The 46,454-nt window shown below is 70.0% G+C and carries 42 protein-coding genes; 17 read left to right on the plus strand and 25 right to left on the minus strand.

Annotation, left to right across the window (positions count from 1 at the left end):
* Positions 1-4 precede the first annotated feature (4 nt).
* From ON21_RS22240 to ON21_RS22255, 4 genes are all read right to left on the minus strand, one after another.
* Positions 5-727 (minus strand): ABC transporter ATP-binding protein, encoded by a 723-nt coding sequence (locus ON21_RS22240; RefSeq protein ID WP_039800409.1) that lies wholly within the window; start codon positions 725-727, stop codon positions 5-7.
* Entirely contained in the window at positions 703-1,551 is an 849-nt protein-coding gene (locus tag ON21_RS22245) for an ABC transporter permease (RefSeq protein WP_086006467.1), read from the minus strand. The genes ON21_RS22240 and ON21_RS22245 overlap by 25 nt, the downstream gene beginning before the upstream one ends.
* Before the next feature lie 34 nt (positions 1,552-1,585).
* Positions 1,586-2,629, minus strand: coding sequence for an ABC transporter substrate-binding protein (locus ON21_RS22250; protein WP_245562686.1), 1,044 nt, complete (start codon positions 2,627-2,629; stop codon positions 1,586-1,588).
* A 167-nt stretch (positions 2,630-2,796) separates the two neighbouring features.
* Positions 2,797-3,933, minus strand: a complete 1,137-nt coding sequence (locus ON21_RS22255) for an ROK family transcriptional regulator (RefSeq protein ID WP_039800446.1) — start codon at positions 3,931-3,933, stop codon at positions 2,797-2,799.
* A 119-nt stretch (positions 3,934-4,052) separates the two neighbouring features.
* Between ON21_RS22255 and ON21_RS37285 the strand changes: the two genes are divergently transcribed.
* Entirely contained in the window at positions 4,053-4,280 is a 228-nt protein-coding gene (locus ON21_RS37285; protein ID WP_039800410.1) for an FmdB family zinc ribbon protein, read from the plus strand.
* 15 nt (positions 4,281-4,295) lie between these two features.
* Here ON21_RS37285 and ON21_RS22265 read toward each other — a convergent pair whose 3' ends face one another.
* The 4 genes from ON21_RS22265 to ON21_RS22280 all read right to left on the minus strand — a co-directional run bounded on the left by ON21_RS22265 (position 4,296) and on the right by ON21_RS22280 (position 8,139).
* On the minus strand, positions 4,296-4,571 hold the full coding sequence (locus ON21_RS22265; protein ID WP_039800411.1) for an Rdx family protein: 276 nt from the start codon (positions 4,569-4,571) through the stop codon (positions 4,296-4,298).
* An 18-nt stretch (positions 4,572-4,589) separates the two neighbouring features.
* Entirely contained in the window at positions 4,590-4,979 is a 390-nt protein-coding gene (locus tag ON21_RS22270; RefSeq protein ID WP_039800412.1) for a YchJ family protein, read from the minus strand.
* A gap of 219 nt (positions 4,980-5,198) precedes the next feature.
* Positions 5,199-5,687: a hypothetical protein gene (locus ON21_RS22275; protein WP_083880803.1), complete on the minus strand. Its 489-nt coding sequence runs from the start codon at positions 5,685-5,687 to the stop codon at positions 5,199-5,201.
* Between the two features lie 7 nt (positions 5,688-5,694).
* A complete protein-coding gene (locus ON21_RS22280; protein ID WP_039800413.1) occupies positions 5,695-8,139 on the minus strand; it encodes an AAA family ATPase in 2,445 nt (814 codons plus the stop codon).
* 434 nt (positions 8,140-8,573) lie between these two features.
* Between ON21_RS22280 and ON21_RS22285 the strand changes: the two genes are divergently transcribed.
* From ON21_RS22285 to ON21_RS22300, 4 genes are all read left to right on the plus strand, one after another.
* A complete protein-coding gene (locus ON21_RS22285; protein WP_039800416.1) occupies positions 8,574-11,441 on the plus strand; it encodes an SWIM zinc finger family protein in 2,868 nt (955 codons plus the stop codon).
* Complete coding sequence (locus tag ON21_RS22290; RefSeq protein WP_039800418.1) at positions 11,438-12,538, plus strand: ATP-binding protein; 1,101 nt, start codon at positions 11,438-11,440, stop codon at positions 12,536-12,538. The genes ON21_RS22285 and ON21_RS22290 overlap by 4 nt, the downstream gene beginning before the upstream one ends.
* On the plus strand, positions 12,517-14,940 hold the full coding sequence (locus tag ON21_RS22295; RefSeq protein ID WP_063821107.1) for a DUF5682 family protein: 2,424 nt from the start codon (positions 12,517-12,519) through the stop codon (positions 14,938-14,940). The genes ON21_RS22290 and ON21_RS22295 overlap by 22 nt, the downstream gene beginning before the upstream one ends.
* Positions 14,941-15,001: 61 nt before the next feature.
* Complete coding sequence (locus tag ON21_RS22300) at positions 15,002-16,159, plus strand: VWA domain-containing protein (RefSeq protein ID WP_039800420.1); 1,158 nt, start codon at positions 15,002-15,004, stop codon at positions 16,157-16,159.
* Between the two features lie 157 nt (positions 16,160-16,316).
* On the opposite strand, the gene ON21_RS22305 is transcribed toward ON21_RS22300, so the two are convergent.
* On the minus strand, positions 16,317-17,090 hold the full coding sequence (locus ON21_RS22305) for a helix-turn-helix domain-containing protein (protein WP_039800421.1): 774 nt from the start codon (positions 17,088-17,090) through the stop codon (positions 16,317-16,319).
* A gap of 124 nt (positions 17,091-17,214) precedes the next feature.
* Here ON21_RS22305 and ON21_RS22310 point away from each other — a divergent pair, with 124 nt between their 5' ends.
* Complete coding sequence (locus ON21_RS22310; protein WP_039800422.1) at positions 17,215-17,652, plus strand: SRPBCC family protein; 438 nt, start codon at positions 17,215-17,217, stop codon at positions 17,650-17,652.
* A gap of 5 nt (positions 17,653-17,657) precedes the next feature.
* Here the strand turns inward: ON21_RS22310 and ON21_RS22315 are convergent, their stop codons facing one another.
* A complete protein-coding gene (locus tag ON21_RS22315) occupies positions 17,658-18,902 on the minus strand; it encodes an MFS transporter (protein ID WP_051021211.1) in 1,245 nt (414 codons plus the stop codon).
* Positions 18,903-18,994: 92 nt separating this feature from the next.
* Between ON21_RS22315 and ON21_RS22320 the strand changes: the two genes are divergently transcribed.
* Positions 18,995-19,180, plus strand: coding sequence for a hypothetical protein (locus ON21_RS22320; protein ID WP_157170918.1), 186 nt, complete (start codon positions 18,995-18,997; stop codon positions 19,178-19,180).
* A 180-nt stretch (positions 19,181-19,360) separates the two neighbouring features.
* Here ON21_RS22320 and ON21_RS22325 read toward each other — a convergent pair whose 3' ends face one another.
* The 9 genes from ON21_RS22325 to ON21_RS22365 all read right to left on the minus strand — a co-directional run bounded on the left by ON21_RS22325 (position 19,361) and on the right by ON21_RS22365 (position 30,517).
* Positions 19,361-20,191, minus strand: coding sequence for a phosphatase PAP2 family protein (locus ON21_RS22325; RefSeq protein WP_086006468.1), 831 nt, complete (start codon positions 20,189-20,191; stop codon positions 19,361-19,363).
* Between the two features lie 181 nt (positions 20,192-20,372).
* Entirely contained in the window at positions 20,373-20,738 is a 366-nt protein-coding gene (locus tag ON21_RS22330; RefSeq protein ID WP_039800451.1) for a VOC family protein, read from the minus strand.
* Positions 20,739-20,877: 139 nt separating this feature from the next.
* Positions 20,878-23,406: an ABC transporter permease gene (locus tag ON21_RS22335; RefSeq protein ID WP_039800424.1), complete on the minus strand. Its 2,529-nt coding sequence runs from the start codon at positions 23,404-23,406 to the stop codon at positions 20,878-20,880.
* A 34-nt stretch (positions 23,407-23,440) separates the two neighbouring features.
* Positions 23,441-24,217: an ABC transporter ATP-binding protein gene (locus ON21_RS22340; protein WP_051021216.1), complete on the minus strand. Its 777-nt coding sequence runs from the start codon at positions 24,215-24,217 to the stop codon at positions 23,441-23,443.
* Between the two features lie 202 nt (positions 24,218-24,419).
* Positions 24,420-25,898 (minus strand): type VII secretion protein EccB, encoded by a 1,479-nt coding sequence (gene eccB, locus ON21_RS22345; RefSeq protein ID WP_051021212.1) that lies wholly within the window; start codon positions 25,896-25,898, stop codon positions 24,420-24,422.
* A gap of 79 nt (positions 25,899-25,977) precedes the next feature.
* Complete coding sequence (locus ON21_RS22350) at positions 25,978-26,904, minus strand: hydroxymethylglutaryl-CoA lyase-like TIM-barrel protein (RefSeq protein ID WP_039800426.1); 927 nt, start codon at positions 26,902-26,904, stop codon at positions 25,978-25,980.
* A gap of 160 nt (positions 26,905-27,064) precedes the next feature.
* Complete coding sequence (locus tag ON21_RS22355; protein WP_039800427.1) at positions 27,065-28,285, minus strand: CaiB/BaiF CoA transferase family protein; 1,221 nt, start codon at positions 28,283-28,285, stop codon at positions 27,065-27,067.
* Positions 28,286-28,421: 136 nt separating this feature from the next.
* Complete coding sequence (locus ON21_RS22360) at positions 28,422-29,351, minus strand: TauD/TfdA dioxygenase family protein (protein ID WP_039800428.1); 930 nt, start codon at positions 29,349-29,351, stop codon at positions 28,422-28,424.
* 395 nt (positions 29,352-29,746) lie between these two features.
* Positions 29,747-30,517 carry a deoxyribonuclease IV gene (locus tag ON21_RS22365; RefSeq protein WP_039800429.1) on the minus strand — a complete coding sequence of 257 codons (771 nt, stop codon included), beginning with the start codon at positions 30,515-30,517 and terminating at the stop codon, positions 29,747-29,749.
* Between the two features lie 124 nt (positions 30,518-30,641).
* Here ON21_RS22365 and ON21_RS22370 point away from each other — a divergent pair, with 124 nt between their 5' ends.
* The 4 genes from ON21_RS22370 to ON21_RS39650 all read left to right on the plus strand — a co-directional run bounded on the left by ON21_RS22370 (position 30,642) and on the right by ON21_RS39650 (position 35,475).
* A complete protein-coding gene (locus ON21_RS22370; protein WP_083880806.1) occupies positions 30,642-31,784 on the plus strand; it encodes a serine/threonine-protein kinase in 1,143 nt (380 codons plus the stop codon).
* A 125-nt stretch (positions 31,785-31,909) separates the two neighbouring features.
* Positions 31,910-33,703 carry a serine/threonine-protein kinase gene (locus tag ON21_RS22375; RefSeq protein ID WP_039800430.1) on the plus strand — a complete coding sequence of 598 codons (1,794 nt, stop codon included), beginning with the start codon at positions 31,910-31,912 and terminating at the stop codon, positions 33,701-33,703.
* A 3-nt stretch (positions 33,704-33,706) separates the two neighbouring features.
* Positions 33,707-35,302, plus strand: a complete 1,596-nt coding sequence (locus tag ON21_RS22380; protein WP_039800431.1) for a serine/threonine-protein kinase — start codon at positions 33,707-33,709, stop codon at positions 35,300-35,302.
* Positions 35,275-35,475 (plus strand): hypothetical protein, encoded by a 201-nt coding sequence (locus tag ON21_RS39650; protein WP_218004129.1) that lies wholly within the window; start codon positions 35,275-35,277, stop codon positions 35,473-35,475. The genes ON21_RS22380 and ON21_RS39650 overlap by 28 nt, the downstream gene beginning before the upstream one ends.
* On the opposite strand, the gene ON21_RS22390 is transcribed toward ON21_RS39650, so the two are convergent.
* Together ON21_RS22390 and ON21_RS22395 are read right to left on the minus strand one after the other, a co-directional pair.
* Entirely contained in the window at positions 35,460-36,290 is an 831-nt protein-coding gene (locus ON21_RS22390; RefSeq protein ID WP_039800455.1) for a GNAT family N-acetyltransferase, read from the minus strand. The genes ON21_RS39650 and ON21_RS22390 overlap by 16 nt on opposite strands.
* 79 nt (positions 36,291-36,369) lie before the next feature.
* Entirely contained in the window at positions 36,370-36,594 is a 225-nt protein-coding gene (locus ON21_RS22395) for a hypothetical protein (RefSeq protein ID WP_039800434.1), read from the minus strand.
* 349 nt (positions 36,595-36,943) lie between these two features.
* Between ON21_RS22395 and ON21_RS35985 the strand changes: the two genes are divergently transcribed.
* Positions 36,944-37,372: a hypothetical protein gene (locus ON21_RS35985; RefSeq protein ID WP_051021214.1), complete on the plus strand. Its 429-nt coding sequence runs from the start codon at positions 36,944-36,946 to the stop codon at positions 37,370-37,372.
* Between the two features lie 36 nt (positions 37,373-37,408).
* Here the strand turns inward: ON21_RS35985 and ON21_RS22405 are convergent, their stop codons facing one another.
* Together ON21_RS22405 and ON21_RS22410 are read right to left on the minus strand one after the other, a co-directional pair.
* Complete coding sequence (locus ON21_RS22405; RefSeq protein ID WP_039800435.1) at positions 37,409-38,533, minus strand: acyl-CoA dehydrogenase family protein; 1,125 nt, start codon at positions 38,531-38,533, stop codon at positions 37,409-37,411.
* A gap of 9 nt (positions 38,534-38,542) precedes the next feature.
* Positions 38,543-39,715 carry an acyl-CoA dehydrogenase family protein gene (locus tag ON21_RS22410; protein ID WP_039800436.1) on the minus strand — a complete coding sequence of 391 codons (1,173 nt, stop codon included), beginning with the start codon at positions 39,713-39,715 and terminating at the stop codon, positions 38,543-38,545.
* Between the two features lie 204 nt (positions 39,716-39,919).
* Between ON21_RS22410 and ON21_RS22415 the strand changes: the two genes are divergently transcribed.
* A complete protein-coding gene (locus ON21_RS22415) occupies positions 39,920-40,654 on the plus strand; it encodes a hypothetical protein (protein WP_039800437.1) in 735 nt (244 codons plus the stop codon).
* Positions 40,655-40,660: 6 nt separating this feature from the next.
* Here ON21_RS22415 and ON21_RS22420 read toward each other — a convergent pair whose 3' ends face one another.
* The gene (locus ON21_RS22420) at positions 40,661-41,800 is read right to left on the minus strand and encodes an epoxide hydrolase family protein (RefSeq protein WP_039800438.1); all 1,140 of its coding nucleotides are present in this window, start codon (positions 41,798-41,800) and stop codon (positions 40,661-40,663) included.
* Positions 41,801-41,899: 99 nt separating this feature from the next.
* On the opposite strand from ON21_RS22420, the gene ON21_RS22425 reads away from it, so the two are divergent.
* Positions 41,900-42,892 carry a helix-turn-helix transcriptional regulator gene (locus tag ON21_RS22425; RefSeq protein ID WP_039800439.1) on the plus strand — a complete coding sequence of 331 codons (993 nt, stop codon included), beginning with the start codon at positions 41,900-41,902 and terminating at the stop codon, positions 42,890-42,892.
* A gap of 166 nt (positions 42,893-43,058) precedes the next feature.
* On the opposite strand, the gene ON21_RS22430 is transcribed toward ON21_RS22425, so the two are convergent.
* Complete coding sequence (locus tag ON21_RS22430; protein WP_039800440.1) at positions 43,059-43,940, minus strand: SMP-30/gluconolactonase/LRE family protein; 882 nt, start codon at positions 43,938-43,940, stop codon at positions 43,059-43,061.
* Positions 43,941-44,082: 142 nt separating this feature from the next.
* Between ON21_RS22430 and ON21_RS22435 the strand changes: the two genes are divergently transcribed.
* The 3 genes from ON21_RS22435 to ON21_RS22445 all read left to right on the plus strand — a co-directional run.
* Positions 44,083-44,796 carry an alpha/beta hydrolase gene (locus tag ON21_RS22435; RefSeq protein ID WP_039800441.1) on the plus strand — a complete coding sequence of 238 codons (714 nt, stop codon included), beginning with the start codon at positions 44,083-44,085 and terminating at the stop codon, positions 44,794-44,796.
* 33 nt (positions 44,797-44,829) lie between these two features.
* Positions 44,830-45,264: a hypothetical protein gene (locus ON21_RS22440; protein WP_039800442.1), complete on the plus strand. Its 435-nt coding sequence runs from the start codon at positions 44,830-44,832 to the stop codon at positions 45,262-45,264.
* On the plus strand, positions 45,257-46,454 hold a 1,198-nt coding region (locus ON21_RS22445; protein ID WP_157170919.1), incomplete at its 3' end, for a WXG100 family type VII secretion target. The genes ON21_RS22440 and ON21_RS22445, both read left to right, overlap by 8 nt.

Consider the following 46,454-nt stretch of genomic DNA (forward strand, 5'->3'; position numbering starts at 1 on the left):
CCTTTCAGACAGCGGCCGGGGCGACGCCCAGCGAAGCGAGCAATGCGCGGCGTACGCGCTGGAATTCGGGCAGACTCGGGTCCCGTTCGGCGGGCAGGTCCACCGGCACGTCGACCGTGATGCGCCCCTCGTCGAGCACGAGCACCCGGTCGGCGAGCGCGATCGCCTCGTCCACGTCGTGCGTGACCAGCAGCACGGTCGGGCGGCGGCGCCGGATCAGCTGCCGCAGCAGTTCGTGCATTTTGATCCTGGTCAGCGCGTCCAGCGCGCCGAAGGGTTCGTCGGCGAGCAGCAGGTCCGGTTCACCCACCAGCGAGCGGGCCAGCGAAACGCGTTGCTGCTCACCGCCGGAGAGCTGGTTGGGCCACGCCCGTTCGCGTCCGGCCAGGCCGACCTCGGTGAGCACCCGCACCGCCGCGGCCTTGCGCGAACGCGGCTGACCGTAGAGCACGTTGGCCAGCACCCGTTGCCATGGCAGCAGGCGGGAGTCCTGGAACACCACCGAGGTCTTGGCCGGCACCCGCAACGTCCCCGACCCGGCCACGTCGTAGTCGAGCCCGGCCAGCGCGCGCAGCAGCGTGCTCTTGCCCGACCCGCTGCGGCCGAGCAGTGCGACGAACTGCCCCGCCGGGATGGTCAGCGTGATGCCGTCGAGCACCGTCCGTTCACCGAAACCGCGAGTCAGGCCGCGGATCTGGACGCCTATCCCGCGATCGTCCGTCGCCACGACAGCACCTTCCGCTCGACCAGCCGGATAACGCCGTCGGACAGCAGTCCGAACGTGCCGTAGACCGCTAGGCCCACCAGGATCACGTCGGCTTGGCCGTAGTTCTGGGCGTTCTGCATCATCTTGCCCAGCCCGTCGATGGCGTTGACGGATTCGACCACGATCAGCGCCAGCCACGCGCCGGTCACCGAGAGCCGCAGCCCGAGGAAGAATCCCGGCAGCGAACCGGGTACCACGACCTTCCTGATGAAGGTGGCCCGCGAAACACCCTGCACCTCCGACAGCTCCACCAGCCGCTGATCGATGGTGGTGAGCGAGGCGTGCGTCTGGATGTACATGGTGATCACCACGCCGAGGGTGATCAGCACGATCTTGAACGTTTCGCCGATGCCCAGCCAGAGGATCATCAGGGGGATCAGGCCGAGGCTCGGGATCGCCCGCTTCACTTGGATCGGGCCGTCCACCAGCGATTCGCCGAACCGGGACAGGCCCGCGATCAGGGCGAGCGTCGTGCCGACCAGTACGCCGATGCCGAGGCCGATGCCCGCGCGCTGTAGCGAGGCGGCCACGTTCTGCACCAGCGAGCCGTTGACCAACAGGTCCCAGCCCGTCTCCAGCACGGTCCACGGCGCCGACAGCTTGCGTTCGTCGAGCCAGCCGAAGTGCGCGCCGGCCGCCCAGAGGCCGAGAACCACTACCACGCCGAGCATCCGGGCGAACGGCACGGATTTGCGTAGCCCGAGCCTGCGCAGTCGCCTGCGTTCGACGAAGCCGTCGATCCGCGACGGCGGCACCGTGACGGTACGAGTCAGTGCGATGGTCATGGCGACTCCTGTGTGATGCGGGCGCTCGGGCGGTTCACCGGGTGTCCTGGGTGCGGTAGTTCGCGGTCACCGTCTCGGCGGCGACTCGTTCGAAGCGGCGGTCGAACAGCTCGTTCGCGTCGAACGACTTTCCGAAATAGCCCGAGCCGGTGAGCAGATCGACGGTTTCCTGCTCCCAGGCGATCGCTTTGTCCCAATTATCCGGAAAATAGGGTTTCGGCGTCGTGTCCAGAATTCGGCGGCCGTCCGCGGCGGAGACCTCTTGATCCTTCACGTAATAGGAGGAGATCCATTCCTCCGGATGCTCCCAGGCCCAGACTTCGCCGCGGGCCCAGAACTCGACGAATCGCCGGACGGCCGCGAGTTTGGCGGAGTCGCGCAGGACGGCGGTCGGCGCCCACAGCACGGTCAGCGCGTCGACGGCGGGCGTGGCCACGGCAGTCGCGCCTTGGGCGCGGTACTTGTCCAGGTATTTGGTGAGCGACGGCTCGCCCAGCGGGGCGACGTCGATCTGCTTGCCCTGCAACGCGGTGAGGAACTGCGGGCTGTTCAGTTCCACCAGCTGCACGTCCTTCGGGCCGAGACCCGCGGCTCGCAGCGTGCGTAGCACCACCACACCCTGCGCTTGGCCTGGTGAGAAGCCGATCTTCTTGCCGCGCAGGTCCTGGATCGAGCTGACGGTCACGCCGGGGGCGGTGGCCAGCTGATAGTTCGGCACGTCACGGACTTTGACGCCGACGATCTTGGCGTCGAGACCGGTCGCGTGGGCGTGGATCGGCGGAATGCCCGCGTTCGTCGCGACATCCACCGACCCGCCGCGGAAGGCTTGGATGACGTCGGGACCGGCGGAGACGGCGGGCCAAGCCGACACGGTGAAAGGCAGCTTGCCGATTTCGCCCGAGGCTTCCAGCGCGACGCGGGTGGTGCGGACCGCCAGCGACAACGAGGTGCCCGCCGGAACGTCGGTCGGCAGAGCGGATTTCAGATCGGTGTCACCACCCTCGTCGGTGGCGCACGAGACGGCGAGCAGAGCGGTGGCGGCGGTGACGAGTGCTAATCGCCGGAGAGAATTGCGCACGGTGATTTCCTGGGTCGAATCCGGTGTCCTCGGGAATATTTCGGTCCCGGACAACACCGCCGTTGCGATCCGATCCCGGCAATGGCGCAGTGCATTTCTTTCATGAAATAACTTTCCCGAATACCCGTGCGCCCGTCAATATTCGTTCTACTTAAAATAAGTCGGAGTCAAACGGCTGCCTCCAGCGCGCGCAACGGCGTGTGGAACAGGCCGTGCAACACCACCGCGCCGGCGGACATCTCCAGAACTCGCCCTTCGAACGACGAGCCGACCACCAGTTCGGCGGGATCGGCACACAGCAGCGAATGGTCGCGTACCGCAGCGAGATACGCCTCCCATACGCCGCCGACACGACGGCCGCGGTCGACTACCACCACCGATTCGGGATCGAGCAGATCGATCAGCGCCGCGACGACCCGGCCGAGCACGCGGGCACGCTCCAGGAACAGGCCGCGCACGGGCGCCCCCTCGGCGGCCATCGCCACCAACTCCGGCATGGTCGACGCCACGCCGCACCGCTCGAGCAGCGCATGATCGGAGTAGTAGTCGTCGAGCGAGGAGACCCCCTGCGGCCCCGCGCTCTTCCCCGCGCCCAGGCCGAGCAGGGACTCGATCGAACCCGCGCCCGATCTCGGCCCGTAGTGCACCTGCCCGTGCACCGCGATGGCCACATCGATCACGTTGCCGACGAACAGCACCACCGAACTCGCCGTCGCGCCCATGCGGCCGAACAGCTGCTCGGCGTGCATCAGCGCTCTGGTGTGACTGTCGAGCTGGGTCGGCAATCCGGTTCGCGCGGCGAGATACTCCCGCACGGGAACATCGCGCCAGCGCAGGAAGGAATGGTCCACGACCGACCCCGCCGTCCGGTCGACTCGGCCGCCGGTCGCGACGCCCGAGCCGACGATGCGCAGCCCGTCGGACTCGTCGCGAACCCGGCACACCTCGGCGGCGGCGGTGGCCAGGATGTCGTACGGGGCATGGGTGGGGTGCGGCACTTTCGTCGTGCGCCGGAGCGTGCCGCCGATGTCCACCACCGCGACGGTGGTGTGGGTGGCCGCGATGTGCACCGCGACGGCCACGTTGTCGGCGGTGTTGAGCGCCAGCGGGCTGTGCGGTCGTCCGATTCCGGACGCGCCAGCGGTCTCGGGGAGCTCGACGATCAGCCCGGCCTCCAGCAGCGCGCGAGTCTGCCAGGTCACCGTGGCGGGTGAGATGCCCGCGTGTCTGGCGATGGAACTGCGCGGAGCCGGGCCAAGCTCGAGCAACGCCCGAAGTACCGCTCCCGCGCTGCCGTCCGCCATCGCCGTCACCTCTTCATCGCCGCGCTGCCCAGCCACGCTACGGACGCCGCGCACGGCTGCGAAGGATTTGGCGCAGGCCGATCCGAACGCACCGGCGGCGCAGGCCCTAAACTGAGCGGATGCCGAGTTACAGCTATCGGTGCCGCAGCTGCGGCGACACGTTCGAGGTGACCCGTCCGATGGCGGAGTCGTCGGCGCCGGCGACCTGCCCGATCGGCCACGACGACACGGTCAAACTGCTGACCACCTTCGCCACTGTCTCCCGAGGCGGCGCAAGCGCGCCCGCGCCCTCCCCGGCGGCCCCCGCGGCGGGCGGCGGCTGCTGCGGTGGCGGCTGCTGCGGCTGAGTTCCCGGCGCGGTCTCAGTCGCGCCGGTCGGCGTGACCGAGGTCGCGCTCGGGCGCGACCCGATCGCGTACCCGCTGCTTCAGCACCGCGATGTCGGGAAAGCCCCCGTCGGTCTTGCGCTCCCAGATCTGTTCGCCGTCCACGGTGATCCGGAAGACCCCGCCCGAACCCGGCAGCAGTGCGACTTCGTCCAAGTCGGTGGCGAACGTGCTGAGCAATTCCTGTGCCATCCAACTCGCCCGGAGCAGCCAGCGGCATTGGGTGCAGTACTCGATCGCGACGCGTGCCATGCCCGCTGACGCTACCGCTCAGTCGTCGTGGGTGCCGTCCAGGTAGACCCAGGCGCCATCGGATCGGGCGAACCTGCTGGTCTCGTGCAGGGCGCCGCGACCGCCCTCGTCGCGGTAGTGCGCGACGAACTCCACCGTGCCGGTGTCGTCGAACAGTCCGCCGCGCTCGGTCCGGGTGATCGCCAGGAACAGCCAGCGCTGGGTGGGATCGAGGGTCACGGCGGCGGGGCGGGTACGCGGATGCCAGGAACGCAACAGATAGTCGGCATCGCCCACCGCGAACGCGGTGTACCGCGAGCGCATCAGCGCTTCGGCGGTGGGAGCGGGGCGCTCGCCGCTCAGCACCGGGCCGCAGCAGTCGTCGAAAGCCTCGCCACGCCCACACGGGCATCGCCGCGTCGCATTCATGCCGCGTCCTTTCCGAACCCCACTGCCATCTCTGCTCCTGATCCGCTCACGCCTTGCCCGTCCGGCCCGCACGGCGCCTCCGTGGGCACACGCTTCCTGCCATCTCCGGGTAATGATTGTCCTTCCGGCCTGAACGGCGCCCGCCGCAGGCACGTCGCCACCGCTTCCGAGCCGATCCGCTCACGCCGCCGGTCTTGCCGACCTGGCGTCCACCCGGAATCAATCCCGGCGCGCCTGCACGGCCGCGAGGTCCGCGGCCAGGGCGACGGTCTGCTCCCGCCAACGGCGCAGGTCGGTGACGCTGGGAGCGAGTTCGTAATCGTGGTGGTGGGCCGCGCGCGACAGCGCTGCCCAGAGCACGGCCACGCGCGCCGCCACGTCCGGTCCCGCGTAGGCGCGCAGCGCGATCAGCTGGGCCCGCATCGGACAGCGGACCAGCGCGGGGGCCAGCCGCAGCCATAGTTCGTCCACCGCCTGCTCGAGCGCGATCCGCAGGATCCAGGCCGTCGCCCGGGACCACAGGCCGCCTGCGGCGGTCACCGATCCGGCGAGCAGCAGATCGACGGTCTCCAGCCGCTCGGCGACCGACGGCCGATTCGCGTGCGAACGGTGCGCGCCGTTGTTCCGCCCACGCTGCCCGTGCCGGGTCGCGCGCCCGCCGCCCGCGGGTCCACGGCGTGCGCCGACCGGCCGACGCCGCCCGCTCACCGGCGCCTCACCGGGCCAGCCACGCGACGAACTTCTCGGTCTCACCGATCAGCTCGCGCATATCGCGCCCGATCGGCACGTGCGCGCCCGCCGTGGCGTCGCGCAGTGCGTCCACCACCCACCGTCCTTCGCGCGCGATGAGATTCTTGTTCAAGTCGTCGACCTTGCTGCCGACTCCGAAGACCGCGAGCGCCACCTTCGCCCGAGTCGAGTGCGCGGCATCGATGTGGCGTTCCACCTCACGGTGGTTCATGCCCGCGGCGAGCAGGGTGCGCCGCGCCCTGGCCAGACTGGCCGCCTCCACCGCGGAACGACAGCACGTGGCCACCAGTTCGTCGGCGATCGCCGCGGGCAACTGCGGGGTGCGCACCAAAGCGCGGGCGTCGTCGAGATAGCGGCGGATCGGGTCGCTGGACACCCGCACCTCGACCACCGAGCGGTCGCGCCGCTGCACCTCCAGCACGGTCGCGTCGAGCTGCATCCGCCGCACCGCCTCGGCGAGGCGCTCGTCGTGGGTGAAGACCACCACCTGCCTGGTCCAGGCGACGGTGGCGAGCACCTGGGCCAGGCCGTCCACCTTGGCCGGGTCCATCGCCTGCACCGGGTCGTCGATCATGACGAAGCGGAACGGGCTCTGCTCCACCGTGGCGCGCGGCAGGAACAGCGACAGACCGAGCGCGTGCAGCTCACCCTGGCTCATCACGCCCAGCGCGGCGCCGTCCACCTCGTCGACGGTCACGTCGAGCAGCACACGGCGCGCGGTGCCCGCGTTGCCCTGTAGACGGATCGCGCCCAACTCGACATTGCTCTGCTGCCGCAGCGTGCGCCACACCCACCGAGCCGTCGTCTCCAGCGGCGTCATGCGCTCGCCGCGCAGGCCCGCCGTGGCCGACTTCAGCCAGTCCTCGGCCTTCTTCACCGTGCGCAGTTCCGCCGCGTGCGCGGCCACCTCGCGCGCGCCGTCGAGCCAGGCCACGATCCGCGGCACCAGCGGCGTCCACACCTCGTCCAAGCGGTCGAGTTCCTTGCGGGTGCCCTGTTGCAACAGGTCGAGTTCGCCGACCAGCCGCGCGTGCGCGGTGCGCAGCCGGGCGGGCAGGTCCGGGCTGTATTCGGTGGTGGTGAGCGCGGCCCACTCGGCCCAGGCCTCGCGCACCGCCGTGGTGTCGACCGACGGCGGGTTGCGCGGATCGAAATCCAATTCGGCGGGCACGAGGTCGGGCAGCGCCCGCGCCGCCCGCACGGCTTTGCCGAGTTCGACCCTGGCGGTGGTGAGCGCGTCCACCCTGGCGGTCAGCCGCTCGATGGCGGCATCGGTCTCGCGAGCCCACGCATCGTCGAGTGCGCCACGGCCGCACACGGGGCACGCGCACGGCCCGCTCGCCGCCTGGTGTTCGCGCGCTTTGCGCAGCAGGTCGAGCAGGCGCAGATCCGCTTCGGCGTCGGCGGTGGCTCCCGCGGCGAGCGCCGCACCCCATTCCTCCAGCCGGGTGGCCACCGCGTCCACTTCGGCGTCCTCGGGCAGCGCGAGCCGCACGATGGCGCGCAGGCCGTCGGGGCCTGCCGGGTCGTCCACCGCGCCGAGCACTTCCCGGCCCACCGCGGCGAGATCCGGCTGGGCGGGCCGCAGCAGCCCGGCGACCCGCACCGCGCGGTCGTCGGCCACCGACGCCAGCAGGTCCAGCAGTTCCAGGCGTTCCTGACGGGAATCCCGCACGCCGCGTTCCAGCTCCAGGCGGCGCATCCGGATCCGTTCCTGCGCCAAGGTGAGTTCGTCCAGACCGAGCAGCTGGTGCAGCGCGTCGAACAGGTCGCTGGGCTTCCCGTCCACCAGCGCGCCGAGTTCGCTGTAGGAAAGGAAGGGGCGGTAGAGCTCGAGCTGGGCCGCCCACCGGTCGGTGTCGAATTCCGTCGGCGGCGCGGGCGGATACCGCTGGGTCCAGTGCGCGTCGGTCAGGTCCGCGTCGGCCGCCCATTCCTTGGTGATGGTGAGGCGCGGCGCGTCACCCGCGGTGAGCAATTCCAGCTCGATGCGGGCGGCCGTGCCGTCGTGCAGGTTGCGCCATCCTTCCCGCCACGCCGCCGATCGACCGTCCCACCGGCGGTTGCCACCGGTCATGGCCAACTCGGCGGCCTCGGCGAAACTGGATTTGCCGCTGCCGTTGCGGCCGACCACGAGCGTGAGACCGGGGCCGGGCGGTAGGTGCAGCGTCGTCTCGGGGCCGATGCCGCGGAAACCGCGCACCCTGATGGCGCTTAGGAAGATGCCGGAGTGATCGAATGCCGTTGGCGCGCCTTCCGATTCGGCGGCGCCGAGGGCGCGCAGCACGGTCCGCGCGACCGACGGCGTCACCGCGGGATCCTCGGCGAGACGCCTGGTCACCACCTCCGAGAGCCGGGGCGGCGCGTCCGCGGAAGCGGCGGCCTGGACAGCGTCGGGATCCAGGCGCATGCGAAAAATCCCCTCCACCATCGAGCCGCAACACGTCCTCCGACCCCGTACGCGGCGCCTTGTCGAAGCTGTGCGAAACGCTACCCGATCATGCCCGGATCGCCCACCGGGCCGAGCGAATCTGCCCGCGGGGATGGATATGGTCATCGAAACGCCTGCGCCGTGTCTCGATGTCCACCCCTCGCCAACCCCGGCGGGCAGCCTCGATGGTGTCTACACCCGTACCGGGTGGCTCGGTCGAGCCGAACAGGACAGAATGCCAGAGCGACCCGATCGGCGCAAGATTTGTTCGAGCGACGAATGCGGCACCGTGACAAGCGGTTCCGTGCGCGGCGCGGCACCGGTGGCGGTACTTGTCGGTGCGCTGGGGTAGAAATCCGGTCAACCGAGCAATGAAGGAAGGCGATGAGCCAGCAGCGAGCCGGAGCGGCCCGATGACGACGCCGTGGACCGAAGCCCAGGTCACGGCGCTGGCGCCGGACGCGAATTCGCTGTCGGCGGCGCGCAAGCTGGTCGGCCGCTGGCGCGAGTGCGGGCAGCACGGCACGGCGCTGTGGGGCCGGTGCCAGGGCAGCGGCGCCACGCCGTATCAGACGATCGTCGACCTGTCCGGTCCTGCGTACCGGTGCTCCTGCCCGAGCCGCAAGTTTCCGTGCAAACACGCGCTGTCGTTGCTGCTGCGCTGGTCCGCGGGCGAGGTCGTCGTCGCGCCGGAGATCGCGGACTACGCCGCGGCGTGGATCGGCGGCCGCACGGCGCGAGCCGCCGCGACCGCGGACCGGTCCCGCACCCCGAACCCGGCCACCGCCGAACAGCGCCGGGTGCGGGTGACGGCGGGACTCGAGGAACTCGACGTCTGGCTCGGTGATCAGGTGCGCACCGGGCTCGCGCAGGCCGACCGGTCGTATCGCGCCTTCGAAGCCGTGGCCGCCAGGATGGTCGACGCGCAGGCCCCCGGCCTTGCCTCCGCCCTGCGCAGGCTCCCGGCCGCCGTTGCCACCAGAACCGATTGGCCCGACATGGTGCTGCGCGAGTACGCGCGCATGCATCTGTTGATCGCCGCGCACCGGCAGCTCGACGCGGTGCCGCCCGCCCTGCGCGCCAGCATCCGTTCCCATGTCGGCTATCCCACTCCGGCCGAGGCGGTGCGCGCCGAACCCGCCGTCCGCGATCGGTGGATGGTGTTCGCCTCACGGATCACCGAGGACGAGCGCCTCTACACCCGGCGAACCTGGCTGTACGGGCGGGAAAGCAGGCGCTGGGCGCTGGTGGTCGACCATTCCTTCGGCTCCCCCGGCTTCCCCGCCGACGTTCCCGCGCTGGGGCAACTGGCCGACGCGCAGCTGCATTTCTATCCGGGCGCCGCGCCGCTGCGCGCGCTGTGGGGCGAAAAGCACAGCGCGGTCGAACCGTTCACCTCGTTGCCCGCCGACGCGGACCACCCGGCCACCATCGCCGCCGCGCTCGCCGCGCACGCGTCCGCGCTCGGCGCCGATCCGTGGCTGCGCTCGTGGCCGATGCTGCTGGCCGACGTGGTGCCCACCCGCACCGAACAGGGCTGGTACGTCACCGAACCCGACGGCACCGCGCTGCCGATCCGGCCGGGCGAACAACCGTGGACGCTGCTTGCCGTCTCCGGAGGTCATCCGGTGACGGTGGTCGGCGAGTGGAGCGTAGACGGATTGGAGCCGATCTCGGTGTTCACCGGAGGCGAGGTGATCGACCTGGTGCACACCGAGTCCTTCGTGCCCGAGGCGACCCATCCGCCCGGGCCCACGGGGAGCGCGAACCTCACGTCCGTCGCGTTGCTGGGCACCGCGCGCCGCGCCCCGGATGTCGCCGCACTGGCACCCCCGATCGCACGCGCGGCCGATCGGTTGCCGCATGATCCCGCATTGCGGTTGCTCGAAATCGCGGCGCTGCAAGATCTTTTCACCCGCGGCGGGGTCGCGCCCGCCACCGCGCCGGCGCCGGAGCCCGCAGCCGACGATCCCCGTCCGTCGCTGCCCCGACCCGCGGCGGCACGCCTGGCGCGCATGCTGCGGGAACGCTCGGCGTTCCTGCCCGAATGGTTCGACGCGGCGCGACCGCACGATTATCGGGCGCCGGACGCGCTGTGCGAGCAATTGCTCGAGCACGCGAAGATCAACGCCACCTTGCGCGAACCGCTGCTGCGTCTCGCGGGTACGCGCGGCAGCTGGCTGGCGGCCCGGCATCCGGATTGGCGCGACCTGGTGCGGCTGCCGTCCACCGATTCCGAACGCCCCACCGACACTTGGCTGTTCGGCCGCCCACCCGAGCGACGCGATTGGCTCGCCGACCTCCGGCGCGAAGACGCGGGCGCGGCCAGGACGGAACTCACCGCGGCGTGGCCGAAGGAATCCGGGCCGCTGAAGGCGGAACTGCTCGCCGTGCTCGCCGACGGGCTCGGCCCCGCCGACGAGTCCCTGCTGGAAACGGCGCTGGACGACCGGCGCGCGGACGTGCGCCGCACCGCCGCCGGTCTGCTCGCGCTGCTGCCGGAATCGGCGTTCTCGCAGCGGATGCGGGCGCGGGCGAGCGCGTGGATCCGCGCCGAGCACCGGATGCTGCACACGAACGTGGTGCTCACGCTGCCGGACCGGCCCGACGCCGCCGCGCAGCGCGACGGGATCACCGACCGCACCGTCGAATTCGCCTACCGCTGGAATGGCGCCCCCGATGTGTCAGCGGCCCGGCTCCGGCAGGTGGTCGCGGCCACCCCGCTGGCGCACTGGAGGGGTGTACTCGGCACGCCGCAGCAGGCGGTGCGCGCCACGATCGAGGACCGGTTCCGGCAGCCGATCTTCGACGGCTGGGTGGACGCCGCACTCGCTCAGCACGATTCGGCGTGGGCGCGCGCGCTGTTCGAAGCGGGCGTGCCCACCGACCTGGCGATGCTGCGCAGGCGGGAGCTGTTCGCGCTGCTACCCCTGCCGGATCGGACCGCGCACCTGGTGCGGCTGGACGGCTCGTGGCTGTCGGAGATCGAGGCGCTGCTGCCCGCGATGGGCCATCCGTGGCCGGAAGCGCTGGCCCAGCACGTGGTGCTGCTGCTGTTCGAGCGGGCGCGGGCGGCGGCACGGCGTCCCGAGACGCACGGCGCGTCACCGAACGCGCACCGGTCGCTGCTCGCCGCGGCCTCGGTGCACCTCCCGGTCGCCGCAGCGAGCACGCTGTCCGCGGTGGCCCGCAAATGCGACGATCCCGCCTGGGAGCGGGCCTTCGATCAGCTCGCCCACGACCTCTACAACCGCTCGATGATGCTCGAGGAGTTGCGATGACCACCACCGACCCGACGCCGGATCTGCTGCGCCCGCACGCCGAACAGGCGTATGCCGACGAGCTGCGCGCCCTCGCCGCCGCCGACGACCGGCCCCGCCCGCCGTCGTGGCGGCTGTCGCCCTGGGCCGTGGTCACCTACCTGCTCGGCGGCACCCTGCCCGACGGTACCGTGATCACCCCGAAGTACGTCGGCCCGCGCAGGCTCATGGAGGTGGCGGTCGCGACCCTGGCCACCGACCGCGCGCTGCTGCTGCTCGGCGTGCCCGGCACCGCGAAAACCTGGGTGTCGGAACATCTTTCCGCCGCCATCAGCGGTGCGTCGACGCTGCTGGTGCAGGGCACCTCGGGCACCGCCGAGGAGGCGATCCGCTACGGCTGGAACTACGCGCGGTTGCTCGCGGAGGGCCCGAGCGACGCGGCGCTGGTGCCGTCGCCGGTGCTCACCGCCATGCGGACGGGCTCCATCGCCCGCGTAGAAGAGCTCACCCGCATCCCGTCGGACGTGCAGGACGCGCTGATCACCATCCTGTCCGAGAAGACCCTGCCGGTCCCCGAACTGGGCACGGAGGTCCAGGCCGCCAAGGGCTTCAACGTCATCGCCACCGCCAACGATCGCGACCGCGGGGTGAACGAGTTGTCCTCCGCGCTGCGCCGCCGGTTCAACACGGTGGTGCTGCCGCTGCCCGCGAGCGAGGACGAGGAGGTCGCCATCGTCAGCAGGCGGGTCGAGCAGCTGGGCTCCGCGCTGGAACTGCCCACCGTGCCCGCGGCCGCCGAAGAGGTGCGGCGAGTGGTGCGGGTCTTCCGCGAGCTGCGCTCCGGCAGCACCGCCGACGGCCGGACCAAGCTCAAGTCGCCGTCCGGAACGCTGTCCACGGCCGAGGCGATCTCGGTGATCACCAACGGAATCGCGCTCTCGGCGCACTTCGGCGACGGTGTGCTGCGTGCCTCGGACATCGCGGGCGCGGTGCTCGGCTCGGTGATCAAGGATCCGGTGGCCGACGCGGTGGTGTGGACGGAGTACTTGGAGGCCGTGGTCCGCGAGCGGCCGGACTGGGCGGATTTCTACCGCGCCTGCCGCGAGGTCACCGGGTGACCTCCGCCACCGCCCCCGTGACCAGGGTTTTCGGCATCCGCCACCATGGTCCCGGCTCGGCGCGCTCGCTGCGGCTGGCCTTGGCGGAGTTCCGGCCCGACATGATCCTCATCGAGGGGCCCGCGGACGCCGATCCGCTGGTGGGCTTGGTCGCCGCCGAGGGGATGGCCCCGCCGGTCGCGCTGCTGGCGTATGTTCCCGACGCCCCGGCCAAGGCCGCGTTCTGGCCGTACGCGGTGTTCTCTCCCGAATGGCAGGCGCTGCGGTACGCCGCCGACCACGAGGTGCCCGTGCGGTTCTGCGATCTGCCCGCGAGCGTCACGCTCGCGACGGAGGACGAGCCCGGCGACCGGTTCGATCCACTCGCCGCGCTCGCCGCCGCGGGCGGCTACGACGACGCCGAACGCTGGTGGGACGCCGTCGTCGAATCGGTGCCGGACGCCGAGGCGTTCGACGCGATCACCGAGGCGATGGGCGCGCTGCGGGAATCCGCGGCCAGCGCGACTCCGTCCGCAGACGCCGCGCAAGACCGCGCACCTGAAACCGAACCGGCTGAGAACAAGTCGGCGACCGCCGAACTGGGGCCCGATCGACCCGACCCCGACCGGCGAGCGCAGGATCGATCCGCGAACGACTCAGCGCCGGAGTTCGATTCGGTCGCGGAGGCGATCGCCGAATCGCCCCTCGTGCCCGAACCACCCGAGCCGCTCGTCGTCGACGCCCACACCCTGCGGCGCGAGGCCTACATGCGCCAGACGATGCGCAAGGCGCTCAAAGACGGCGCGGTGCGGCTGGCGGTGGTGTGCGGTGCGTGGCACGCGCCCGCGCTCACCGGCGCGCTCGGTCCCGCCGCGCCGGACGCCCGGTTGCTCAAGGGCCTGCCGAAGACCAGAGCCAGGCTCACCTGGGTGCCGTGGACGCATTCGCGGTTGTCCACGACCTCCGGCTACGGTGCGGGCGTCACCTCGCCGGGCTGGTACCACCACCTGTTCACCGCCACCGAGCGGCCGATCGCCCGCTGGCTGACCAAGGTCGCCGGTGTGCTGCGCGCCCACGATCTGCCGGTCTCCAGCGCGCACGTCATCGAGGCCGTCCGACTCGCCGACACCCTCGCCGCGCTGCGCGGCCGCCCGCTCGCCGGTTTGTCGGAGGTGACCGAGGCCACCCGGTCGGTGCTGTGCGGCGGAGACGAGACGATGCTGCGGCTGGTGATCGGCGAACTCGTCGTCGGCGAGGCGCTGGGCGCCGTGCCCGAGCAGACGCCGACCGTGCCGCTGGACGCGGACCTACGCGCCACCATCCGGTCGCTGCGGATGAAGCAGGAGCCATCGATCCGCACGATCGACCTCGATCTGCGCAAGGAACGCGAGGTGCAGCGCTCGCGCCTGCTACACCGGCTGCGGGTACTCGACATCGAGTGGGGCACGCTCACCACCAGCGACGTGCGCAGCACCGGCACCTTCCGGGAAACCTGGACGCTGCGATGGCACCCCGAGTACGCGATCTCGATCATCGAGGCCTCGCGCTGGGGCACCACCATCCGCACCGCGGCGGAGGCGAAGATCCTCGACACCGCGAGCCGCGCCGACCGCTCGGTCGGCGAATTGACCGCCGCGCTGGAGGTCGCGCTGCTGGCCGACCTGGGCGGCGCCACCGACGGATTGATCGCCCGCCTGGAATCCACCGCGGCGCTCGACCACGACGTCACCCACCTGCTGGCCGCGCTGCCCGGCCTGATTCGCACGCTGCGCTACGGCGACGTGCGCGGCACCGACACCAAAGCGCTGGCCCACGTGGCCGACGGGCTGCTGGTGCGTATCTGCGCAGGCCTGCCCGCGGCGGTCACCGGATTGGACACCGACGCCGCCACCGATCTGCGCGGTCTGCTGGACGCCGCGCACACCGCCATCCACACCAGGGACGACGGCTGGGCCACCGGTGAGTGGCTCGCCGCGCTGCGCCGCGTCGCCGATCGCGACGACGTGCACGGCGCCCTGGTGGGGCGCGCGGTCCGCTTGCTCGCCGACGCGGGCCGCATCGATGACGCCGAATCCGCGCGCCGACTGTCCGCCGCGCTGTCGGTGGGCGCCACCGCCGCGGCCAAGGCGGCGTGGATCGACGGGTTCCTCGGCGGTCGCGGCCTGCTGCTGGTGCACGATCGGGAGTTGTTGCGGCTCATCGACGACTGGCTGCGCGGACTGGGCGACGACACGTTCGTCGAGACGCTGCCGCTGCTGCGCCGCACCTTCGGCGCGTTCGAATCGGGTGAGCGCCGCGCGATCGGGCAAGCGGTACGCGACGGCGGATCGGTGTCCACGGCGGCGTCCGTCGCGGGCATCGACTCGCAGCGAGCCACCACCGCGGTGCGCACGGCGGCGGAGATCCTGGGGGTAACGGTATGAGCGATCACGCAGCGGGGCGAGGCCACACCGACGCCGGCCCTCGCGCCGGGAAGGAGACGCCGTGACCGACGAAGCACAATCCCGGCGTTGGCGATTGGTGCTCGGCGCGGCCGCGGAGGAAGGACTGGGCGGGCTGGGCTCCAGCACCGACGCGGCGATGGACCGGGCCCTGTCGGCGCTGTACAACACCGACGAGGAAACCTCGCCAGGCAAGCGCACCGGCGGTTTGCAGGGCTCGGCGCCGCGGGTAGCCCGCTGGCTCGGCGACATCCGCAGCTACTTTCCCGCCTCCGTCGTCGAGGTCATGCAGCGCGACGCCGTGGAGCGGCTCGATCTCACCCAATTGCTGCTGGAGCCGGAACTGCTCGAGGCGGTGGAGCCGGACGTGCACCTGGTCGGCACCCTGCTGAGTTTGAATCGGGTGATGCCCGAGACCACCAAGGCCACCGCACGCATGGTGGTGGAGAAGGTGGTGCGCGAGATCGAGCAGCGCATCGCGGCGCAGACCGTCGCCGCGGTCTCCGGCGCGCTGAACCGCGCCGCCCGCGTCACCCGGCCGAAATTGCGAGACATCGACTGGGACCGCACGATTCGCAAGAATCTCGCCACCTATCTGCCCGAGCATCGCACCGTGGTGCCCGAACGCCTGGTCGGCTACGGCCGCAAGGCCCAAGCGGTGCGGCGGGACGTGGTGCTGGCCATCGACCAGTCCGGCTCGATGGCCGCCAGCGTCGTCTACGCGTCGGTGTTCGGCGCGGTGCTCGCCTCGATGCGGTCGCTGCGCACCTCGCTGGTGGTCTTCGACACCGAGATCGTCGACCTCACCGACAAGCTCGACGACCCGGTGGAGGTGCTGTTCGGCACGCAACTCGGCGGCGGCACCGACATCAACCGGGCCATCGCCTACTGCCAGTCCCTGATCACCCGCCCGGCCGACACGTTGTTCGTCCTGATCTCCGACCTCTACGAGGGAGGCATCCGCGACGAGATGCTGCGCCGCGTCCGCTCGCTCCAGGAGTCCGGCGTCCAGGTCGTCGTATTGCTGGCCCTCTCCGACGACGGCGCACCCGCCTTCGACCACGACAACGCCGCGGCCCTGGCCGCACTGGGCATCCCCGCCTTCGCCTGCACCCCCGACAAGTTCCCGGAGCTGTTGGCCCTGGCTCTGGATCGCGGCGACGTCCGGTCCTGGGCCCACGCCAACGCCGCCCAGCACTAGCGCGAGTCGCCCCGCCGAGCGAGGAGCCGGACGATGACCGAGCGCGGTACGTCGAGCTGGGGGCCGAGATCGCGGACGGCTTGATCCCCGGATCATCGGTGACCCTGCCCGCACCGGTCGTGCTCTTTCCGTTTCCCCTCGGGCAGCAGCACCTCGGTCAGGTGGTCTCGGTGAGTAGGCGGCGCAACGCCGTGGGGGTGTGGCCGAGATGTTCGCGGACGGTGCGGGTCAGGTGTGCCTGGTCGGCGAAGCCGAGGTGCGCGGCGAGGTCGGCGAGGCCGGTTTCCCCGGCGGTGAGCCGGTCGATGGCCCGGCCGACGCGTACCCGGTTGCGGTAGCGGGTCAGTGACAGTCCCATGTGCTGCGAGAACACCCGGCTCAGCCGGTACGGCGAGACCTTCAGCAGTGCGGCCAGGGATTGCAGGCCCGTCGATTCCGGTGCGTCGTCGATGATCGCCTCGCGGGCCGCGGTGACCAGCGCCCGGTCGGCGGGCCGCGACCGGGGGCTCGGCCATCCTGTGGCGAGTGCGACGAGCCGGACCAGCTCCTCGGTCAACGCGTAGTCGATGTCGCCACCTCGGACGGCGGCGAGAACACGGTGGTGGGCGAGATCGATACGGGCATCGAGGTACACCGCTCGCGGGTCGACGGCCCCGTCGCAGAGGCCGGGCGCGAGGGTCACCACGGTGCAGACGTCGCCGCCGAAGGGATGGGCGAACCGTTCCTCTTCGCCCGGTACGGCCAGGTAGCCGACTGTCGGGTCCAGGTCGGCCCGGTCTCCGTCGGACTGCCGCTGGAACCGGCCATGGCGCACGAGCACGAGGCGATGGTCGTCGCGGACCTCCGGAGCCGAGAAGCGGGTGTGATCGGAGCGGCAGGTCACCGTGGTGACGGTGAACTCGGGCCGGGCGGCGAGGGTTGTCGTGGACACCTGCGGACCGTACGCCGGGGGTACGACGAAAACGCCGCGCAAGGATCTTCAAGACCCGCGGCCGGGCCGGCGGGAATGCTGAGACCGCGCAACCGAATCGCCGCGGCCTGACCAGGAGGACCCCATGGCATCCGTTCACAAAGAATTCGACATCGACGCCGCGCCCGAGCAGGTATGGGATGCTGTCAGCGATTTCGGCGCGGTGCACCAGCGCCTCGGCCCGGGTCTCGTCACCGACGCACGGCTCGACGCGGACACCCGTACCGTCACCTTCGCCGACGGCACCGTCGTCGTGGAACGGCTCATCGACCTCGACCCGGTGAGCCGGCGTGTCGCGTACTCCATCGTCGGAGGCAGTCTGCATTCCTCCCATCACCACGCCTCGATGCAGGCGCTGCCCGGCAAGGACGGCGGGACCCTGGTCGTGTGGCACACCGATGTCCTGCCCGAGGCTATCGCTGTGCCGATAGCCGAGTTCGTCGAACAGGCGTCGGCTGTCATGCGCCGGACACTGGAGACAGCGGGATCCCGAGGGTCGAGTGGCGGCGAACTCGCATCGTAGGACGCTCATCGGGCAGGCTGAGTGACCGTGGGCCGAGGACGGTCGTACGGACTCTCCGCGCGGGCCCGCGGCCGGTCGGCCAGGGTGACCACGCCCGCCGCCGCCGTGACCACCGCAGCGAAGGCAACCAGCCCGGACCAGCCGAACCAGCCGACGGCGGCGGCGCCGAACGCGGTTCCCAAGCTGCCCCCGACGAAGTACACAGACATGTAGGCGCTGTTGAAGCGGGCAGGCGCCGACGGGTCGATGGCCAGGACCGTGCTCTGGTTGGCCACCTGCGCCGCGAACAGTCCGGCATCGAAGAGCCCGAGGCAGGCCAGCGTCACCACAGTGTTCGAGAGGGCGACGCCCAGAACTACCGCCGCGACAAGGGCGAGCGCGAGCCCCACCAGGATCACCCTTCGCGGGCCGACCCGATCGGTCCATCCGCCTGCGATCCGGGTCGCGAGGACGCCGGCGAGTCCGGCGCAGGCGTACAGGCCGATCCGTTCGGGCGAATACGAGTACGGAGGCTGCGACAGCGCCACCGCGAGGCCCGCCCAGATCGCACAGAACGCGAAGAACCACAGCGCTCCCCGTGCCGCCGCCCGGCGCAGTGCGGCGAAGCGGGCGAAGAGCCCGGGAATTCCGCGCACCGTATCCAGATATCCGGCATACGTGCGACCCCGCGCGGCAGGCAGGGTGGACAACGACACCGCCGCGACCGCGACACACGGCACCACGAATACGAGAAGCATTGCTCGCCAACCGATCACATCGGTAAGCCAGCCGCCGATGATGCGCCCGGCGAGGATTCCGGCAGATATGCCCGCGGTGACGATCCCCAAGACCGTGGCCCGCCGACGATGCTGCGCGAAACGCCCGGCCACCGAACTCAGCTGAGCTCCGACCGCCGACCCCGCCCCGACCATGCCCATGACGAATCCGAGGACCCAAGGCGATCCCGCCACCGCGCCGGCGGCAGAGGCAACCGCCAGCGCCGCGAACTGGGCCGCCACCACGATCCGCGGCGCGAACCGGTCGACCAGCGGCACCAGCAGGACCAGCCCCACCAGATAGCCGACCGGCCCGCACGCCAGAGCGATGCCGGTCGCCGCCACAGAGGTGTGCAGCGAACCGGCGACCTCCGCGACAGCCGGTTGCAGTAGGTAGACACTCCCCGTTCCGAGCGCGGCCGCCAGTGCCATGAACCACACGACAGGTGCCCGCAGCTCGGCATTCCCGGCGTCCGGGATCCGTTCGCTTTCCATTGCACCGACAGTAGGAATCCCGAGATCACGGTTCCGGCGAAAAATGGACAACACCGTCCCGTTCAGCTCCGCCCCCGGGACAGTTGCCCTTCGTGTTCTGCGATCAAGACGACCGGGCCGTGGTGACCTGGACCTACTCGTTCCAGCCCACCACGGCCCCGCTACGACCACTGGTATCGGCATTCGTCGGCCGGACCATGCCCGCGCTCGTGCGGGAGACACTCGCCGCGATGAAGCGCGGCGCGGAAGCCGCGGCCGGAGCGGGTCAGCCGGGGTAACCCCCGGGGAATCCCCCCAACAGAGCGAACACCTGAACGGCAATCGAAGACAGCAGGTCCGCGATGGTCATCGGTTCCATGGCAACTCCTTGTCGGGATGGGCGAACAGGAGACAGCCATGCGATCGTACGTGCGACGGACCCGTTTTCCGGTCAGTGCCGCCCACCGCGTGGCGGACCGCTAGCAGCTGTTCAGCATGGGTTTCGGCGGAACAGGACCCATCACCCCCCACGCCGTGGCCGCCGCGGGAACCACGAAGGGATGCAGTGCGGCGGACACCGCCAGCAACATGACAGCGACGATGGTGTCCAGCCAGTAGTGGTTGGCGGTGCCCACCACCACGAGCGTGGTCAGCGCCGGATGGGCCAGGGCGAGCCAGCGCCACGGCGTGCGGGTCGCGGCGACCACCGCAACACCGAGCAGCAATGCCCAGCCGACGTGCAGCGACGGCATGGCCGCGAACTGATTGGACAGACCGCCGGAATCTGCTTCGCCGTAGACGGATTGGCCGTAACGCGCGGCCAGATCGACGAACCCCTGGTCGGACAGCATGCGCGGTGGCGCGAGCGGGACCAGGATGTGCACCACGAGCGCCGTCCCGGTCAGCGCCACCATGAGATTCCTGGTCCAGCGATAGTGCTCCGGCCGGAACATCCACAGCCACAGCAGGACTCCGACCGCAACGGTGAAATGCGCACCGGCGTAATAGAAGTTGGCCGGAACGGCGAGAAACTCACGGTTCACGAACAACGCCTGGACCGCCTGCTCGTCCGTCAGGCCGAGCCGGTCCTCGAGCCCGAGCAGGCGGTGGGCGTTGACCAGGGCGCGCCCGGTGTCGTCGGCGGTGATCAGCCGCCCCGCGCGATAGCCGAGATAGAGCACCGTGATGAGGACGAGCTGCCCGACCGCCTCGCCGCCGCGACCACGCACGGCCGCCCGCACCCGTTCGACGACCCCGCCCGGCGCGAACTCGAGTCCGGCGCCCGGACCCCCGAAGTCCACAGCGACCATCGCGCGGCCTCCTTCCCCGTTGAATCAGGCCGTTTACCGAGAATTAAGTGGAGTGGTAACCTCCGTTTAAATTAGCACTACCGAACGGACAACTTCAGCAAGATGTGACGGGGCATACAGCCGCGTCTTGGATTTCGAGTTCACTTGCAGCACAGGTGATCTCGCGATACTTGCTACCCACTCAGTCGAGACAGAACTCGTTGCCCTCGATGTCCTGCATCACCAGACACGACTCGTTGACGCCATCGGCACGCAGCAGTCGCACGCGTACCGCGCCGAGCGCGACCAGTCGTGCGCATTCCGACTCCAGAGCAGCCACGCGCTCGTCACCCACGAGCCCCGTGGCGACCCGCACGTCGAGATGCAGCCGATTCTTTACGACCTTCCCCTCGGGCACACGCTGGAAGTACAGGCGCGGGCCCGCACCGGACGGATCGATACATGCGGAGCCGCGGTGCTCGTACCCCAATACCTCAGACCAGAAACGAGCGACGCGCTCAGGTTCCGCACAGTCGAAGGTGACTTGGATCTGCCTAACCGATGCCATCGGTCCACCATAGAGACGGGGTCTCACCGTCGTGTCCACGGACAGGCCTCCGTCGGGATGCATCCACCGCAGCCACTGTCACCGTGTGCGTGACCTCGACCGGCCGTGCGGCGCACGATACTGTGCGCCGCACGGCTTTTCAGAGGTCGGCGATCGCGGCGAGCGGCGGCGTGCGCGCCGCTCGCACCGCGGGCCAGAGGGCGGCGAGCACCCCGACGACCGCCGAGCTGATCAGGACGAGAATCAACTGGCTCCAGGGGATGGCGATCTGGTCGAGTCCCAGATCGCGTAGCGTGCGCAGGAATCCGACACCGAGGCCGAGCCCGAGCACCATGCCGACGATCGCGCCGAACACCGCGATCAGCATCGACTCCAGATAGATCGTGCGGCGCACCTGGGCGCGCTGCATACCGACCGCGCGCAGCATGCCGATCTCCCGGCGTCGCTCCACCACCGACAGCGCCAGAGTATTGACGATGCCGAGGATCGCGATCACCACCGCCAAGGCGAGCAGGCCGTAGAGGATGGCCAGCAGGGTGTTGATCTGCTTGCCCTGCGCCCCCTTGAATTCCTCGCGGTCCTGCACCTGCACCACGACGAACTGCTCGGTGGCCTTCTCCAGGTCGGCGCGCATCGTGCTGATGTTCGCGCCCGGTTGGGCCTTGATCAGCACCAGGAAGTTGGTCCGGAAGTTGAGCGGGACCACCTCGTCATAGACCGTCTGCGACACCACCATCGGGCCGAGCAACGGGTTCTTCTTGTACACACCGGTGACGGTGAGCGGGACCTTCTTGCCGTCGACGCTGGTCGGAGTCACCTGCTCACCGACTCTCCAGCCGCGGTCGTTCGCTTCGTCCTCGGACACGAGCACGTCTCTCGCGCCGAGAGTGTCGCTACCGCGCACGATCTCGTAGTTCAGCACGCCCCCCAGCGGACCGTCCGGCGACGTCACGAACACCTGATCGTCGCCGAGCTTGAACGGGGCGCCCCGCATACCCACCACTTGCGCCACACCGGGCACCTTGGTGCGCGCGGCATCGGCAGCGCCGAACGGCACACCGAGCAATTGCGGTCCGGCCAGCACGTAATCGGCGCGCACCCCCTTGTCGACCAGCACGCCGACGCTCTCCTTCGCCGAAGCGCCCAGCATGCCGATCGCGGAGACGAGCATCAGCCCCAGCGTGAGCGCGAACGCCGTCGCGGCGGTGCGGCGCGGATTGCGCGAAGCGTTGTTGCGCGACATCCGGCCGATCGGGCCGAACGGGCGCACCAGCACGCCGAGCCCGCCGACCAGTGGTCGCGACAGCGCAGGCGCGGCCAGCAGCACCGCGAAGATCAGTCCGAGCGCACCGACGCCGACCGTGGCGGCCGCCGTGCCACCGGTGCGTTGCGCGCCCAGCACGACGAGGACCGCGCCGAGCAGCGCGAGCACCGCGCCGAAGATCGTGCGCAGGCGCAGCGACTCCCCGATGGACGCGAACTCCTCGCGCATGGCCTGCACGGGCGGAATGCGCGAGGCGCGGCGGGCGGGCGCGTAGGCGCTCACCACCGTCACCGCCAGGCCGACCAGCAGCCCGACCACGATGGTGCGCGGCCGCACCGCCATCGATCCGGTCGGCAACCCCAGGTCGAACGCGTTGAGCACCGCCGACAATCCGAATGCCAGCGCGACGCCGCCCACCAGACCGATCACACTGCCGATCAACCCGATGACGAACGCCTCCGCCACCACCGACGTGCCGACCTGCCGCCTGCTCGCGCCGACCGCGCGCAGCAGCGCCAGCTCCCGCAAGCGTTGCGCGACGATCATCGAGAAGGTGTTGTAGATGATGAACGTGCCGACGATCAGCGCGATCGCGCCGAAGGCGAGCAAGAAGTAGTTGATGAAGTTGAGCGCGTTGGAGATTTCCTTCTTCAGGTCGGCCCGCACCTGATCGCTGTTCTGCACTTTGTAGCCGGGCAGTGCCTCGGCCAGGTTGTCGCGCAGTTCGTCGCCGGGGATGCCGGTGGCGGCCAGGTCCACGTAGGCGACGTGCAGGCCGTCGGTGAACAGCTTGCGCGCCTGCGTGTCGTCGAACAGCACCCCGATGAAACCGCCCGTGTCGGACGGGACCTCGTAGATGCCGGTGAGGGTCACGTCGATCGGATCGGGCTGGGAAGGGATGAGGATCTTGGTGCGGTCACCGATCTTCAGCCCGGCCCGCTCGGCCCCGCCGGTGTTGAGCGCGACCTCGCCGGACCGGGCGGGCGGGACGCCTCGGAGGAACTTCTCCGGCTCCGCGACGGCCTTCTCCGGCGGCAGGTACGACTTGCCGAACGTCGGCGCCCCGCCGGTCTGCACGGCCTTCTTGCCGGTCGGGTCGAGCAGCACCACCGGTCCGTTCACGCTCGGCGCGACCGTGCGGACGCCGGGGTATTTCGCCAGCTCGTCCACCACGTTGTTCGGCACGCCTTGCGCCTGACGTTCTTTCGGACTCACCCGGACGTCGACGCCCTTCGCCTCGTTGGCGAAGATCCCGTCGAACGTGCTCTGCAAAGTATCGGTGAACACGAACGAGCCCGCGATGAACGCGGTGCCGAGCACCACCGACAAAAGGGTCAATGCGAGCCGCACCTTGTGCGCGGCGAGATTGCGCAGCACGACCTTGCGCATCGGACTTCCGGCCATCACGCCCGCCCCCGATTCTTCCGTGAGCGCCCGGTCACGCCTGCTCCAGCGATTTCATCCGGTCGAGGACGGTGTCGGCGGTCGGATCGCGCATCTCGTCGACGATGCGTCCGTCGGCGAGGAACACCACCCGGTCGGCGAACCCGGCCGCGTGCGGTTCGTGGGTGACGATGACGACCGTCTGCCCGAACTCGTCCACCGCGGCGCGCAGGATCGACAGCACCTCCTCCGAGGAGCGCGAGTCCAGGTTGCCGGTCGGTTCGTCGCCGAAGATGATGTCCGGCTTCCCCACGAGCGCGCGGGCGCAGGCCACCCGCTGCTGCTGTCCGCCGGACAGCTCGCTGGGACGGTGAGTGAGCCGGCCGACCAGCCCGAGCCGCCGCACCACCGTCTCCAGCCATTCGCGATCGGGTGTGCGCCCCGCGATGTCCAGCGGCAACGTGATGTTCTCCAGCGCCGTCAGCGTCGGCACCAGGTTGAACGCCTGGAAAACGAATCCGATCCGGTCCCGGCGCAGGCGCGTCATCTGCTTGTCCGACAGCGTGGTGAGATCGGTGTCACCGATGCGGACGGTGCCCGAGCTGGCGCTGTCGAGCCCGGCCAGGCAGTGCATGAGCGTCGACTTACCCGATCCGGAGGGGCCCATGATCGCGGTGAACTCGCCCTTCGCGAACTCGGCCGACACTCCGTCCAATGCCCTGACCTGCGTATCCCCCGATCCGTAGACCTTGGTCAGTTCGATAGCGTGGGCCGCGACATCAGTCGATGCCGCCAGGTCGGCGATGTCGGCGCCCAAGGCTTGCGAAGTCATGCCGTCCAGTCTTACCGGCTTCGTCTCCACACGCCATCAGGGAACACCCTGTGTTCGACGCGCGACTTCGTCGCGCCGTATCAGCGGTCCGTGCTCGGTCTCGCTTCGCTCGACGACGTGATCGAGCCGAGCCGGCCGCGCCGGTCTCCGAGGTCCGGGCACATGGCACGCTGTTCGAGGAGTGGGGAATGTCACTCGACGCCTACTTGGACTGCACCAATTGTTTGGCCGGATTGGAGTCGGGAGCTACGCCGTCGTGGGCCACCATGGCGTCTTGACGCCCGAGGGCCGGACCGCCGGGCAGTAGTCCGACGATCGGCCACGGCGCCCGCTCCGGGGTGGCGTGCTCGGAATCCATGCCGAGAGCCTTTTGCGCCTCGGCGTCCTTGATGCCGTAGCGGACTCCGGTGTCGGCAACGTAGAACACGCTGTCTTTGCGCTGACTATCCGGCTCGATCCCGGTGGTCTGCACGAGCATCCCCGAGCCCGGTGTGGTGTAGAACTCGGCGACCTTGCCGCTGACGGCGTCGGCTTGGGCCAGCCGCACCGGTCGGGCATCGTCCGGGATAGGCAGTGCCCGCCCGGTTATCAGCGACAACTCGGCATGGCGGCCACCGTCGGCCGTGCCTGCCGGTGCGGTCGCCAGCGGCCTCCACGAGAGGCACTGCACCGCATGGTCTTTGATGTCCACCATGGTCGGCGCCGTGTCGGGATAGTCCTGCACGGGCAGCTCGTTCACGATGTCGGCCCTCGAGCGGGTATAGCCGGTGATTTCGTAGTTTCCAGCGGTGGGATTGGAATTGCGGATGATCTCCGCGGTCAAGGGCGAAATCGGCTGCAATCCTGTCCGCAACACGACGTAGTACTGATTCTCACTGGGCACTCGCACCACGTCGCCGTTGCGATGGCCATCGACGGGCTTGAGTGGGAAGCCGCCCGGATCGTCGATCCTGGGTGGGGCGATCCGCGTCACTTCGGGGACCGCGTTCAGAAGACCTTCGCTGATGGGGCGAGGAGTCATGCCGCGGATCTTCAACGCGTCGGTCACCGTGCGGTCTCCCATATCCACACGAGCACGGCGGCTGTCGTACAGCAGATATGCCGAGTCCTTGCCCTGCACCAGCAGCGCCCGTCCGTGCGGCAGCGCGCCGACCTTCTCACCCAGGTCGAGTTTGCCCGCGATGACGGTGCTGCTCAGCGCGTTCGAGCCATCTGTTCTCAGTTCGTCACACACCGTCCACGCGCGGCCTTCCCCCTTGGCGTCGAAGCTCAAGGCCGAAGGCGCGCCGGGAATGCCGATGAGCGTGCCGCGTGGTCGCTTCGCCAGCTCCGACTCTTTGACGATGGCAGGCTTGGCCGGATCACCGGCCGCCAACCGTGCCGATGCGAGATTGAGCGCCGGGTGCACCACGCCATCGAGCGTCACGTAGACCTGACCGGAATCCTTGCCGATGAGGATCTTGTTGTCGTCGATCTTGTTCTGCGGACGTATCAGCGCCAGCACACCGCAGCCCGCAAGTACCACGCAAGCCAGAATCAAGCCCGCGGCGTAGGCGCGTGATTGTGAGCGCATCGGGTCGTGCAACATACGCACATCCCGGCGCACCAAAGCGTGTTCCATCCGCCGAACCAGGAAGCGGTAACCGCTCACCTGCCAACGAGTGGTGGGTTTTGAAGGCATAAGTACTCCCCCGACCAGTGCTCACAACTTGCCGACATACCTTAGCTCCGCAGCACCTTTTCAGTGCTAATCCAGCGGGCTACGCCGACTCCCCGGCTACGACCCACTCGAACGCGGACGCTTTCGATCGGGCGCCCTCCTGGGTGCGGGAGCGGTTGGGTTCGCCGAGCTCGGACAGCAACTCCTCGGAGAGGTCGACCAGCGCGGCCAGGGTGGCGGGGGTGAACCAGTCCGGCCTGGTGGCGAAGAGGATGTCCTCGGAAGCGGTGTTTCCGCTGGCACCCGGCGCAAAGGGGCAGCCGCCGAGGCCGCCGAGCGCGCCGTCGACCATGTCCGCGCCCGCCGCGACGGCGGCGAGAGTGTTGGCCACACCCATGCCCCAGGTGTCGTGGCCGTGGAAGACGACGCGCCGGGGAGGCGTCCGCTCCCGCACCGCCGTGACCAGCGCGGACACTTCGCCGGGGTGGGCTTGTCCGAGCGTGTCGGCCAGGACGATGTCGTCCGCGCCCTCGGTGCGCGGGTCCCGGGCGATGGCCAGCACCCGCTCCGGGTCGACCGGGCCGTCGAACGGGCAGGTGAACGCCGTCGCCAAGCACAGCTGGATCGACCCGTCCACCTCGCGGGCCAGGCGCACCGCGTCCGGCATGGCGGCCACGCTGGCCTCGGTGTCGCGGCCGATGTTCGCCTTGTTGTGCGCGTCGGAGACCGAGAAGCAGTACTGGAAATTGCGCACTCCCGCCGCGGCGGCCTTCTCGACATGGCGCGGCGTCGCCACCCACACCCAGCAGCGGCGCAATTCCTCCGGCGTCAACGCGGCGACCAGTTCCATGGTGTTCGCCATCGGCGCGACCAGGTCCGGGCGCGCCATCGAGCCGATCTCCAGCGCGGGGACGCCCAGCGCGAGCAGGCGGCGCACGATGTCCACCTTGCGCCGCACCGGCAGCAGTTTGCCGGTCAACTGCAATCCGTCGCGCAACGTGACGTCGCGCAGCACCGGCGCGGTCATCGCTGCTCCCGCGCCCGGTGGTGATTGCACATCACGCCGCCCCACGGCTTTTCGCCCGCCCCGGTCGGATTCGGCTGCACAGTGGGCCTGCTGGTGCCGGGCGAGCGCGGTTCACCCGCGTTCCGCCCCTTCGGACGCCTACGGTCGTGCGGCCGCGTGCTCATCGCACCTCCAACGCGTCGATCTCGGCCTCGCTCATGCCGAGCAGACCCGACAGCACCTCCCGGGTGTGCTCACCCAGGTCGGGTCCGACGCTGCGGATGGGCAGGGACTGCTCCCCGATCACCGGGACGATGCCGGGAAAACCGACGGACTTCGGTTCCGGCGCGCCGACGTCCACGGTGAACGACTGGATCATGTTGCGCGCCCGATACTGCTCATCGGCCACGATGTCGGCCGCGGTGTAGATCGGACCGCACGGGATCGCGGCGGCATCCAGCAGTTTCAGCGCCTCGGCGCGGGTGCGCCGGACCGTCCACTCCCCGATCGCCGCGTCCAGCCGCTCCCGATTGCGCCAGCGGCCCGCGTTGTCCTGCAGGTCCGGATCCGCGGCCAGGTCGGGCCGATCGATGACCGCCATATAGCGCTGGAAGATGGCGTCGCCGTTGCCGCCGATGATGATGCTGGTCCCGTCCGCGCACGGGTAGGCGTTGCTCGGCGCGATGCCCTCCATCCGGCCGCCGACGCGTTCGCGCTGGATGCCGTAGGCGAGATAGTCCGGCACCAGCGATTCCATCACCGACAGGATCGCCTCGTTCAGCGCCACATCGATCACGCGCTCCCGCAGCGGAACCGATGCGTCCGGCTCGGTGCGGCGCTCACGCTGGAACAGCGCCATCACCGTGCCGAACGCGGCGTAGATGCCCGCGATGGAGTCGCCGATCGAGACGCCGGTGCGCACGGGCGGACGATCCGGATCGCCGACCAGTTCGCGCAGGCCGCCGACCGCCTCGGCCACCGCGGCGAACCCAGGGCGCTCCGACATGGGGCCGGTCTGCCCGTAGGCGGAGATCCTGGTGATCACCAGATCCGGATTCGCCTCGTTCAACACTTCGGGGCCGAGACCCCATTTCTCCAGCATGCCGGGCCGGAAATTCTCCAGCAGCACGTCGCAGCGGCGGATCAGATCGAGCACGATCCCGCGCCCCGCCTCCGTGCGCAGATCCAGCGTGATCGATTTCTTGTTCCGATTGATCGTCCGGTAGAGCATCGAGGTGTCGCCGCCGTAGAGCCGCCAGTTGCGCAGCTCGTCGCCCGCTTTCGGGCGTTCCACCTTGATCACCTCGGCGCCGAAGTCGCCGAGAATGCGCCCGGCGGTCGGCGCGGCGATGTAATTGCCGAGTTCCAGGACGCGCACCCCGTCCAGCGGCCGAATACTCATGGCAACAAGTATGAGCTGTGCTGGTTTCTGCAGCGCCTGCGGCGCTGCGTGTCCGCGGCCCCGGGAAGTCTCGCGCCCGAGGACACCGCATGGCCCCTCAACAGCCGGAGGCCCGGCAACCATGCGGGGCCCTCGCTCAGGACGCGAGCAGCTGGGTGTCCTCGATGATCGAGTAGTGCTCGGCGTTGCCCGCGATGACGGTGCTCGTCGATCCGTCGACGCCGACCGGGACGTCGCCGGCCAGGGTGATGCGGGTCAGCTTGCGCGGCTGGTCGTCGTAGTCGTCGATGGCGTAGTGCTGGGTGGCGCGGTTGTCCCAGATGGCGACGTCGCCCGGCTCCCAGTTCCAGCGGGCGGTGTTCTCCAGCCGGGTCACCCGGTCCTGGAACAGCCGGAACAGCGCGTGCGACTCCGTGCTGGACAGCCCGGCGAAATGCTTGACGAAGTGGCCGAGCAGCAACGCCCGCTCCCCGGTCTCTGGGTGCACGCGCACCACCGGGTGCTCGGTCTCGTAGTAGGTGGACTCGAACTCGGCGCGGTAGGCCGCCGTGTTGGGACGCGGCGTCTCCTCGACGCGGGCGTAGTCGTAGACGTTCGTGTGCACGGCGCGCAGGGATTCGGCGAGCCGCTTCAGCGGCTCCGGCAGCGACTCGTACGCCGCGACGGTGGACGCCCAGGTGGTGGCGCCGCCGTAGGACGGCAGGTGCACCGCGCGCAGGATGGACGCCTTCGGGATGCGGTCGACGAAGGTGACGTCGGTGTGCCAGCTGTTGGCGCGGCCGTGCTCGGAATCGATCGCCAAGCTCTTCACGCCGTGCGAGGTGACCGTCGGGTGCGGGGTGGTCGGCGAGCCGAGCAGCTGGGCGAACTCGTACTGCCCGTCCTCGGTGAGGTGATCCTGCCCGCGGAAGAAGATGACCTTGTGCTCCAGCAACGCGCGGTGGATCACATCGACGGTGGCCGGATCCAGGTCGCCGCCGAGCCGGACGTTGTCGATCCGCGCGCCGATACGAGCGCCGAGCCTGGTCACCGAGGCCGTGGATGGGGTGGCGGGTGCGACCGTCATGAGATCACCTTCGCTGTCGAGATCGGTTACTGCTCCCAGGAGCACATCACCGAAACGACCCCGCTGACCAGGGTTTTCGTCGCGCTGATCGCAAACGGAGCGAAAGAACCGCGGCCATCGTGCCGCCGAACGCCGCAACCTCGCCGAGCCCGGCCCGAGGTCGGCTCCCTCAGCGTCCGCCCAACTCGGCCACCGCTCGTTCGGCCGGAATCACCTCGTGCATCCGCAACGCGGAATCACCGGCGTACAACGCGGCGCGGTCGACCCACTGCTCCGGCATGCCCTCCGTCGGACAATCGCCCGAGTCGCGGTCTTCACTGCGAGCCGGATCGCCTGGTGCGGGAATGCCCGCCGGGCGCGAGTCCTACGAGCGCCGTTCGCGCGGGCGCTGCAAATCAAACACAGTGCTCGCGCAAGTACGCCAAGTCCTCGGCGAGGCCGTCGGCCGGAGTCTCCAGGACCACCGGCGCGTCCGCGGTCCGGCACACCTCGGCGAGCAGTTGCGGGTCGATGGTGCCGTCGGCGAAGTTCGCGTGCCGGTCGGCGCCGGAGTTGAATTCGTCGCGCGAGGAGTTCAGGTGGACCAGATCGATCCGGCCGGTGATGGCCTTGATCCGGTCGACGACGCCGATCAGCTCCTCACCGCCCGCCCAGGCGTGGCAGGTGTCCAGGCAGAACCCGGCGCCGTAATCGCCCACCGCGTCCCACAGCCGCGCGATGGAATCGAAATGCCTGGCCATGGCGTGATTGCCGCCCGCTGTGTTCTCGATCAGGATCGGCACCGCGAAACCGCCTTTGTCCTGCTGACGCTCGAACAGTTTGCGCCAATTGTCGATACCGGTCTCCAGCTCGGCGTCGGAACGCACATGCCCGCCGTGCACGACCAGACCGAACGCGCCGAGGTCGGCGGCCGCCTTCGCCTGCTGCGCCACCGCGTTGCGCGAAGGCATGCGCAGCCGGTTGTTCAGGCTCGCGACGTTGATCTGATAGGAGGAGTGCACCACGACATCGATCGGGCTGGCGAGAATCTCCTCGGTCCGCGGATGCGGGGTGGGTTTGTCCCAGCTCTGCGGATCGACCACGAACATCTGGATGACGTCGGCGCCGAGTTTCTCCCCGAAGCCGATCGGGTCGCTGTCGAGCCGGACGTGTGCTCCAATGCGCATGCGGGTCACAGTACTGGCTGCTACCGACGACAATCGAGGTAGCGCGGCGACTGTTACGTCCCGATGGCTCATCGAGATACATGGATAGTGTCCGCGCGCTCGACTCGACAAGGGGGTGTACACGGTGTTGCAGACCGGCGATATCTTCGCGGGCTACGTCATCAAACGCGTCCTCGGCCATGGCGGCATGGGCACGGTGTACCTCGCCCAGCATCCCCGGCTGCCCCGCCTGACGGCGCTGAAACTGCTCAATCGCGAGCTGTACGCCGACACCGGCATTCGCCGCCGCTTCGAACGCGAAGCCGATCTGGTGGCGCGGCTCGACCACCCGAACATCGTGACGGTGTTCGATCGCGGCGCCGAGGACCAGCAGCTGTGGATCTCGATGCAGTACGTGCCCGGCGCGGACGCATCCTGCGCGGACGTCGACGTGCTCGCGCCGTGGCGCGCGGTGCAGATCGCCGCCGACACCGCCGCGGCGCTGGACTTCGCGCACGCGAACCAAGTGCTGCACCGCGACGTGAAACCGGCGAACATCCTGCTGGCGAAGGCGCCGATCGGGCAGCCGGAACGGGTGCTGCTCACCGATTTCGGGATCGCGGGCATCCGCGGCGCGGAGAGCACCATCGGCTCGTCCGGCACGATCACCGCGACACTCGCCTTCGGCGCTCCGGAACAGCTGATCGGCAGGCCGCTGGACGACCGCGCCGATCAGTACTCGCTGGCGTGCACGCTGTTCTGGATGCTCACCGGCGCGCCGCCCTATCCGGGCGCCAACCCGGCGGCCGTGGTGAACAGCCATCTGTACGCGCCGATCCCGGTGCTGAGCCGCGCACGTCCCGGCCTGCCGCCCGCGCTGGATCCGGTGCTGGCGCGCGCCATGGCCAAGCGGCCGGAGGATCGATTCGCCAGTTGCGCGGAGTTCGCCGCCGCGGCGAAACATGCCCTCGCCGAACCGCGCGCCTGGCATCGGAGGGCGCCGCACGGCATCCACCCCGACGGGTACCCGACCGCGCCGACGCATACGTCCGCGGCCGCACCGCAGCACCGGCCGAGACCGCAGGAAACCCCTCTGCCGTCCGCGCCGCGCCCGAGTTTCCTGCCGCCGCGCCGCCCGGTGCATCCCGCTCTCATCGAGTTGCCGAACTTGCCCATGCGCCCGGGCTCGGCGGTGCGACCGCACCAGCAACCCCCGGACCCCCGGCCTCCACCGGACGGTCCCGCGCCTGCCGATCGCCCGCGCCATACCACGCTCGACGAGCGATAGGCGAGGCGCGACTACTGCTATGGTTTCGATGTTTTCCGTGGTCGGGCCCATCTCCGGCCACGCGTTCTTTTGCTGTACGCCTGTTCGCCGGTGGGTCCCGGCGGGCGGCGGGAAGTGGAGCAGTCATGCTGGCCAGCGGTGACGTTTTCGCCGGCTATGTCATCGAGCGGCAACTCGGCCGCGGTGGCATGGGCTCGGTCTATCTGGCGAAACATCCGCGGCTGCCGCGGATGACCGCGCTGAAGCTGCTGAATCGGGAGATGTTCTTCGACAAGGAGGTGCGGGCGCGGTTCGAACGGGAGGCGGATCTGGTCGCCCAGCTCGATCACCCGAACATCGTCACGGTCTACGACCGTGGGCTCGAGGACGAGCAGCTGTGGATTTCGATGCAGTACGTCGACGGCATCGACGCCGCCTCGGTGGAACCGAAGTCGCTGCCGCCCGAGCGCGCGGTGCAGATCATCAAGGAGACCGCCGACGCGCTGGATTACGCCCACGGCAACGGGGTGCTGCACCGCGACGTGAAACCCGCGAACATCCTGCTGGCCCGCTCCACCGCCGGTCGCGGTGAACGGGTGTACCTCACCGACTTCGGCATCGCGCGGCTGCGCGACGACACCGGTCATCTCACCCAGACCGGGACTTTCACGGCGACGCTTGCCTATGCCTCGCCCGAACAGCTCACCGGCGCGTCGCTCGATCACCGTTCCGACCAGTATTCGCTGGCCTGCTCGCTGTTCTGGTTGTTCACCGGCACCGGCCCGTTCTCCGCGACGAACCCCGCCGCGGTCATCCAAGGGCACCTGCAGGGCACGCCGCCCGCGCTGAGCAGCGTCCGGCCGGGCCTGCCCTTCGCGCTGGACGGCGTGCTGGCCAAGGCGATGGCCAAACGACCCGACGACAGGTACGGCAGTTGCGCGGAATTCGCCGCAGCCGCCAAGCAGGCGCTCACCGGTTCCAGCGTGCCGTCCATGCCGGTGGTGGGCGGTCCGCGCCTCACCACCGGTCCACAGCACCCGACGGCGGGTCCGCGCCCGACCACCGGGCCGCAGATCCCCACCACGGGATCGCCGTATCCGGCTGCGCAAGCCCACTACGTCAGCGGCCCCGGCCACCAGGTGCACACCCCGCAGACCAGCGGGCCGAACGCGCTGGCCGCGGCGTCGCCCGTCCCGGTGGTGAACTCCCGGCCGCACACCGGTCCCGCGCCGCAGCCGACGGCCGCCAACCCGTACTCCCAGCAGCATTCCGGATTCTCCACCTTCGCTCCGCCGCACGGCGCACACGCGCATCCCTCGGCCGCACCGCCGCCCAAGAAGAACACCGGCCTGATCATCGGCCTGGTGGTGGGCGTGGTGGTGTTGATCGTGGTGGTGCTCGGCATCATCGGCGCCGTCTCCGATTCCGGCTCGAACAACGCGGGCACGACGACCACGTCGGCGGTGAAGCCGAATCTGGTGGACGCGACCCCGGAGTCGGTCAGCGCGGAATTCCCCCGGATGGTGCCCGCCTCGAAGACCGAGGAGGTCGGATACAACGGCGCCGAGTGCTGGCTGGCCTCGCCGAGCTCGCCGCCGTCACCGTCCAAGGGCGAACCGGACTTCGGTGACTGGGCCGCGCAGTGGCGCTGCTTCAAGGGCGGCAACAACGAGGATCCGTACTACCGCATCTACGTCTACAAGACCCCGGCGGATGTCCAGGCGGTGCTGAAGGGCCTGCCCTCGTCGGCCGCCAAGTCCACCGACACCAACGGCGGAAAGTCCTACACCAACTACAAGTACGTCGACGACGGCGCCAAGATGGTCACCGCGTTCACCGGCGATCCCGATCGGACCCAGTACCTGATGTACACCGACGGCTTCTCCCACACCACCGTCGATGAGCTGCTGCGCTGGTGGCGCTCGGCTCCGCTGAACTGACCGATGCCGCACATCGGCGAGGTGTTCGCGGGGTACACCATCGAACGCCTGCTCGGCCGCGGCGGGATGGGATCGGTGTACCTGGCCAGGCATCAGCGGCTGCCCAGGTTGACCGCGATGAAGTTGTTGAACCCGGACCTGTTCGACGACAACGAGTCCCGCACCCGCTTCGAGCGGGAGGCCGACCTCGTCGCGCGGCTGGATCACCCGAACATCGTCACGGTGTTCGACCGTGGCGTCGAGGGCGACCAGCCGTGGATCTGCATGCGCTACATCGACGGCACCGACGCCGCCGCGCTGGACGCATGGACGCTGCCGCCGCAGCGGGCGGTGCAGATCGTCGCCGAGACGGGCACGGCGCTGGACTTCGCGCACAGCCGCGGCGTGCTGCACCGCGACGTGAAACCGGCGAACATCCTGCTGGAGCGCGTCGACGGCGACCAGGAGCGGGTCTTCCTGTCGGACTTCGGCATCGCCAGGTTCCGGGACGACACCGGTCGGCTCACCCAGACCGGCACGTTCACCGCGACCCTCGCCTACGCCGCGCCGGAGCAATTGTCCGGTGCGCCGCTGGATCACCGCGCCGACCAGTATTCGCTGGCCTGCACGCTGTTCCGGCTGCTGACCGGCACGGTGCCGTTCGACGCCACCAATCCGGTCGCGGTGATCCAGGGGCATCTCGGCGCACCGCCGCCCGCGGTCAGCAGACTGCGGCCGGGGTTGCCGGTGGCGCTGGACGGCGTGCTGGCCAAGGCGATGGCCAAGCACGCGGCCGATCGCTTCGACTCGTGCACCGAATTCGCCGCTGCGGCATGGCAGGCACTCGCGGCGCCGTGGCACCCGCCGAGCGACACGGCCCCGCACGACCCACCGGTCCCCGGAACGGGCGTCAGCCCTCGTCCGGAGCGACGTCCCCGGCGCAAAGCCTCGATCGGCGCCGGGATCGGTCTGCTGATGGCGCTCGGCGTGGTCGGTGTGCTCGTCGCGGCCTCGTTCCGCGACACCGCGTCCGGCTCCGCGGCACCGACCACCACGGTGCCCGCACAGCACACCGACGCCACCACGCCGCCGGCCACCAAGCGTCCGACGAGCAGCGTGTCGGCCACCACGGACCGTGCCACGATCGGAGCCCGCGCGGCCGAGTTGAGCGCCGCGTTCCCCGGCATGCTGCCTGCGACCTCCGCCGAGCGCCTGGTGCACTCCGGGACCGGATACAACAAGGCGGGCTGTTTCGCGCACGCACCGGACGCCGCGACGACACGCGACCACGACGATCCGGATCTCGGCCCCTGGCTGATGATGTGGAGCTGCTTCGGCGGGCCGAACAAGGCGTCTTTCGACTTCTACCTCTACGGTTCTCCCGCCGACGCGCAGGCCGCGCTCGCCGCGTTACCTGCCAACGATCGCACGACCGCCACCAGCGACAGCGGGCACAGCTACACGAATTACACCCTGCACGACAGCCGTGATCTGCGCCCGCGAATGGTCACCGCCTTCCCCACGGACCCGGGCCGGGCGGCCATGCTGATGTACAGCGCCGGATTCATCGCCACCGAGGCCGAGTTCATGAATTGGTGGAGATCCGCGCCGCTGAATTGAGTTTCCCCCAGGGGAGACGCGCCACCTTCGGCGGACTGGACGCCAATCCGGAACTGGCCGAGCTGCTGCGGACCGCGCTGCCGGAACTGCCCGACGACCCCGCGCCCGAGCAGGTGGCCGCGTGGTTCACCACTGCCCTGCGCACCGTCCTGGCCGGTCAATCGAAGACGTAGTGGGCGAACTGGTGGGTCGGGTGGAAGCCGATCGCCCGGTAGATCCGGTTGGCCGTGGCGTTGGCGGTATCGGCGAACAGGCACACGTCCAGGTTCTGGGCTCGCAGCTGCTTCGCGACATGCGCGGTCACCGCGCTGGCGTACCCGTGCCCTCGGGCGTCCGGCGGGGTGTAGACCGGTCCGATCCGTGACCAACCCTGGATCGGTATCTGGTGCGCGGCGAGGCTGACCGGTTCTCCATCGCGCTCCCACAGCCACCAGCGGCCCGCCTCCACACGTCGCCGGATCGCGGTCTCGTCCAGTCCTGGGCCCATTCCGGACTCTTCCCGCATGGCCGCGAGCCAGTCCCGGCACAGCGCGACGTCGGATGCCAGGACGCGGCGCGGCACTCCCGCCACGTCCGGGGTTCGCAACGCGCCCAGCCGGTACAGCCGGGTGAGGTACGACTGGTGAAAGTTCTTCCCCAGCAGTCCACACCAGTGCTGGGCGAAGACGGTCGCGTCCTCCACCACGCCCTCCACGCCCGCGCTCTCCGGGACGACGTCGGCCAGCGCGCGGGCCACCGCGGGAATGCCGTCGGGCGGTAGCGCACCGAGATACACGTCGCGGCCGGCGAAACGCATCGCGGCTCCGATCACCGCGGCATCCGCGTCGTGGACGGAGAGAAACCGCGATGCTTCGCCCGGGGCGTCCAGGCCCGTGACCTGGTTGGCGACGCTCGTGGTGAGCACGGTGTGCCGCAGTGGATCGCGGAGCAGAAACGACCCCGCGACCGAGCGGAACTCGGCGGCGTCGGTGGTGATCTCGATCCTCATACAGATCACGGTAAGCGCCTGAAGTGTTGCGCGCCTTCGTTTCTCACGCCTGGCGGCCGAGCGACCGGCCGGTTTCCGGTCAGTCGGGTTCGCCGCCACCCGCGCGGAGTTTGAGCAGAACCAGTCCCGCGGTGCAGGCGAGAATGAGTCCGGCGACCGTGATTTCGACGTGCAGTCCGGCGATGCCGAGCACCGCACCGACGAGTCCGCCGATGAAGATCAGCCAGGCGAGCGTCCGCGACACGATCGTGGACAGCGAGCGGCCCTGCTGGTTCGACGCGGGATGCTGTGCCGTTGCCGACACGGCATCTTCTGCGGCGCGGGACGAGCCACGCCGCGACGCTGTCGAGTAAGCTCCCATCATCTACTCCTCGATGACGCCGGTCAGAGAACCACAATCACGTTCTCACACAACGTGTCTCTCATCCTTAAACCGGCGTCTCACGCGTAACTTTGCTCACACACGCTACGACTCCGGGACGCCGGAAGATAGCGACACGTGCCCACGACACGCCGAAGAGACCAATTCGATATCTGAATCAGAACTGTTTTAAATGCGCCGCCCGGCGCATCCCCAGCGACCACTCGCCTCGCCGGACCGACCGGCCTCGAGTAAGGTGAGTCCACTCGATACACACCGAGGAGCGTCACCGTTGGAAAGCAGCAGGGCCAAGATCGCCGGTCCGGCGATCGCCGTAGGAGCGGTTTCCATCGGGCTCGTCCTGATCGGCGCCTGCGGCGTCGGCAAGCAGGACACCTACGTGCCGCCCCCGCCGCTCAAGGCGGGCGAGTACGCCGAACCCGTTGTCCACGAGAACACCACCGGCTCGACGACCCCCAAGGTCGTCATCCCGCCGTCGCCCACCTGGCGGATCGCCCCGGCCGACCAGCGGCATCCGACCCCGTTCTCGGGCTTCATGAGCAGCACCACCGCCGAACCGTCCCCGGGAGCTCCGCACGAGGACCCCACGCAGCCGTCGGCCCCCGAGGAGCCGAGGCCGACGGCCGCGCGAGCGCCTGCGAGCGATTCGACGGACGAAGCGCCCACGCAACTGCGGTCCTCGCCGCAGGACGACGAATGACGCGGTGGTGCGCGAAACGCACCACCGCGGCACTCCTTACAGTTCCGGCAGCTCGTAGTCGCCGACCCGGGAGCTGAGCACCCGCAGATGCTCGAGCCCGCTGCCGAGCGTGCGCTCGATCGCGGTCAACCGGGCCACGTAATGGCTCACCGGGTACTCCGCGGTGACGCCGATGCCGCCGTGCATCTGGATCGCCTCCTGCCCGATGTGCCGGGCCGCGCGGCCGACCTGCAGCCGTGCGCGCGACGCGATCACCGGATCGTCGGCTCCGTCCGCCAGCGAGGCGGTGGCGTACAGGCTCATGCTGCGCGCCAGTTCCAGCGAGACGTACATGTTGGCCGCCCGCTGCGTGAGCGTCTGGAACTTCGACAGCGTGACACCGAACTGCTTGCGCTGCTTGAGGTAGTCGGTGGTCAGCCGCAGCGCCTCCTCCATCGCGCCGACCGACTCCGCGCACAGGCTCGCCTGCGCGTAGGTCAGCACCGACTCGATCGCCTCGGCCGCGTCCGCCGCGCCGAGCCGCTCGGCGGGCGCGTCGGTCAGCTCCAGCTGCGCGCCGCGCTGGCCGTCCACCGTGCGGTAGGACTTGCGGACCACACCCGTCGCGCCCGGCGCGACCAGGAACAAACCCACACCGCCCTCGGGCAGTGCGGCACTGACCACCAGCTCGTCCGCGCTGTCGCCGTGCGCGACGGGGTTCTTCACGCCGGTCAGCGTGTAGGAATCGCCCTGCGGCGTCGCCGTGGTCGCCAGTTCGGTCGCCGGCCAGCGCACCCCGGGCTCGGCATGGGCGAAGGCGAGCAGCTTCGCGCCCGAGGCCACCTCGGGCAGGATCCGCTGCCGCTGTTCGGCACTGCCCGCCGCGGCGACCAGACCACCGGGGATAAGCACCGCGTCCAGGATCGGTTCCGGAGCGAGCCTGCGGCCCACCTCCTCGAGCACGACCATGGTCTCCACGGGACCGGCGCCGACGCCGCCGTCCTCCTCGGCGAAGCTCAGGCCGAGCACGCCGAGTTCGGCGAGCTGGCGCCACACGTCGCGGCTCCAGCCCAGTTCGGAGTCGATCACCTTGAGCCGGGATTCGGCGTCGTAGTTGCGGGCCAGCAGGTCACGGACCGTGTCGCGGAGCATGACCTGTTCATCGGTGAGATCGAAATCCATGGTGCAGCCTCACAATCCGAGGATCGTGGAGGCGATGATGGTGCGCTGCACCTCGCTGGAGCCTCCGTAGATGGTTGTCTTGCGGTAATTCAGGTAGGAAGGGCCACTGCGCTGCGCCCAGCCGGGCGAGGCGATGTCGTCCGCGGCCACCGGGATGGCGTCCGGTCCCGCGATGTCCAGCAGCAGCTCGGTGGCGGCCTGCTGAAGCTCCGAACCGCGCAGCTTCAGCACCGAAGAGGCCGGATTCGGCTTGCCGTCGGCGGAGTTGGAGACCACCCGCAGCTGGGTGAGTTCCAGCGCGAGCAGCTCGTTCTCCAGTTCGGCGATCCGCGCCGCGAACATCGGGTCCTCCAGCAGCGTGCCGCTGCCCGACTTGGTCTTGGCGGCGTACTGCTTCGCGACACCGAGCTTGACCTTGGTGCGGCCGACACCGGTGATGCCGGTGCGCTCGTTGCCGAGCAGGAACTTCGCGTAGGTCCAGCCCTTGTTCTCCTCCCCGACCAGCTGGTCGGCGGGCACCCGGACATTCTCGAAGAAGACCTCGTTCACCTCGTAGCCGCCGTCGATCAACTTGATCGGGCGGATGGTGACACCGGGCGACTTCACGTCGAACAGCAGGAAGGAGATACCCGCCTGCTTCTTCGCCGCGCTCGGATCGGTGCGCACCAGGCAGAAGATCCAATCCGCGTACTGGGCCAGCGTGGTCCAGATCTTCTGGCCGTTGACGATGTAGGAATCACCGTCGCGGACCGCGGTGGTGCGCAGCGACGCCAGGTCGGAGCCCGCGTCCGGCTCGGAGAAGCCCTGGCACCACCAGATGTCCAGCGCCGCGGTGGGCGGCAGGAAGCGCTCCTTCAGCTCCTGTGAGCCGAAGTGCGCGATCACCGGGCCGACCATCTGCGCGTTGAACGTCAGCGGCTCGGGCACCGAGGCCAGCTGCATCTCGTCCTGCCAGATGTGGCGCTGCATCGGCGTCCAATCCTTGCCGCCCCACTCCACGGGCCAGTTAGGCACCGCGAGGCCGTGGTCGTTGAGGATCTTGTGCGCGGTGACGATGTCGTCGCGGGTCAGCTCACGGCCGTCCCGGACGCGCTCGCGGATGTCGGCCGGGATCTCGGTCCGATAGAACTTGCGCAGTTCGTCGCGGAAAGCGACGTCGTCTGGGGACAAGGATAGTTTCATACGCATCTCCCTGCGTGTCTCGTACGTCCGAGTCCAACCTACCCCCCGGTAATCCTCCATTGTCGAGTGGATCACAAGAGTGGGTCGCCTGCGTCGTTCGCGGCCGCCGTTTTCCCGCCGCTCCCCGGGACGGCGATAGCCGCGAGCTGGTACGTTGCTGCGGGTGGGTCGGGGGGCCACAGGGTTCGGTATCGAGGAGAACGAGTGAACGGCAGGACCATCGCACGCGCCGCGGCCGCCGCGGCATCCCTCGGCATCGGCGCGGCTCTCACTTTCTCCGCGCCTGCCACCGCCGAGCAGCCCCAGGAGCCGGTGGACACCGGCCTGGCCCATCTGACCGACATCGCAGGCTCCGACCCGTCCGCACGGGAAGGCGTCGACGCGCTCAGGCGGTACGCGGGCTTGATCGACACCGCGCGCCTGCGCGAGGTGTCCAGCGTGTTCACCCCGTTCTCCTACGCCGCGCCCACCTTCGGCTGCGGCAGCAACGGGCCGATCACCACGATCATCGCCGCCGCGACGACCGATGGACCGGGCAACGGCCGGGACCTGAACGTCGAGCCCGGCGAGCTGCGGTTCAGCGCGACTCCGTCGCACTCCGGCGCTCCCTTGGCCTCCGGGCTCGTCGTCGCCTGGGTGAACGTCAACACCGGCGCCAGCGGCATCGACCCGCTCGACGACGTCACCGAGTACCGCCAGCCCACGCTGTCCAAGACGGTCAAGAGCGGGCCCGGCGCGGTGCTCGCCTCGATGTGGGGCATCATCGACTACCCGTTCGCCCACTGTGTGATGACTCCCACCGTGGGGCTCTTCACGGTCCCGGACAACCCGGCTCCGCCGCCGCCTGCGGCCCCGGCTCCCGGCCAGGCCCCGGCTCCCGGTCCGGCCCCGGCTCCCGGACCGGCCCCGAGCGGTTCCGGCGGCGAACCCACCCCGTAAGCGCCCCTACCGAACGGCGGCGAAGAACGCGCGGATGTCGGCGACGTGCGCGTCCGGGCGTTCCATCGCGATGAAGTGATTGCCGGTATTGCCCTCCGGCCAGTGCACGATGGTGTTGTCGCGCTCGGCGAGCCGCCGCATCAGCGCGGAGCCGCCGCCATAGGTGCCGGTCGGCACCGCTTTCTGCCCCTTCGGCCAGACGAACCGGCCGTCGCCGAGGCCGTTGTACATCGGCCAGGACGACGAGGCGGCGGTGGCGGTGAACCAGTACAGGCTGACGTTGGTCAGCAGCTGGTCGCGGCTGATCACGTCCTCCACCCGGTCGGCGAGCGGGGCGAATTCGGTGAACTTCTGCATCAGCCAGGCGAGCAGGCCCACCGGTGAATCGGTCCAGGCGTGGGCGAAGGTCTGCGGGGCGGCGTGCAGCAGGACGTGGTGGTTCACGCCGCCGGTCATCCACTGCTGCATGAGGTCCCACTCGGCGCGTTCGTCCGGCGTCATGGTGGGGACGTCCGCCTCGGTGGGCATCCCGATCCCGCCGTCGATGTGCACGCCGATCACCCGGTCCGGCGCGGCGATGGCGAGTTCGGGTGTGACGTAGGCGCCGAGATCGCCGCCCTGCGCGCCGAAGCGCCGGTAGCCGAGGCGATCCAGCAGGGTCAGCCACATAGCGGCGACTTTTGCCGGTGTCATGCCAGGCTCGCGCGGCCCCTCGGAGAAGCCGAAGCCCGGTACCGAGGGCACCACGACGTGGAACGCCTGCGCGGGATCGAGTCCGTGCGCCCGCGGATCGGCCAGCGGGCCGATGGTTCCCGCGAATTCGGCGAACGAGTTCGGCCAGCCGTGGGTGAGGATCAGCGGCGTCGCGTCCGGCTCCGGCGAGCGAACATGCAGGAAGTGCACATCGAGCCCGTCGATGCGCGTCTTGAACTGCGGGAACTCGTTGAGCGCCGCTTCCTGCGCCCGCCAGTCGAATTCGGTCCGCCAGTACTCGGCCAGCTCGCGCAGGTAGTCGACCGGCACGCCGCGATCCCAGCCCGCGCCGGGCAGCTGGGCGGCCCAGCGCGTGCGAGCGAGCCGGTCGTGCAGGTCGTCCAGGTCGGACTGCGGGATCTCGATGCGGAACGGGCGAATGGCGGTGGTCATCGGTACGCCTCCTCGGCGGGTCGGTGCTTGCGGTACCGGGGTGACGTTAAGCAGCATCTAGGACTGAACAGGTCCTAGATGTGCGGCATCCTCTGATTCGTGAACGACACTCCCGCCCGACTGCTCAGGCTGCTGTCGCTGCTCCAGACGCCACGGGAATGGCCGGGCAGCGAATTGGCCGAACGCCTCGGCGTCACCGACCGAACCGTGCGCCGCGACATCGATCGGCTGCGCGAACTCGGCTATCCGGTGACCGCGACGCTCGGCGCGGCGGGCGGGTACCGCCTGGCGGCGGGTACGGCGCTGCCGCCGCTGCTGGTCGAGGACGACGAGGCCGTCGCCATTGCGGTCGGGTTGCGGGCGGCAGCCGGGTCGGCGGTGGCCGGGATCGAGGAGGCGTCGGTCCGGGCGCTGGCGAAGTTGGAACAGGTGCTGCCCGCGAAGTTGCGGCGCAGGGTGCGGGTTCTCGCCGCCGCCGTGCCTCTGCCCACCGTCGATGGGCCGGTGGCCGACCCCGGCGTGCTCGCCACGCTCGCGGCGACCGTGACCAACCGGGAGCGGGTGCGTTTCGCCTACCGCGACGAGGCGGGCACCGAGACCGGGCGCAATACCGAGCCGGTCGGCCTCGTGCCCGCCCGGCGGCGTTGGTATCTGGTCGGCTACGACCTCGACCGGGCCGACTGGCGCGTCTACCGGGTCGACCGGATCGACCGTCCGCAGCCCACCGCCGCCCGCTTCACGCCGCGTCCGCTACCCGCCGCCGACGCCGCCGCCTATGTCGCGGGCCGCCGCGGCGACTGGGGCACACCGACGTTCCGGCTTCGTCTGACGATCCATACTTCCGCCGACCGGGTCGCTGGACGGCTGGGTGACGGGCCGGACGAGGTCGTCGCGATCGATGCGCGCACTTGCCGGATCGATGCCCGCCGCGACGACGCGCCGGAATGGCTCGCCCATCGGCTCCTCGGGCTGGGCGTCGACTTCGAAGTCCACGAGCCGCCCGAGCTCATCGCCCACCTGCGCGTCATCGCAGGACGCGCCGAGCGTGCGATCAACTCGTATTCCGAAGACGGCGAAGGTCCTCTTACCTGATCCCGTCGACATCCCTTGCCGGTTACGGCACGATCGCGGTGCACGTTCGCCGACCGTAGGTCCAGCTGGGATCCATCCGACCGAGCCTGCCGAAAGTGTCCGTCTGTGGCGGCATGTCCTCGCCTGCGTCGACTTCGTCGAATTCTGTCGGGAAGGCGGCTCGAGATCAGCGGGACAACTGGATTCGTAGCAGAGCACCGGATTCCGTGCCCGCGGTCAATTCGTCCGGACGGCCGGGGACCGCGGCCACCGCGGTGAGCGGTTGACCGTTGAGGACGGCGCAGGTGGCGCCGGTTGCCGGATCGACGCGAATCAGCCGGCCCGTGAGGGTCGTGACGTAGAGGATGCCGCTGGGATCGGCCAGCAGATCGTCGGCGAAGTCCGGAAGACCGGCCAGCTGCGAGGACAGGTCGGCGACGGTGCCGCGGGACGCGGGCGCGTCGAGCGGGATGCGGACGATCCGGCCCAGCGGGCCGCCGTTGGCGGTCACATAGAGCGCGCCATCGTGCACGACTACGCCGTTGGCGGCGGCCGGTCCGGCCGACTGCGCGCCCCACGCGGTGTCGATGGAGGCGTCCGGACGAACCTTGACCACGCCGGACCCGGTCGCCACGTACAGATTCCCGCTCGGATCGAACGCCGCGCCGTTGGGCATGGTGAAGCCGGAGACGAAGACCTCCGGCTTCGGCACGGCTGCGGCCGGATCGAACCGGAGCACGCCGCCGGGACGGACGACGCTGACCGGCGCGTCGCCGTAGACGACATACAGCAGTCCGTCGGGACCGAGCCGGACCGCGCCGGGGAATTCCACCGGAACGGTCGCGGTGAGCGTGCCCGCGGTGTCGTAGCGCTGCACCTCGTTGCGGTAGAGCCGCGAGACCCACAGGTTGCCCTGCGCGTCGTAGCCCAGGTTCTCCGCCCAGTCGAGCAACGGCACCGGCGCCGCGACGGCCGTGACCGCCGCCGCGGGGTCGCAGGCGGCGATCGGCGGCGCGGCGCCGGCTCCCGGCGCGAGCACTCCGGTGACGGCCAGCGCCACGGCGGACACAAGGAAGGCGCCTCGACGGCGGAGGGTTCTCAACGCGGGCACCTCGGGCTCGGGTAGGGATGAGTCGCCGCGGATCCTAGCTGCTTTCCGGCGCGGAATCGTGCGGTCCCACCCGCGACACGATGTTTGGCACTATCGGTGGATGCCATTCTTCGACGGCGCGCGCGGCCGGCTGCACTATCGGCGGTGGCCGATGGAGAACTCGCTGTACACCGTGGTCCTGCTGCCCGGAATCGGCCAGCACAGCGGCCACTACCACCGCTTCGCCCGCGCGTTGCGACCCGCCGGTGAGGTATGGGCGTTGGACACCGCCGGACACGGGTTGAGCGAAGGCGACGCGGAACGTCCTGGCACGCTGGACGAGCTGGTGGCGGACGCGGTGCGACTGGTCGAACTGGCTCGTAGCGACCGGCCGCTGATCCTGATGGGCCATTCGCTCGGCGCGGTGACCGCGCTGGGCATGCTGGGGGCCGCGGTGCCGGAGTCGGCCGGGACCGCAACGAGTTCGGCGGTGCTGGACCGGAATCACCCACTGCGGCCCGCCCTGCCCTCGGACGCGCTGGCGGGCCTCGTACTTTCGGGCGTCCCGAAACGCGCGCTGGGAGGCGGTGCGCCGGGCGCGCCGGGAACGCCCCTGCCGCAGCGTCTTCCGGTGCTGGCGGTGCACGGCGTAGACGACCGGCGCGCGCCGATCGATGCGATCAGGGTCTGGACTAGCCGCCACGAATCGGTAGATTTACGTGAGTACATCGACGCCGGGCACGACCTGCTGCACGAGCCGGTGCACGCGCGGGTCACTGCCGACATCGCGGATTGGCTGCAGGGTGTCGTCGTGGGGTTGGCACGACATCCGTAACCGCACTTCGGACGAGGAAGGGGGACGGCGCAGATGCCATCACAGGAGAACGGGTACGGCGGAGAGCCGCCCGCGGAGGTCACCGCCCCCGGGGTCGACATCGCCGCGCTGAACCGCGCGGTCGACGACGGCTCGCTGTGGATCGACGGCCTCCTGGTCGCCGACGGCGCGCACGAACGGTGCGCACGACAGTACGAATTGCTCGCCGATCGGGTCGAGGAGCAGATCCGCGTCCTGAGCGCCGCCACCGCGCTGCCCGGCTTCGGCGGATTCGCCTCCGGCGACGCGCTGCGCGCGGGATTCGAGCGCAAGGCCGACGGCGCGATCGCGCGACTGAGCGAATACGCCACCGCCGCGCGCGAACTCGCGCAGACCTTCCGCGCCGCGGCCGCCGTCTACCAGCAGGCCGACCAGGCGCTCGCGCAGGCGGTCGAACGCATCGACGTGACGGGAGCCGCGCATGCGTGAGATGCCCCGCGCCGGTGAGCGGGCCACACACCGGCGCACCGACCCCGCCTACGCGCCGAACGTCGAGGTGTTCGACAACCTCACGCACGAGGAGGTCCACGCCAAGGTCCAGTTGCTGAACCCGGCCGTGCTCGCGGGCGGCCAACAGGCATGGAGCGACGCGGCGGCGCACCTCGCCGACGCGGTCTTCCAAGCGCACACCGAGATTCGCGCGGCCATCGCCGACGGCTGGCGCGGCTCCGCGGCCAAGAGCGCGGACGCGGTGGTGCGCGTGTTCGAACAGAGCGGCCAGGATCTGGCCGACGTGTTCGCGGTCGTCTCGCAGCGCCTCGGACGAGCGAGCGACGCGGCGGAGACGCTGCGGGCCGCGGTGACCGAGCCGCCCACCGACGCACCGGATCTGGGTGCGGCGCTGCTCGATCCGTCCCGGGCGACCAGCAATGTCGAGGGGCAGAAGGCGAGCGAGCACGCCCGCCAGGACGTCGTGCGCGCGATGAACGACATCTACGCCGGGGTTTTCGTCCCTACCGGCACCGACGTGCCCGCCTTCCCCGACGAATCGGATCAACCGGCCGCCCCGGCGCCCACCGCCACACCGACGAGCAAGATCGTCGGCACCGACCAGGTCGCGTCGGACGCGCAGCCCACTTCGCTCGGGACGCACGCGCCGAAGCCGATCCACACGGTGGAGCAGAGCGTTTCGGTGACGTCCGCCGATCCCGCGCCCGCCGCGGAGACACCCGCCACTTCCGCCGCCGCTGCCACGCCGACGACCGGTCCCGCGGTCACCAACGAGACACCGGCCCCGACCGCGCCCGGAGTCGCACCCGCCGCGGCGGCGGCGGCGCTCCCGACGGTCGCGGCCGCGTCCGTCCTCCACACCGCGCCCGCCCCCGGATCGCCGGGCCCGGCGACCGCGCCCGCCGCGGCGACGAGCGAGCCCATGACACTGCCTGCCGTGCCCGGCGCAGGCAGCCAGGTTCCGTCCGAGGATCAGCGCAAACGCGATGAGCGGCGCAAGAACGACGACAGCTCCGACGCGGCGGTCACCGGTCTCGGCGCCGGAGCGATGGGCGGTCTGATGGGCGGCGCGGTCGCCGCCGTCGACACCCCGCGCGGGGGGTCGAGCGTGGCCGCGAACGCACGCTTGGCGCCGATCGATGACGAGGACGACGAGTTCGACCTCGACG

It is taken from the genome of Nocardia araoensis NBRC 100135, assembly GCF_000308435.1.
GTDB classification, from domain to species: domain Bacteria; phylum Actinomycetota; class Actinomycetes; order Mycobacteriales; family Mycobacteriaceae; genus Nocardia; species Nocardia araoensis.

Coding starts and splice junctions, on each gene's coding strand:
- ON21_RS22285 (WP_039800416.1), top strand. CDS start 8,574: ATGACGACGCCGTGGACCGAAGCCCAGGTCACGGCGCTGGCGCCGGAC.
- ON21_RS22310 (WP_039800422.1), top strand. CDS start 17,215: ATGGCATCCGTTCACAAAGAATTCGACATCGACGCCGCGCCCGAGCAG.
- ON21_RS22420 (WP_039800438.1), bottom strand. CDS start 41,800: ATGACCACCGCCATTCGCCCGTTCCGCATCGAGATCCCGCAGTCCGAC.
- ON21_RS22440 (WP_039800442.1), top strand. CDS start 44,830: ATGCCATCACAGGAGAACGGGTACGGCGGAGAGCCGCCCGCGGAGGTC.
- ON21_RS22280 (WP_039800413.1), bottom strand. CDS start 8,139: ATGCGCCTGGATCCCGACGCTGTCCAGGCCGCCGCTTCCGCGGACGCG.
- ON21_RS22325 (WP_086006468.1), bottom strand. CDS start 20,191: ATGGTCGCTGTGGACTTCGGGGGTCCGGGCGCCGGACTCGAGTTCGCG.
- ON21_RS22410 (WP_039800436.1), bottom strand. CDS start 39,715: ATGAAACTATCCTTGTCCCCAGACGACGTCGCTTTCCGCGACGAACTG.
- ON21_RS22265 (WP_039800411.1), bottom strand. CDS start 4,571: ATGGCACGCGTCGCGATCGAGTACTGCACCCAATGCCGCTGGCTGCTC.
- ON21_RS22335 (WP_039800424.1), bottom strand. CDS start 23,406: ATGGCCGGAAGTCCGATGCGCAAGGTCGTGCTGCGCAATCTCGCCGCG.
- ON21_RS22255 (WP_039800446.1), bottom strand. CDS start 3,933: ATGGCGGACGGCAGCGCGGGAGCGGTACTTCGGGCGTTGCTCGAGCTT.
- ON21_RS22365 (WP_039800429.1), bottom strand. CDS start 30,517: ATGCGCATTGGAGCACACGTCCGGCTCGACAGCGACCCGATCGGCTTC.
- ON21_RS22315 (WP_051021211.1), bottom strand. CDS start 18,902: ATGGAAAGCGAACGGATCCCGGACGCCGGGAATGCCGAGCTGCGGGCA.
- ON21_RS22390 (WP_039800455.1), bottom strand. CDS start 36,290: ATGAGGATCGAGATCACCACCGACGCCGCCGAGTTCCGCTCGGTCGCG.
- ON21_RS22405 (WP_039800435.1), bottom strand. CDS start 38,533: ATGGATTTCGATCTCACCGATGAACAGGTCATGCTCCGCGACACGGTC.
- ON21_RS22340 (WP_051021216.1), bottom strand. CDS start 24,217: ATGACTTCGCAAGCCTTGGGCGCCGACATCGCCGACCTGGCGGCATCG.
- ON21_RS22380 (WP_039800431.1), top strand. CDS start 33,707: ATGCCGCACATCGGCGAGGTGTTCGCGGGGTACACCATCGAACGCCTG.
- ON21_RS22360 (WP_039800428.1), bottom strand. CDS start 29,351: ATGACGGTCGCACCCGCCACCCCATCCACGGCCTCGGTGACCAGGCTC.
- ON21_RS22375 (WP_039800430.1), top strand. CDS start 31,910: ATGCTGGCCAGCGGTGACGTTTTCGCCGGCTATGTCATCGAGCGGCAA.
- ON21_RS22435 (WP_039800441.1), top strand. CDS start 44,083: ATGCCATTCTTCGACGGCGCGCGCGGCCGGCTGCACTATCGGCGGTGG.
- ON21_RS22350 (WP_039800426.1), bottom strand. CDS start 26,904: ATGACCGCGCCGGTGCTGCGCGACGTCACGTTGCGCGACGGATTGCAG.
- ON21_RS22330 (WP_039800451.1), bottom strand. CDS start 20,738: ATGGCATCGGTTAGGCAGATCCAAGTCACCTTCGACTGTGCGGAACCT.
- ON21_RS22245 (WP_086006467.1), bottom strand. CDS start 1,551: ATGACCATCGCACTGACTCGTACCGTCACGGTGCCGCCGTCGCGGATC.
- ON21_RS37285 (WP_039800410.1), top strand. CDS start 4,053: ATGCCGAGTTACAGCTATCGGTGCCGCAGCTGCGGCGACACGTTCGAG.
- ON21_RS22270 (WP_039800412.1), bottom strand. CDS start 4,979: ATGAATGCGACGCGGCGATGCCCGTGTGGGCGTGGCGAGGCTTTCGAC.
- ON21_RS22355 (WP_039800427.1), bottom strand. CDS start 28,285: ATGAGTATTCGGCCGCTGGACGGGGTGCGCGTCCTGGAACTCGGCAAT.
- eccB (WP_051021212.1), bottom strand. CDS start 25,898: ATGCCTTCAAAACCCACCACTCGTTGGCAGGTGAGCGGTTACCGCTTC.
- ON21_RS22290 (WP_039800418.1), top strand. CDS start 11,438: ATGACCACCACCGACCCGACGCCGGATCTGCTGCGCCCGCACGCCGAA.